Source organism: Candidatus Enterococcus ikei, from assembly GCF_017316105.1.
In the GTDB taxonomy this organism is placed as follows: Bacteria; Bacillota; Bacilli; order Lactobacillales; family Enterococcaceae; genus Enterococcus_L; species Enterococcus_L ikei.
The window spans coordinates 1-57,671 of the sequence record NZ_JAFLWD010000019.1 but is presented as its reverse complement, the minus strand read 5'-3'; the positions used below and the strand labels follow the sequence as shown (position 1 = coordinate 57,671).

The 57,671-nt window shown below is 35.3% G+C and carries 56 protein-coding genes (1 of these 56 running past the window's edge); 17 read left to right on the top strand and 39 right to left on the bottom strand.

Annotated features, from left to right (window positions below; all coding sequences use genetic code 11):
• On the bottom strand, nucleotides 1-822 hold the 5' end (the start) of the coding sequence (gene recD2, locus JZO69_RS08810; RefSeq protein WP_207112515.1) for an SF1B family DNA helicase RecD2. It extends 1,761 nt beyond the left edge of the window; the window shows 822 of its 2,583 coding nt (coding positions 1-822); it begins with the start codon at nucleotides 820-822; its stop codon lies off the left edge, out of view.
• 32 nt (nucleotides 823-854) lie between these two features.
• Nucleotides 855-1,484, bottom strand: coding sequence for a histidine phosphatase family protein (locus JZO69_RS08805; protein WP_207112514.1), 630 nt, complete (start codon nucleotides 1,482-1,484; stop codon nucleotides 855-857).
• Between the two features lie 432 nt (nucleotides 1,485-1,916).
• On the opposite strand from JZO69_RS08805, the gene gloA2 reads away from it, so the two are divergent.
• On the top strand, nucleotides 1,917-2,297 hold the full coding sequence (gene gloA2 / locus JZO69_RS08800; RefSeq protein WP_207112513.1) for an SMU1112c/YaeR family gloxylase I-like metalloprotein: 381 nt from the start codon (nucleotides 1,917-1,919) through the stop codon (nucleotides 2,295-2,297).
• Nucleotides 2,298-2,377: 80 nt separating this feature from the next.
• Here gloA2 and trmL read toward each other — a convergent pair whose 3' ends face one another.
• Together trmL and JZO69_RS08790 are read right to left on the bottom strand one after the other, a co-directional pair.
• Nucleotides 2,378-2,884 (bottom strand): tRNA (uridine(34)/cytosine(34)/5-carboxymethylaminomethyluridine(34)-2'-O)-methyltransferase TrmL, encoded by a 507-nt coding sequence (trmL, locus tag JZO69_RS08795; RefSeq protein WP_207112512.1) that lies wholly within the window; start codon nucleotides 2,882-2,884, stop codon nucleotides 2,378-2,380.
• A 242-nt stretch (nucleotides 2,885-3,126) separates the two neighbouring features.
• Nucleotides 3,127-3,972, bottom strand: coding sequence for a methyltransferase domain-containing protein (locus tag JZO69_RS08790; protein WP_207112511.1), 846 nt, complete (start codon nucleotides 3,970-3,972; stop codon nucleotides 3,127-3,129).
• A 137-nt stretch (nucleotides 3,973-4,109) separates the two neighbouring features.
• On the opposite strand from JZO69_RS08790, the gene JZO69_RS08785 reads away from it, so the two are divergent.
• Nucleotides 4,110-4,748 carry a copper homeostasis protein CutC gene (locus JZO69_RS08785; protein WP_207112510.1) on the top strand — a complete coding sequence of 213 codons (639 nt, stop codon included), beginning with the start codon at nucleotides 4,110-4,112 and terminating at the stop codon, nucleotides 4,746-4,748.
• Nucleotides 4,749-4,828: 80 nt separating this feature from the next.
• On the opposite strand, the gene JZO69_RS08780 is transcribed toward JZO69_RS08785, so the two are convergent.
• From JZO69_RS08780 to yjbM, 8 genes are all read right to left on the bottom strand, one after another.
• Nucleotides 4,829-5,077, bottom strand: coding sequence for a hypothetical protein (locus JZO69_RS08780; protein WP_207112509.1), 249 nt, complete (start codon nucleotides 5,075-5,077; stop codon nucleotides 4,829-4,831).
• Between the two features lie 35 nt (nucleotides 5,078-5,112).
• Nucleotides 5,113-5,820 (bottom strand): hypothetical protein, encoded by a 708-nt coding sequence (locus JZO69_RS08775; RefSeq protein WP_207112508.1) that lies wholly within the window; start codon nucleotides 5,818-5,820, stop codon nucleotides 5,113-5,115.
• Complete coding sequence (locus JZO69_RS16740) at nucleotides 5,817-5,942, bottom strand: hypothetical protein (protein ID WP_277989627.1); 126 nt, start codon at nucleotides 5,940-5,942, stop codon at nucleotides 5,817-5,819. Before JZO69_RS16740 ends, JZO69_RS08775 begins: the two co-directional genes overlap by 4 nt.
• A 108-nt stretch (nucleotides 5,943-6,050) precedes the next feature.
• Entirely contained in the window at nucleotides 6,051-6,689 is a 639-nt protein-coding gene (locus JZO69_RS08770; protein WP_207112507.1) for a TetR/AcrR family transcriptional regulator, read from the bottom strand.
• 157 nt (nucleotides 6,690-6,846) lie between these two features.
• On the bottom strand, nucleotides 6,847-8,208 hold the full coding sequence (mgtE, locus tag JZO69_RS08765; protein ID WP_207112506.1) for a magnesium transporter: 1,362 nt from the start codon (nucleotides 8,206-8,208) through the stop codon (nucleotides 6,847-6,849).
• A gap of 20 nt (nucleotides 8,209-8,228) precedes the next feature.
• Nucleotides 8,229-9,122, bottom strand: a complete 894-nt coding sequence (locus JZO69_RS08760) for an RluA family pseudouridine synthase (RefSeq protein ID WP_207112505.1) — start codon at nucleotides 9,120-9,122, stop codon at nucleotides 8,229-8,231.
• Nucleotides 9,123-9,129: 7 nt separating this feature from the next.
• Nucleotides 9,130-9,927: an NAD kinase gene (locus JZO69_RS08755; protein ID WP_207112504.1), complete on the bottom strand. Its 798-nt coding sequence runs from the start codon at nucleotides 9,925-9,927 to the stop codon at nucleotides 9,130-9,132.
• Between the two features lie 10 nt (nucleotides 9,928-9,937).
• Complete coding sequence (gene yjbM, locus JZO69_RS08750; protein WP_207112503.1) at nucleotides 9,938-10,618, bottom strand: GTP diphosphokinase; 681 nt, start codon at nucleotides 10,616-10,618, stop codon at nucleotides 9,938-9,940.
• 195 nt (nucleotides 10,619-10,813) lie between these two features.
• Between yjbM and JZO69_RS08745 the strand changes: the two genes are divergently transcribed.
• Nucleotides 10,814-11,398, top strand: coding sequence for a CYTH domain-containing protein (locus JZO69_RS08745; RefSeq protein ID WP_207112502.1), 585 nt, complete (start codon nucleotides 10,814-10,816; stop codon nucleotides 11,396-11,398).
• Between the two features lie 116 nt (nucleotides 11,399-11,514).
• Entirely contained in the window at nucleotides 11,515-12,165 is a 651-nt protein-coding gene (locus JZO69_RS08740) for a ClpXP adapter SpxH family protein (protein ID WP_207112501.1), read from the top strand.
• A 53-nt stretch (nucleotides 12,166-12,218) separates the two neighbouring features.
• Here the strand turns inward: JZO69_RS08740 and pepF are convergent, their stop codons facing one another.
• From pepF to spxA, 4 genes are all read right to left on the bottom strand, one after another.
• Nucleotides 12,219-14,036: an oligoendopeptidase F gene (pepF, locus tag JZO69_RS08735; protein ID WP_207112500.1), complete on the bottom strand. Its 1,818-nt coding sequence runs from the start codon at nucleotides 14,034-14,036 to the stop codon at nucleotides 12,219-12,221.
• Nucleotides 14,037-14,073: 37 nt separating this feature from the next.
• Nucleotides 14,074-15,264, bottom strand: a complete 1,191-nt coding sequence (locus JZO69_RS08730) for a competence protein CoiA (RefSeq protein WP_207112499.1) — start codon at nucleotides 15,262-15,264, stop codon at nucleotides 14,074-14,076.
• A 97-nt stretch (nucleotides 15,265-15,361) separates the two neighbouring features.
• Complete coding sequence (locus tag JZO69_RS08725; protein ID WP_207112498.1) at nucleotides 15,362-16,012, bottom strand: adaptor protein MecA; 651 nt, start codon at nucleotides 16,010-16,012, stop codon at nucleotides 15,362-15,364.
• A gap of 237 nt (nucleotides 16,013-16,249) precedes the next feature.
• Entirely contained in the window at nucleotides 16,250-16,648 is a 399-nt protein-coding gene (gene spxA, locus JZO69_RS08720) for a transcriptional regulator SpxA (protein WP_010760718.1), read from the bottom strand.
• Between the two features lie 363 nt (nucleotides 16,649-17,011).
• On the opposite strand from spxA, the gene trpS reads away from it, so the two are divergent.
• Complete coding sequence (trpS, locus tag JZO69_RS08715) at nucleotides 17,012-18,028, top strand: tryptophan--tRNA ligase (protein ID WP_207112497.1); 1,017 nt, start codon at nucleotides 17,012-17,014, stop codon at nucleotides 18,026-18,028.
• Between the two features lie 46 nt (nucleotides 18,029-18,074).
• On the opposite strand, the gene JZO69_RS08710 is transcribed toward trpS, so the two are convergent.
• A complete protein-coding gene (locus tag JZO69_RS08710; RefSeq protein WP_207112496.1) occupies nucleotides 18,075-19,790 on the bottom strand; it encodes an ABC transporter ATP-binding protein in 1,716 nt (571 codons plus the stop codon).
• Between the two features lie 587 nt (nucleotides 19,791-20,377).
• Here JZO69_RS08710 and JZO69_RS08705 point away from each other — a divergent pair.
• Nucleotides 20,378-21,088 carry an HAD family hydrolase gene (locus JZO69_RS08705; RefSeq protein ID WP_207112495.1) on the top strand — a complete coding sequence of 237 codons (711 nt, stop codon included), beginning with the start codon at nucleotides 20,378-20,380 and terminating at the stop codon, nucleotides 21,086-21,088.
• A 53-nt stretch (nucleotides 21,089-21,141) separates the two neighbouring features.
• Here the strand turns inward: JZO69_RS08705 and JZO69_RS08700 are convergent, their stop codons facing one another.
• From JZO69_RS08700 to JZO69_RS08685, 4 genes are all read right to left on the bottom strand, one after another.
• Nucleotides 21,142-24,345, bottom strand: a complete 3,204-nt coding sequence (locus tag JZO69_RS08700) for a DEAD/DEAH box helicase (protein ID WP_207112494.1) — start codon at nucleotides 24,343-24,345, stop codon at nucleotides 21,142-21,144.
• Between the two features lie 17 nt (nucleotides 24,346-24,362).
• Nucleotides 24,363-27,506, bottom strand: coding sequence for an AAA family ATPase (locus JZO69_RS08695; protein WP_207112493.1), 3,144 nt, complete (start codon nucleotides 27,504-27,506; stop codon nucleotides 24,363-24,365).
• Nucleotide 27,507: 1 nt separating this feature from the next.
• Entirely contained in the window at nucleotides 27,508-28,647 is a 1,140-nt protein-coding gene (locus JZO69_RS08690; RefSeq protein ID WP_207112492.1) for an exonuclease SbcCD subunit D, read from the bottom strand.
• Nucleotides 28,648-28,793: 146 nt separating this feature from the next.
• The gene (locus JZO69_RS08685; RefSeq protein WP_207112491.1) at nucleotides 28,794-29,414 is read right to left on the bottom strand and encodes a lysophospholipid acyltransferase family protein; all 621 of its coding nucleotides are present in this window, start codon (nucleotides 29,412-29,414) and stop codon (nucleotides 28,794-28,796) included.
• 302 nt (nucleotides 29,415-29,716) lie between these two features.
• Between JZO69_RS08685 and JZO69_RS08680 the strand changes: the two genes are divergently transcribed.
• Genes JZO69_RS08680 through JZO69_RS08670 form a run of 3 tightly spaced genes read left to right on the top strand, consistent with a single transcriptional unit; the run spans nucleotide 29,717 to nucleotide 31,180 of the window.
• On the top strand, nucleotides 29,717-30,451 hold the full coding sequence (locus JZO69_RS08680; RefSeq protein ID WP_207112490.1) for a tRNA1(Val) (adenine(37)-N6)-methyltransferase: 735 nt from the start codon (nucleotides 29,717-29,719) through the stop codon (nucleotides 30,449-30,451).
• Entirely contained in the window at nucleotides 30,441-30,716 is a 276-nt protein-coding gene (locus tag JZO69_RS08675; RefSeq protein WP_207112489.1) for a GIY-YIG nuclease family protein, read from the top strand. The genes JZO69_RS08680 and JZO69_RS08675 overlap by 11 nt, the downstream gene beginning before the upstream one ends.
• Nucleotides 30,707-31,180, top strand: coding sequence for a GNAT family N-acetyltransferase (locus JZO69_RS08670; RefSeq protein WP_207112488.1), 474 nt, complete (start codon nucleotides 30,707-30,709; stop codon nucleotides 31,178-31,180). The genes JZO69_RS08675 and JZO69_RS08670 overlap by 10 nt, the downstream gene beginning before the upstream one ends.
• 41 nt (nucleotides 31,181-31,221) lie before the next feature.
• Here the strand turns inward: JZO69_RS08670 and JZO69_RS08665 are convergent, their stop codons facing one another.
• From JZO69_RS08665 to JZO69_RS08640, 6 genes are all read right to left on the bottom strand, one after another.
• The gene (locus JZO69_RS08665) at nucleotides 31,222-32,322 is read right to left on the bottom strand and encodes a low temperature requirement protein A (RefSeq protein ID WP_207112487.1); all 1,101 of its coding nucleotides are present in this window, start codon (nucleotides 32,320-32,322) and stop codon (nucleotides 31,222-31,224) included.
• Between the two features lie 209 nt (nucleotides 32,323-32,531).
• On the bottom strand, nucleotides 32,532-33,080 hold the full coding sequence (locus tag JZO69_RS08660) for a cysteine hydrolase family protein (protein ID WP_207112486.1): 549 nt from the start codon (nucleotides 33,078-33,080) through the stop codon (nucleotides 32,532-32,534).
• Nucleotides 33,081-33,110: 30 nt separating this feature from the next.
• On the bottom strand, nucleotides 33,111-33,803 hold the full coding sequence (locus tag JZO69_RS08655) for a 5'-methylthioadenosine/adenosylhomocysteine nucleosidase (protein ID WP_207112485.1): 693 nt from the start codon (nucleotides 33,801-33,803) through the stop codon (nucleotides 33,111-33,113).
• 16 nt (nucleotides 33,804-33,819) lie between these two features.
• Complete coding sequence (macP, locus tag JZO69_RS08650; protein WP_207112484.1) at nucleotides 33,820-34,116, bottom strand: cell wall synthase accessory phosphoprotein MacP; 297 nt, start codon at nucleotides 34,114-34,116, stop codon at nucleotides 33,820-33,822.
• The gene (locus tag JZO69_RS08645) at nucleotides 34,113-34,697 is read right to left on the bottom strand and encodes an NUDIX domain-containing protein (RefSeq protein ID WP_207112483.1); all 585 of its coding nucleotides are present in this window, start codon (nucleotides 34,695-34,697) and stop codon (nucleotides 34,113-34,115) included. Before JZO69_RS08645 ends, macP begins: the two co-directional genes overlap by 4 nt.
• A gap of 300 nt (nucleotides 34,698-34,997) precedes the next feature.
• Complete coding sequence (locus JZO69_RS08640) at nucleotides 34,998-35,687, bottom strand: hypothetical protein (RefSeq protein ID WP_207112482.1); 690 nt, start codon at nucleotides 35,685-35,687, stop codon at nucleotides 34,998-35,000.
• Nucleotides 35,688-35,962: 275 nt separating this feature from the next.
• Between JZO69_RS08640 and JZO69_RS08635 the strand changes: the two genes are divergently transcribed.
• Nucleotides 35,963-36,631: a 5-bromo-4-chloroindolyl phosphate hydrolysis family protein gene (locus JZO69_RS08635; RefSeq protein ID WP_207112481.1), complete on the top strand. Its 669-nt coding sequence runs from the start codon at nucleotides 35,963-35,965 to the stop codon at nucleotides 36,629-36,631.
• A 54-nt stretch (nucleotides 36,632-36,685) separates the two neighbouring features.
• Entirely contained in the window at nucleotides 36,686-37,873 is a 1,188-nt protein-coding gene (locus JZO69_RS08630; protein ID WP_207112480.1) for a toxic anion resistance protein, read from the top strand.
• 128 nt (nucleotides 37,874-38,001) lie between these two features.
• On the opposite strand, the gene JZO69_RS08625 is transcribed toward JZO69_RS08630, so the two are convergent.
• Nucleotides 38,002-38,322 (bottom strand): CHY zinc finger protein, encoded by a 321-nt coding sequence (locus JZO69_RS08625; RefSeq protein ID WP_207112479.1) that lies wholly within the window; start codon nucleotides 38,320-38,322, stop codon nucleotides 38,002-38,004.
• Complete coding sequence (locus JZO69_RS08620) at nucleotides 38,323-38,868, bottom strand: biotin transporter BioY (RefSeq protein WP_207112478.1); 546 nt, start codon at nucleotides 38,866-38,868, stop codon at nucleotides 38,323-38,325. It lies immediately after the preceding gene.
• A gap of 239 nt (nucleotides 38,869-39,107) precedes the next feature.
• Here JZO69_RS08620 and JZO69_RS08615 point away from each other — a divergent pair, with 239 nt between their 5' ends.
• Nucleotides 39,108-39,935 carry an NUDIX domain-containing protein gene (locus JZO69_RS08615; protein WP_207112477.1) on the top strand — a complete coding sequence of 276 codons (828 nt, stop codon included), beginning with the start codon at nucleotides 39,108-39,110 and terminating at the stop codon, nucleotides 39,933-39,935.
• A gap of 31 nt (nucleotides 39,936-39,966) precedes the next feature.
• A complete protein-coding gene (locus JZO69_RS08610) occupies nucleotides 39,967-40,488 on the top strand; it encodes a GNAT family N-acetyltransferase (protein ID WP_207112476.1) in 522 nt (173 codons plus the stop codon).
• 83 nt (nucleotides 40,489-40,571) lie between these two features.
• On the opposite strand, the gene JZO69_RS08605 is transcribed toward JZO69_RS08610, so the two are convergent.
• The 7 genes from JZO69_RS08605 to JZO69_RS08575 all read right to left on the bottom strand — a co-directional run bounded on the left by JZO69_RS08605 (nucleotide 40,572) and on the right by JZO69_RS08575 (nucleotide 50,444).
• Nucleotides 40,572-42,440, bottom strand: coding sequence for an acyltransferase family protein (locus JZO69_RS08605; RefSeq protein WP_207112475.1), 1,869 nt, complete (start codon nucleotides 42,438-42,440; stop codon nucleotides 40,572-40,574).
• Between the two features lie 695 nt (nucleotides 42,441-43,135).
• On the bottom strand, nucleotides 43,136-44,392 hold the full coding sequence (gene ilvA, locus JZO69_RS08600) for a threonine ammonia-lyase IlvA (RefSeq protein ID WP_242586663.1): 1,257 nt from the start codon (nucleotides 44,390-44,392) through the stop codon (nucleotides 43,136-43,138).
• 67 nt (nucleotides 44,393-44,459) lie between these two features.
• The gene (gene ilvC, locus JZO69_RS08595; protein ID WP_207112473.1) at nucleotides 44,460-45,455 is read right to left on the bottom strand and encodes a ketol-acid reductoisomerase; all 996 of its coding nucleotides are present in this window, start codon (nucleotides 45,453-45,455) and stop codon (nucleotides 44,460-44,462) included.
• Nucleotides 45,456-45,508: 53 nt separating this feature from the next.
• On the bottom strand, nucleotides 45,509-45,991 hold the full coding sequence (gene ilvN / locus JZO69_RS08590; RefSeq protein WP_086312185.1) for an acetolactate synthase small subunit: 483 nt from the start codon (nucleotides 45,989-45,991) through the stop codon (nucleotides 45,509-45,511).
• 1 nt (nucleotide 45,992) lies between these two features.
• Nucleotides 45,993-47,687: a biosynthetic-type acetolactate synthase large subunit gene (gene ilvB, locus JZO69_RS08585; protein ID WP_207112472.1), complete on the bottom strand. Its 1,695-nt coding sequence runs from the start codon at nucleotides 47,685-47,687 to the stop codon at nucleotides 45,993-45,995.
• A 17-nt stretch (nucleotides 47,688-47,704) separates the two neighbouring features.
• Nucleotides 47,705-49,396 (bottom strand): dihydroxy-acid dehydratase, encoded by a 1,692-nt coding sequence (gene ilvD / locus JZO69_RS08580; protein WP_207112471.1) that lies wholly within the window; start codon nucleotides 49,394-49,396, stop codon nucleotides 47,705-47,707.
• 532 nt (nucleotides 49,397-49,928) lie between these two features.
• A complete protein-coding gene (locus JZO69_RS08575) occupies nucleotides 49,929-50,444 on the bottom strand; it encodes a hypothetical protein (protein WP_207112470.1) in 516 nt (171 codons plus the stop codon).
• Nucleotides 50,445-50,666: 222 nt separating this feature from the next.
• Here JZO69_RS08575 and JZO69_RS08570 point away from each other — a divergent pair, with 222 nt between their 5' ends.
• The 4 genes from JZO69_RS08570 (at nucleotide 50,667) to JZO69_RS08555 (ending at nucleotide 54,408) form a co-directional block, all read left to right on the top strand.
• Entirely contained in the window at nucleotides 50,667-51,134 is a 468-nt protein-coding gene (locus tag JZO69_RS08570; protein WP_207112469.1) for a TM2 domain-containing protein, read from the top strand.
• Between the two features lie 268 nt (nucleotides 51,135-51,402).
• Nucleotides 51,403-51,999, top strand: coding sequence for an ATP-dependent Clp endopeptidase proteolytic subunit ClpP (gene clpP / locus JZO69_RS08565; protein ID WP_010760682.1), 597 nt, complete (start codon nucleotides 51,403-51,405; stop codon nucleotides 51,997-51,999).
• Nucleotides 52,000-52,107: 108 nt separating this feature from the next.
• Complete coding sequence (locus JZO69_RS08560) at nucleotides 52,108-52,629, top strand: thioredoxin domain-containing protein (protein ID WP_207112468.1); 522 nt, start codon at nucleotides 52,108-52,110, stop codon at nucleotides 52,627-52,629.
• Between the two features lie 300 nt (nucleotides 52,630-52,929).
• A complete protein-coding gene (locus JZO69_RS08555; RefSeq protein ID WP_207112467.1) occupies nucleotides 52,930-54,408 on the top strand; it encodes a glucosyltransferase domain-containing protein in 1,479 nt (492 codons plus the stop codon).
• A gap of 107 nt (nucleotides 54,409-54,515) precedes the next feature.
• On the opposite strand, the gene whiA is transcribed toward JZO69_RS08555, so the two are convergent.
• From whiA to rapZ, 3 genes are read right to left on the bottom strand one after another with little or no spacing between them, the layout of a single operon-like run.
• Complete coding sequence (whiA, locus tag JZO69_RS08550) at nucleotides 54,516-55,451, bottom strand: DNA-binding protein WhiA (protein ID WP_207112466.1); 936 nt, start codon at nucleotides 55,449-55,451, stop codon at nucleotides 54,516-54,518.
• Nucleotides 55,452-55,480: 29 nt separating this feature from the next.
• Nucleotides 55,481-56,479, bottom strand: coding sequence for a gluconeogenesis factor YvcK family protein (locus tag JZO69_RS08545; RefSeq protein WP_207112465.1), 999 nt, complete (start codon nucleotides 56,477-56,479; stop codon nucleotides 55,481-55,483).
• Nucleotides 56,476-57,360, bottom strand: coding sequence for an RNase adapter RapZ (gene rapZ / locus JZO69_RS08540; RefSeq protein WP_207112464.1), 885 nt, complete (start codon nucleotides 57,358-57,360; stop codon nucleotides 56,476-56,478). Before rapZ ends, JZO69_RS08545 begins: the two co-directional genes overlap by 4 nt.
• Between the last annotated feature and the right edge of the window lie 311 nt (nucleotides 57,361-57,671).

Here is a 57,671-nt window from a genome sequence, read left to right as displayed (position 1 = left end):
TTCTGCCACTTGGTCCAGAGAAATTTCAACAGGTCGGCTGGCTTCAAGCGTATTGATTGTTTCTCTAAGTAGTATCTCCGCTTCTACATAGGTGTTCCCTGAACGAACAGAGTGTTGAAAGATTTCATGAGTGATTGCAGCCCGTACACGTTTATCCGAATCTGCTCCAATTCCCAGCTGTTCCGCAATATTATCTGCTCGCTTAAAACCGATTCCTTCAATGTCTTCAACCAATTGATAAGGATTTTCATGAATGACATCCAACGTTTCTTCTTTATAAGTTTGATAGATAGCAAACGAAAGCTGACTACCGAACCCGTAACGGTTTAGCCCAACAATCACTTGCTCCATCCCATGATTTAAGCGGATCGTTTCAATAATTGTTTGGCGTTTTTTTTCATTTAATTGAGGAACTTCCTCTAAGACATCCGGAGCAGCAATAATCCTGTCGATTGCATCCTCACCTAAAATCTCTACGATTTTTTCAGCCGTTCGTTTTCCAATGCCTGGAAACTTTTCACTAGAAAGATAATTCACAACACCACTGGCAGATGTTGGCCGTTCTTGCTGGTAACTATCAACTTGAAATTGTTTACCATAACGAGGATGATCCACAAAATGTCCAAAAAAGCGATAAATTTCTTCCTCTTGAATTTGGCCAAAACTTCCTGTCGTCACGATTTCTTTTTCTAGGTAATCTGTATTCGTATCCGTAATTTTCACTAATAAAACTTTATAAAAATTGCTGGGGTTTTGAAAAAAGATTGCCTGAACTTGTCCGACTACGTATTCTTTTTCCGTTTCTCCAAACAGTGTTTCCATCGACTTCACCCCGATTCTATCCTAAAATGCTTCTACAATAAAAATGAATCATCATTCCATAACTTTAATGTATACGATTCATCTTGATCGTCTTCTGTCTTCTCTAAAATGGACAAACTATTATTTTTAAGCCCACCCATACTTCGCAATTCTGATAAATCTTTTCCAGAAAGTGCCTGAATCGCCGCTGTTAATGATGCGCCATGTCCAACAAAAAGGTAAGGGCCCTCCCCTGCATCTACTGCCTTTTCTACAACTGAAGAAATACGGGAAATTGCTTGTTCTATCGGCTCTCCTTGAAAAATTTCAGGATTGTATCGGTCTAATTGATACCGCATATGATCTAATTCTTTGCTGTACATTTTTCTCATTTCGGCGATAGATTGACCTTCTAATTTCCCCAAACCTAGCTCTTTTAATTGATCTGTATAAACGATTTCTACAGGCTGTTCTAGTTCTTGGTTGATCCCTTCCGCTGTTTTTTTGGCACGCGGTGAAGTACTTGAAAAGATTTTTTCAAAAGGAACATCTTTGATTGTTTGTCCTAGTAATTTTATTTCTTCATAACTTGTTGGAAGCAATGGTGAGTCGCCGCTCATTCCTTGAAAACGCAGTTCCTGATTCCATTCAGTTTTTCCATGGCGAGTAAAATATAATTTCATGTTTTTGCTCCCTTGATTCGTATTTATTGTTTTGGTGCTTATTCTTTGTTGTTTATCTTAACCAGTGTATCATTTTCACTACGAAAATTCCATTCAACTATCAGAGGAAAAAAGAAACCCAACCTGTCTGATTGCCTAAAAAAAAAGAAGTAGGTTATAATAACGAAGGCTGAATATTCTGCTCAGTAAGCTAACTCTTCGGATAAAAGATTAACACTGGCTGTGACAAAGAACGTCACAATCATCGTTTTCTATTTTTCCATCAGAGTTGAGCGAGCCTATTACGCTTTTATTTTATCTAGCTACATAGGCTAGCTCTTCGGATAAAAGATAAACGCTGCCTGTGACAAAGAACGTCACAATCATCGTTTTCTATTTTTCCGTCAGAGTTGAGCGAGCCTATTGCGCTTTTATTTTAAGGAGGAACCGATTTTGTTTTTTAACCATATTCATCATGTTGCTATCAATTGCTCTGATTATCAAAAAACTAAAGAGTTTTATGTCGAGAAGCTTGGTTTTGAAATTATCAGAGAAAATCAACGAGACGATAAAAATGATATCAAATTAGACTTACGATTAGGTGTCCATGAATTGGAGATTTTTATTTCTCCAAATCTCCCCAAACGTCCTTCATATCCCGAAGCATTAGGTCTAAGACATTTAGCTTTTAAAGTTGAAAATATCAATGAAGTGATCGATTTTTTAGGTTCTAATGGAATAGAGTGTGAACCTGTAAGGACAGATACGTTTACTGGTGAAAAAATGACCTTTTTCTTTGATCCTGATGGTTTACCACTGGAATTGCATGAGTAACTTTATCCTATTCAGATTCACTATTGATAAACAAAAAGCTGTCACTTCTAAAAATGAAGGAACAGCTTTTTTTATTCATCTTAGTCTAGCTTATCATTTTCATAATGATGCTTTAATTCTAGCGCTGGAAAATCTTGTTGTCTCAAGGCTTCATAAACAACCAAGGCTACTGTATTTGATAAATTCAATGAACGAACGTGTTCATCATTCATTGGGATACGTAGACATTTTTCTTCATTTTCACGCATAAATTCTTCTGGTAAACCGGTTGTTTCCTTGCCGAACATAAAATAATGATCTTGATTATCTGTATAATCTACTTCGCTATACGTTTGATTAGCAAACTTAGTAATCAAATGCAAGGGTTGGTTTCCTACATAGTCTAAAAACGCTGCTAGATTTTTGTGATAAGTAATATTCACATCATTCCAATAATCCAAACCAGCTCGTTTCAAGTGCTTGTCATCTGTAGAAAAACCTAACGGCTCGATGAGATGTAAGGGTGAGTTTGTAGCAGCACATGTTCGAGCAATATTACCCGTATTTGCTGGAATTTGAGGTTCAAATAATACGATATGATTTGTCATGAGTACAAGTTTCCTTTCAATTGAATAGCACAATATTTATTTTTTTCACTAAAATTAACATAAAAAAAAACGTATCGCCTCGGTGTCAATCACTGCGAGTCGCTACGTTAGTGAAGCTCTTTTCACTAACTTTTATCAGAACAGGAACCTGATAAAAACCAACGAAAAAACAACTTGTATGTAATATAACACCATTATCAGAGCTTTGCAATACCTTTTCACGAATTAACTAAATGTAAGCGCTATCTAACCTTTCCTTTTAACACGCGAACGTCAATTGTGATTTCCGATAATGGATTTCTTTTCAGTTCTTCTTTGACGTGTTCAGCCACGCCCCATTCCAACGGAGACATTTCTAATAAATCCAAACGATTCTCTTTAGGAATAGCAAACGTAAATGTCACCCGTTCATTAGCTAAGACATCCATTTCTTTAGAAAATTTGGCTAAAACTTTCTCATTAGAATACGTCTGTTTGATTTCATCTTCTGGATAAAAAGCGGCTCTTAATTCTTTCAAGTAATTTGTTTCAGGAATCACTTTGATCACTGTTCCATCTTTTTTCAAGACACGCTGAAATTCTTGATAATGAGAAGGTGAAAAAATATTCAAAACAGTATCCATCGATTGATCCGCAAAGGGCAAATTCGTCAAATCAGCTACACACCAAAAAGCGTCGATTGGTTGATTACTAGCCAAATAAATGCCATCTTTTGAAATATCAAAACCAAATTTAGAACCTGCCAACCCCATACTAGAAAGTGCTGATAAAAAACTGCCTTCACCACAACCTACATCTAGCGTGTCTCCAGTTAGATTCATTAAATCAATGATCTTTTCTAATAAAGGCAGATACATACCACTTTGGATCATCTTACTTCGGTGAACCAACATTTTTTTATTATACTCGGTCTGAATACTATGGGATAAAAAATAAATCGTTCCTTTTTTCGATAAATCAAATTGATGATTCTCTGCACAAATCAAACTATAGTTTTTCAGCTGAAATGCCTGTTTACACACTGGACAAAGAAATTGTTCTTGATGTGTTTCTAAAAAATTACGAGCTAAATCAATTTTTTTCAACATAACGTTACTTCCTATTCACTAAAATTCTAAAGCCAGCTACTAAACTGTCGCTATTTATCTTACAACGACAAGAAGACTTTGGCAACCGCCAGAATTATGGTACAATGCCTGTGAAGAAAAAACAAGGAGTGGAAAGAATGATCAAAGAATTTTGTGCCGAAAATTTTACGAATATCCCGGCTGCCATACGAAATGGTGCTGGTCGTATCGAGTTATGTGACAACCTATCTGTGGGCGGTACAACGCCTAGCACAGGTGTTATCGAAGAAGTTGTTTCATATGCTGGAGAAAAATCGATTCCTGTCATGACAATCATCAGACCTAGAGGCGGCGATTTTGTCTATAATGATATTGAGCTTAAAATCATGCATACAGATCTAATTGAAGCAAAAAAAATAGGAACTGACGGCGTTGTATTAGGCTGTTTGACAAAAGACGGCTGGCTAGATGAAGAAGCATTGGAACTTTTGATTGAAACGGCTGAAGGCTTGCAAATTACTTTCCACATGGCTTTTGATGTTTTAAGTAAAGAAAATCAATTTAAGGCGATCGATTGGTTAGCAGAACATGATGTTCATCGTATTTTGACACATGGAGGCTCTGCTGGAACGCCTATTGAAGATAATTTTGGTCACTTAAAAGAACTGATCGACTATGCCAACGAACGAATCATTATATTACCTGGTGGCGGTATTTCTGGAAAAAACCTTGAAATGGTTATAAATGCATTGCACGTTAACGAAGTGCATGGAACAAAAATTGTAGATTCATATTAATAATAAGTGAGTGGGACATAACTCTTCGAGTCATATCCCACCCACATGTAATCTAGATAAACGGTGGGAGCAGAAGACTTCTACTTTGCTTTATTTTCTATTTTTTTTGCTTCTATACTCAATACTAAACTTCCCAAAAGCCCTAAGCTGCCTAACAAAAATAACTCCTTCCTTTCAAAAAATACCCCTGTACTGACTAGTCCACCACCGATAATCAAATTAATAACAGCGCTTTGATTCATTCGACGGCTGCTAAGCTCCGGTAATTGAACCTTTACTCCTACTTTCTTATTAAGTTTATTAATTTTTTGATTTACTTCATTGATCATTTATTTTCCCTCCTAGTATTTTTTTTGATACTGATTTAGCTCACTTCCATTTTTTTTGCTTTATTTGCAACGGAAACAACTGCTCCAACAGAAACAGCTAATAAGATTCCGTAGAAACCGTAAATCAAAGAACTGTTTTCTATTTGCATGATATTACTTAATATTGAACAAAGAATCAATGCAGTTATGATTGCTGATATAATCGATTTATTTCTAAAACCAACAGCTAGTGAGATAATTCCTATCATCAATGCTACTAAACTGGAATTTACGGCTCCTTTAAGAATAATCGGCCAACTCAACAATAGATCCGCTCCATTTAATAGCGGAATATATGCTGAACTAACTGCTAACGCCCCTAAACAAATGATCATTGTAAAAAAAGTTGCAGCTACTGTCCAAAAACTGACAAACATCATTTTATTCCAAAAAATTCTGCTACGACTGATTGGATAAGAAGATGATAAAACAACCTGACGTTCTCGGTAATCTTCTATAACAAACTTAGAAAACAACACGGCTGAAAAAATAGCGAAACAAGATTGAATAAGAACTTGGCTAAAAAGAATAAATAATTTTTTATCCCTAAAAACAACTAAGTAACTTGGTACAACAGGGGTTAGTGTTGCACCAACCAGAGCCATTGCAAATACCATAACCATGATAAATAATAAAAGACCAAACATACTGTAAAGATAAGGCTTTAAATTATTTTTTTGATCGTCTAATTTAATATAATTCATTCAACTATACCCCCGATTTTCTCAAATCCCCCATAAATTTCTACTTGATAAACTTCCAGACTACAATCAGCTAAAACATTCTTATTCTCATACGATTGATATATACTTTTGATTTTGATCATTCAACACACTCCTTTTACATACTAACGGTATGTATAGATTTAAAAAAATTTACTCTTACATACTTTCGGTATGTATTATACAAAAATAAAAACGCAATTAACGCATTTTTATTTTTGTATCGCTCTAAACATAGTCATGGCATCCTTGATATACTCCTCATCAATTAAAGGAAAGTTTACACCTTCATATAACATTTTAAAAAAATGAAGTTTGTTTAAAAGATCATTTTCATTCATTTCATAAAGTGAAGGAGCTAACCAGATATTAGTCGAAAGTACGATCAATTCAGCAATTTCTTGAGGGTAATCTGTTTTGATCGATCCATCTTCGATCCCTTCTTCTACTAAAGTTTTGATATAAGGAATAATGTTCGTAAAAGCTTCTGCATATAATTCCCCAATAATTCTAGGATTAGTAATGAGTGATTTTGCAGAAAAGGCTATTTTTTGATGTTCTAACGCCTGCAAACTCATCGAATTGATTTTCCTGATTTTTTCAAAGCCACTTATACCTTTCATAGACTCAATTTGGCTCGTTACACCTATCGCATATCTTTTCTCTAAAATAGTATTAAAGATTTCTTCTTTCGATTTAAAATGATGGTAAATAACCCCTTTGGTCAATCCACCTAAATTATCTACAATATCCTGAATCGTTGTATGATCATAGCCTTTTTCTAAAAAAAGTTGCTCTGATACATTCAATATCTTCTTCACTGTTTCCTCTGGATACTTATTTCGCGCCATAAGTCCCCCTCCATACATACCGTTAGTATGTATAATATCTGAAAGAATCACTTATGTCAAATTTTTTTAGTTTTACATGAAAAAAGTGAGTGCAACAAAACCTTGTAACGTTTTGTTGCACTCACTTAATATTCAACATTTTAGCTTCGCTTTTTTATTATACGAAATACTGCATAAAAAGGCTGGCGATATTAAAATAGATCAGTACACTAGTCAAATCACTCAGCGTAGTAATAAACGGACCACTAGCGACTGCCGGATCAAAACCTAGTTTATCCATCAGCATAGGAATCAAGCTTCCGGCCAAATTAGCTACCGTAATAGCACAAAGCATAGCCATTCCAATTACAAATCCTAACGGGAAATTATGCTGCCAAATTCCGACAACGATAAAAATCGCTACTCCTGTCACCGCGCCTGTCACTAAACCTGTTAATACTTCACTCATGATCAAACGACCAAAGTTATTATCTTTTTCGTCTGATACAGCTAGTCTCCTAACTGCCACGGCTAATGATTGTGTCCCAGCATTTCCTGCCGTTCCTGTGATCAATGAAATAAATACAGCTAAAATACTTGCTTCACTAACTAATTCTTCATAATGGCTAATCAAAGTAGCTGTAGACATTCCTAAAAATAATAATGTTATTAGCCAAGGCAGACGTTTTGAAGCAGCTTTAATAGGATTTTCACTGACCTCTTCCACGTTAACCCCAGCTAAACCAGAATAATCACTAGCAGCTTCATCATCAATAACATCAATGATATCATCAACTGTTACGATCCCTAAAAGGTGATCGTCATAATCTGTAACTGGTAAAGCTAAGAAATCATAATCCCGAATCGTTTGCGCAACGTCCTCTTGATCATCCCCTACATGAACCGAAATAACCCGCTCACTCAATACATCAGCAATCATTGTATCGTCATCATTTACGATCAAATCACGTAAAGAAATAACCCCGACTAAATGATTTTCCTGATCTACTACATAAACGTAATAAATCGTTTCCGCCACATCAGCCTGGTTTTTCAATACATACATGGCAGAACGAACAGTTTGATTCGCAACAATAGAAACGAATTCTGTTGTCATGATCGATCCTGCTGTATCATCTTCATAATGCAGCAATTCTTTGATCTCACCAGCATCTTCTGTACTCATCAAACTTAGATATTTCGCTTTTTGCCCTTTATCAAGCATATTCAGTAAATCAACTGCGTTATCGGTGTACATCTCTGATAGCATCTCAGCGGCATAACTTGGACGCATTTCAGCAATGTAATCTTTCATGTTTTCATTATCTTCTTCGATAACATCGAACATATCTGCTAATTCTTTAGGAGATAAGTAACTGTAAATTTGCTTTCTATCAGCTTCATCAATTGATTGGTAGAATTGTCCCTGCTCATAAATATGGAGTGCTAAAAACAGCTCTCGAAATTCAGCCATTTGTTGTTTTTTTAGCTTTTCTAACAACAAAGAGAAATGCTCTTCCATTTCTTGCCCTTCATTCACACATACCTCTCCTTTCTATACTATAATCGATCAACAATTTTTTTCATATCCTCTGCTAAAGGAGAAGTCAACTCTAAACGCTGTTTTGTAAACGGATGAATAAAACTCAACTGACAGCAATGTAACGCCTGACGATCAATCCCACTATCCATTTTACCACCATACATGTCATCACCCAACAAAGGACAACCAATCGCTTCAAAATGCACTCTGATCTGATGTGTTCTTCCAGTATGAAGTTGAATATTTACTAGCGCTTCATCATTTTTGCGTTTCATTAACCAATATTCTGTTTCTGCCTGTTGTCCAGTTTCGACTATTGTTCGCTTTAATATAGAAGATAAATCGCGACCAATCGGAAGTTTTATAGTTGTATGGTCTTTTAAGTCAGATACATCGCCACCAACCAACGCTTGATAAATTTTGATCACTTCTTTTTTTCGCAATTCCTGATCCAACATGGCATGTGCAAAACCGTGCTTGGCAAACAACATCAAGCCAGTAGTATCTCTATCTAATCGAGTCACCACATGTATGACTTGATCTTTGTATCCTTGCGCTTTGTAATAGGCTTTTACACGATTAGCCATCGTTCCATTAGGATGATATTGAGCGGGTATAGACGCCACACCTGCTGGCTTATTGACCACTAAATAATGATCATCTTCAAAAACAATATCGATTGGCACATCATCAACAAGTAAGGTCTCGTGTTCCTTTTCATCAGGAATCGTGATTTTTACTTGATCGCCATAGGACAATTTGAACAGTGCATTTTCCACAGACTGATTGACCTCTATTTTGCCTCCTTGAAACTTTACCTTTGCTAAAAGTCCCTTAGAGACACCTTGTTCTTTTAAAAAATATTTTACTTGTTGAGGTTCTTTTTTTTCTACGATCCAATTAAATTCCATTAATCTATTAATCCTCACTAATAAAGGCGTCTTTTACTCGATGCCAAAAATGCATATGTCGGTATGAGGCAAAATGAATGCGCTCATCCGCAATTCGATAATAAATCGACTTGATATCATCTTGATAAATATCCAATTGATCTACAGTAATTAAATAATCATTACTTTCCTGAAGTTTGATTTCCACCCATTCAGTATGAGCAATCACGATCGGTGAACCTAATGTTCTAAAAACTCGATTATTCAACGAAGCTATTTCAGCAAGTTGAAAAGCATTGATACTCGGATGCAACACTGCTCCGCCGATACTTTTGTTATAAGCGGTAGATCCTGTTGGTGTAGATACAGATAATCCGTCGCCACGAAATCGCTCAAAAAGTTCATCTTTGATAAACACATCTGCAACCATTGTACGATTCGCACGTTTGATCGTGGATTCATTCAATGCAAGAAAATGTTTATCTGGTTTATTACCATGAAAGCTGATTTTCACATCTAACAAAGGGTAACTAGTACTTTTTTCTTGGTGAACCAAAAGACTTTGCACTAGTTCTTCTAATTCATAATCACGCCAATCTGTATAAAAACCTAAGTGTCCAGTATGAACACCTAAAAAACTTACTTTATCCAATCGATGACTAAAACGATGAAACGCTGATAATAATGTACCATCGCCACCAATTGAAATAACAAGATCTGGCTGATGATCATCGATCTCGATTTTATTCTTTTTCAAAAGCAGGAGCAAATGCCTGGTAACTTCATTAGATTTCTGTTCATGATTATGAACGATTGCTACTTTCATTTCACTCCTCCTATTCTTTGTCTGACTCTTCTTTATTGTCCGTTAATCGTTGATAGTAATTATCTTTTGACTTGCCTCGTCCATGTGAGAAAAGATGTTGGGCTTCCTGAATTTCTTCACGAATCGTTGACATTTCCTCATCTAATTGATAAGCAGCTTCGGCAGCACGCTGTAGCCGCTCTTTCATTTCTTCCGGAAAAGCACCTTGATATTTATAATTTAACGAGTGTTCGATCGTCGCCCAAAAATTCATCGCCAATGTCCGAATTTGAATCTCAGCTAAAATCATTTTTTCCCCTGTAATCAACTGGACAGGATACTCGATCACTAAATGATAAGAACGATAACCACTCTCTTTTTTATTCGTGATATAATCTCGCTCTTGAATGATCTTCAAGTCTTTTCTATTACGAATAATATCTACTACTTGACGAATGTCTTCAACAAACTGACACATGATTCTAAGTCCTGCGATATCCTGCATTTCATCTTCTAAACGATCAACTGGAATATTTCGTAACGCAGCCTTTGTTAAAATACTATCTACTGGTTTTACACGACCAGTTACAAACTCAATAGGTGTATGTTTATTTTGCTCTCGAAACTGCTTGCGGATACCGCGCAGCTTGACTTTCATTTCTCCAACAGCCTGTTCATACGGTGCCAGAAAAAGCTCCCACTCTTTCTCCATCCTAATCCCTCTATTTCCTTGAATTTGATTCACAGCTTATTTTACCATAGAGCTGAGAAAAATAGGGTGATTTGAGAAATTGTATAAATTTTTTCGACAATAACGAATTTTTTAACTTCTAGTTCACTTTTCTTGACGTATAGGGGTAAAGTATGCAAAAATTGAATTAAAATTAAGAAAGTAGGGCAAAGATCAGTGAGTGAAAATTTAGAAATAGAATTTAAAACGTTATTATCTATTGAGGAGTTTTCGCATACGATTGACTATTTTCAATTAAAAGAAGATGATTTTTTTACACAAATCAATTATTATTTCGATTCAGCTGATTTTGAATTAAAAAAAAGACATAGCGGTCTAAGAGTTCGTATATTACCAAATAATGCAGAAATCACTTTAAAAATTCCTCAAGAAGTTGGTTTATTGGAAATCAACGATACACTGTCTATTGAAGAGGCACAACATATCGTTGACTCGGCTACTCTTCCAGATTCTGGGAATGTTTTCAATAAGTTAACAACTTTAGGAATCAAGAAAAATGATTTGCGTTTAATTGGTAGCTTAACAACTAAACGAGCAGAAAAAAAACTTCCCCAAGGTTTACTCGCGCTAGATGAAAGTTGGTATAACGAGCAGCATGATTTTGAATTGGAATTAGAAGTTAGAGATGTGTCAAACGGCAAGAAAAATTTTCTTTCTTTATTGGATACTTTGAAAATCAAAGAATCCCCATCGCCAAACAAAATCCAACGCATGATGTTAAGCTCAAAAAAGAAATATTAAGAAGTTATTACAATAAAAACATATCATTTCATTTTCCCGGATTTTCTGATAAATTAGGGACACTTAGTTGAGAAATGATGTCTAGTTGTAAAAGAGTCAAATTGGAGGAAGTATGAATGATTGAAATCTATCTGTTCGTTAATCCTTTGGGGGGCATTTGTCTCAACGTAGAAAAGGATATTTTGAAATTGGTTGAAACTGAAAATAAAAAAATCCAGTTTCGCTTCATTCCGTTAGTGAATATGCGAACCATCAACCATCTTATAAAGTTGTTTGAGATTCCAACACATGATATTGAACAACGCAATCAATTGTTTGAAGATATTTATTCAGCTGCATTAGATTATAAAGCAGCACAATTACAAGGAAAGAAAAAAGGACGTCATTTACTTCTTGGCCTACAACAGGCTGTGGCAGTAGAAGGCATCCCCTATTCTTTGGAATTAGCTGAAAAATTAGTAATAGAAGCTGGTGGCGATTTAGATATGTTTAAGGCAGATCGACAATCGGACTTTGTAAAAGAATCTTTTCAAACAGATCAACAAATTGCTCGTGAAATGGGTATTGCAAAACACCCATCTGCCGTAGTTTACAATTATACATGTGATCGTGATTTCGGTGTACTAGTAGAAGACTGTGAATCAATGGATGAGATCAAAAAACTTTGTGAAACATCTGAAGATAATTTACAGTATTTTCATGAGAAATTCGAATTAAACCATTATAATGAGCCGCGCGTTCCACACGGACATTTACATTTACTTTAATTTTAAAGAACCAAATAAACAGCCCTCTGGATTAAACTAGAGGGCTGTTTATTTTATTGTTCTAAGGTCTCTACTAGTTGTTCTAATTCATTCAATCTCGTTTCAAAAACAACCATAGCATCTTCAATATATTGCGGTTTGGTCATATCTACTCCCGCTTTTTTCATGACTTCTATTGGATAATCGCTACTACCAGATTTTAAATAAGTCAAATAATTTTCTAAAGCATCCAGCTCATGCTCCAAGATTTTATTTGCTAAAGCTGATGCAGCTGAAAAACCAGTCGCATACTGATACACATAATAGTTGTAATAAAAATGAGGAATACGGGACCATTCTAACGCAATTTCTGGATCTTTCATTACTTCTGGACCGTAGTATTTTTCATTTAAATTCCCATAATATTCACTTAGATATTCGCTAGTTAAAGGGATTCCCTTAGCATCTTCAGTATGAATAAAATGCTCAAACTCTGCAAATTGTGTTTGACGGAAAATCGTTCCTTTGAAACCATCCAAATAATGATTCAATACATAGGCACGTATACGAGGATCTGTTTCTGTTTCCAAAAGATATTCTGTCAAAAGATTTTCATTCGTTGTTGATGCAATTTCAGCTAAGAAAATTGAGTAATCGCCATAAACGTACGGTTGATTACTGCGAGTAAAATAACTATGAACGCTGTGTCCCATTTCATGAACCAACGTATACAGTTGATCTAAACTATCATGCCAATTCATTAAAATATACGGTGCTGTATCATAAGCACCCGATGAATAGGCTCCGCTACGCTTTCCTTGATTTTCGATAACATCGATCCAACGATCCTTGAACGCTGTTTTAACTACGTTTAGGTATTCTTCTCCTAATGGATTCAACGCTGTAACTGCTTTTTCCCGTGCATCTTCATAGCTATATTTAATGGATGCTTCCCCTAAAACAGGTGTATACATATCATACATATGAAGTTCATCCAAATTCAATAATCGCTTACGTAGTGATACATAACGATGCAGTAACGGTAACTTTTGATTCACGACATCTATCAGTGTATCGTAGACACTTTCTGGAATATGATTGCCACTTAACGCAGCTTCTCTTGCAGAAGAATAGTTACGAACTTTTGCTTTATAATTATGAGCTTTAACATGAGAACTTAATGTTTGAGCAAATGTGTTTTTGAATTGTTCATAAACAGTATACAATCCTTTGAATGCTTTTTCTCGCACATCTCTATGTGTATTTTCCATTAACTGCCCATATACACCATGAGTTAATTGTATTTTTTCACCATTTTCATTTTCAATGACTGGAAATTTCAAATCAGCATTGTTTAAGATAGAAAAAGTGTTACTAGACGCTTCAAAAATCTCACCTGCACCAGCCAATAGCGCTTCTTGATCAGCAGATAAAATATGTGGGCGTTCACTCAAGATATTCTCAATAAAATGACGGTAGGTTTCCAACTCAGTATTCTCGGCAAAATACCCCCAAACTTTCTCGTCATTTAAAGACAAGACTTCTGGTTCAAACCAAGCGACTGCTTCACTAGCCTGAGCTAATAAAGAACTGGCTCTGGCATATAACGCTTGATAAGTTGTATTAGCAGTATCTTGATCATTTTTTAAATGAGCATAAACATAAATCACTTCTATTTTACGATAAACTCTTAATAGCATTTCAATACTCTTTAAAAATGCAGTACTGCCATTTCCTAGTGTTCCTTTAAACTGTTCAACTTCTTTTAATTCATCTGACAGCGCTTGGAATGCTTCATCAAAAGCTTGATCATCTTTAAAAATTTTCGTCAAGTCCCACGTTTTCTCTATTGGTAAACTTGAACGTTCTGGTAATTGTTTAGCGTCAGTCATACTATTTGCCCCTTTACAAAATTATTTTTACATAGATTTATCTTATCACATTTTTATAAGGAGTAGCACTGATTAAACACTTATTTTCAATTCTTTTCAGCCACTGACTCACATCCGATATACGTTTATCAACATCTCCTACTTCAACTTTCCAACCACTTTGAATTTTAACTAAATGTTTGCATGCAACTAGATAAGTTATCAGCTGATTCAAGCAATACATCTGAATAGCTGAAAAAGGGATATTTGGAAACTCGTAAAATAATTCAGAGGCATATCTTATTTCTTTTTTTAAAACCTTAACTAACTCCACATGCGTAATAACATTCTGATCAAAAAACTGTACCAATTTCCAAATTCGTACTTTCAATACCATATCTGATCCTCTACAGCAAAAAATATGTAGCCCAGGATAATAAAACCAAAAAGGCAGATAAAGGACATGAAAACGGTTGTTATATAATATAGATTGAAGTCCTCGCACCTGTTCATCTCTTGTAAATAATTTCCTGTTCAAGTCATAATGATACTCCTGTATCAATGCGCAAATTTTAAACTTTCTTTTAATATAAATTTGGTCTTTATTTGGAAAATTTAAAATATCCAATAAAAAATTAGCATAAAAAGACCATGATTTTTTTGAAACATAGAGACGTTTCTTCCAATCCTCTTCCATATGAAAACACAGGGTCAGTTCTTCTGTTTCCCAATCTGCTGCCCATAAATAAAAGCCTAAAGTATCAGAATAGCAACATAAATTCTTAGCCAATTCACCTAAACTCTGCTGATTTGAAAATACTTTTTTACCGCAAATCCAAATAGGAAGATATCCGTGTTTTTGATAATTCTGAGTACGTTCAGTCAAGCGTTGGATGCTCAATGGACTACATTGGATTTCTACTGCAATATTACCTATTAATAAATCCGGCCGCTGATTTAAAGTTGGAAGATATTTTTCCAACTCATAGTCAATACATTCTTGTTCACACCATTTGGCAAATACCTCTTTCAAAGTCAAGTGTTCTAGCGTCTCTCCTTCTGAAAAAAGGCTACAACAACTATGACTATAATGAGAAAAATGCGGTATTTTAACTTTGCCATTCTTGATTCGAACTGGCTGATTACACGCTGGACAGAAATGTTTTTTTTCTTTCAGCTGTTCGATTACTTCTCTAGATTTATTCCGCAATGTTATGATTTCTTTTTCCTCTGTGTAAGCATTAAACATATCATTCACCTCTAATTAAAGTACGCAATAAACTAGATGATCAACGAAAAAAAACTGACCCAAAGCAATCATCGCTTTGGATCAGTTTTTGAGACATTTATTCAAAGTAATATCTTGTTAATTCTAACGCATTACGCTCCATAACACATGTACCATATTCATTGAGTGTCTCTGATGTCACTGTAGTTAGATTAGCAAATTCCAATAACTGAGCTAATTCATTTTCTACATCATTTTTCCCAAGCTCATCCAATAAGAAAATAACTTGAAGATAATAGGTTCCCTTAAATGTATATAAATTCGTCATTACAGATTGCAAGTTTACTTCATTTGCTAACTGTACCATTGTATCAAAATCATTAAGCTCAAACACTAAATTTTTAACTGTATTATCAGAAAATTCCTGTGCTTCATCAGCAAAATCTTCTTCGATTTGTTTACGAATTATATTACTAACTTCTTCTGAATTTAAATCGCTAAAGCCTTCAAAATTAGATACTTCATCGATCGATGCGTTCTTACTAATAAAGAGTTCCAACCCATCACTTTTTGGTAAAACTTGAAAGGTAACAGCTTCACTACCTTGAAATTCGTCTTCCACATCAACTTCTTCTAAAATACTGTAGAAAAAATTTTCTACCTCTTTGTGGTTGCCAAGTAAATCTAAAAAAGTAATCCCTCTGTCAGCCAGATCTTCATTACCAATCAACACACGTATGGTATTTTCATTGATATGTTCCATTTCCATGTCGCTACACCTCACTTTTGCTAATCAGGAAACTTATTCTTACGTACATTGTAGCGGAATCACGCCAAATGTAAAGGGAAAAGTAACAATATTCGCAAATAAACTGCCGTCTTAGTATTTTCCTTAACTCTTATTATGTAGTATTTTACAATCCTCTATCATAAAACGCTTAACTATGTAAAACCTAATGTAAAAAGAAAACCTTTGTCACTCGGACAAAGGTTCTCCTTTTACATTTTATAAACCTGCCATCAATTGCGCTTGACGTAATTCCAACTGCCTAACTCCTCTTGGCAAGAAACGTCGAATTTCATCTTCATTAAAACCAACCTGTAATCTTTTTTCATCAATCATTATTGGTCGACGCAACAATCCAGGATTCTCTTTTACTAACTCTAACAAGTCCTGCAACGGAAGTTCATCCAAATCCATATTTAGTTTTTGGAAAACCTTAGAACGAGTAGAAATGATCTCCTCAGTTCCATCTTCTGTCATTCGCAAAATAGCCTTCAGTTCAGAAATATTCAATGGTTCTGAGAAGATATTTCTTTCCTTGAATGGAATTTCGTGTTCTTGCAACCACGCACGAGCCTTACGGCAAGACGTACAACTTGGGGAAGTATAAAGTGTCAACATGTGCATCACTCCTTTTCGTGATTCTCATCACTTTTTTAAAACAGGAAATCTAACTGTTTTCCCATTTAATGTAAGTATACCCAACTTCAAGTAAAAATACTAGCCATTTTTCCAAAAAAAAACATAATTTTGCGTTATTTTACGTGTTTTTTTTAAATATTTAAATAAAATCCGGTTTTTTTCAACATAAAATTATAACGTTTTCAAAAACTAAAATACTAATACAGGTTTTAAATGTTGTATCAACTGTAATAGTCTAAAAAATCTGACATTTTAGTTTTTTTCACTTAGTCCTGTTTTTTTTTATTTTTAGCTGTATAATAATATCAATGACTTTTATTAATCAATTAAGGTAGGTACATCATGGAAACTATTTTTTCTGGCATTCAGCCAAGCGGAATACCAACTATTGGGAATTATATTGGTGCAATGAAACAATTTATTGAATTACAAAATCACTATGACTGTTATTTTTGTATTGTTGATGAACATGCAATAACAGTTCCTCAAGATCCGTTGAAACTACGTCAACAGACGCGTAGTTTAGCAGCTCTATATCTAGCAGTAGGTCTTGATCCTGAAAAAGCGACGATCTTCATTCAATCTGAAGTTTCGGCTCACGCTGAAGCGGCTTGGATCATTCAATGCAATACAACGATCGGTGAATTAGAGCGTATGACTCAATTTAAAGATAAATCACAAAAAAATGGACGTACAGGCGTTAGCGCTGGTCTTTTGACTTATCCACCTTTAATGGTAGGAGATATTGTTTTGTATAATGCAAACTTAGTCCCAGTTGGCGATGACCAAAAACAACATTTAGAATTAACAAGAGATTTTGTAGAACGTTTCAACAAACGTTACGGGCAAGCAAATCAAGAAATTCTAGTCCTCCCAGAAGTGAAAATCGCAGAACAAGGCGGACGCGTAATGAGTTTACAAAACCCAACAAGTAAGATGAGTAAATCAGATTCAAATGCCAAAGGTTTTATCTCAATGTTGGATGAACCGAGTGTTATCCGTAAAAAAATCAAATCAGCAGTAACTGATTCAACTGGTATCATTGAATATGATCCAGAAAATAAACCAGGTATCTCAAATTTACTAAGTATTTTCTCTGCTGCAACTGGTCGACCTGTTGACGAAATAGCTGCAGCTTACGAAGGAAAAGGCTATGGCGAATTTAAAACAGATTTAGGTGAAGCAGTCGTGGACTTACTTGCTCCAATACAAGAACGTTATCACACATTACTCGCTTCTGACGAATTAGACGATATCCTTGATAAAGGTGCCGAACAAGCTCGTCTGGTCGCTAATAAAACCTTACAACGAATGAAAAATGCTATTGGTTTAGGAAGAAAACCTCGCAAAAAAAATTAGCAAAAAAAGAGCCCAAAACTGATTTTTAGTTTTGGGCTCTTTTTTATTAGTCTCTAAATTGTGCATCATGCAAGCGGCGATAATGTCCGCCCTTTTCAAGCAACTCTTCGTGTGTTCCTTCTTCTAAAATCCCTTTATCACTGACAACAATGATCCGTGTCGCATGTTTGATCGTAGCCAAACGATGAGCGATGATCAACGTTGTTCTTCCTTCTGCCAAAGAGTTTAAAGATTCTTGAATTACTTGTTCTGTCTCTGTATCCAATGCAGAGGTTGCTTCATCTAAAATTAAAATCGGTGGATTTTTTAAGAACATCCGAGCAATTGCTACTCGTTGCTTTTGTCCTCCAGAAAGTTTGACTCCACGCTCACCGATCATTGTATCTAGACCCTCTGACATTTGATCAACGACTTTTTCTAAATGAGCTAATTGAACAGCTTTTTGAATCTCTGCTTCTGTTGCATCTAATTTTCCGTATGCGATATTTTCACGAATCGTTCCTGGGAATAAGAAAACATCTTGTTGGACGATACCAATTTGACTTCTTAATGAAGTAAGTGTCATTTCTTGAACATTGATACCATCGATCGTAATTCTACCACCCGTCACTTCATAAAACCTAGGCAGTAAATTACACAATGTTGTTTTACCTGATCCACTTTGACCGACAAAGGCTACCGTCTCACCAGGCACGATATGCAAATCAATATGATTCAACACCTTTGTAGAATCTGCATAAGAAAATGAAACATCATCATAAATAATGTCACCATGCAAATGATCCACTGATACCGCATTAGGCTTATCTTGGATTGCAGGTGTTTTGTCAATTTCTTCAGTGAAACGTCTAAATCCAGCAATTCCTTTCGGATAACTTTCAATCATATTATTGACTTTTTCAATTGGACGCACAAAAACATTGGATAATAAAATAAACCCGACGAATTGCCCATCTGTAATCTCGCCTTTGATCGTATAATATGCACCAAAAATCAGTGTAAATAAATTGATTAAACGAATCAAAAAGTAATTATATGCCGAACTAATCCCCATCACTTTATAAAACGTGATTTTCGATTGACGATACGCTTGATTCAATCCTTCAAAACGCTGACGCTCAAATGGTTCGTTAGCAAAAGATTGTGTCACACGAATCCCACTAACAGACGCTTCAACTCCAGCATTGAAATCGCCAAGATTATCATAAATTTTGGTATTAACTTTCGTCATCTTTTTATTGAAGAAAACCAATGCAATCGTAATAAACGGCAATACAATAAACGTTGCTAAAGCTAGTTGCACATGAATTCTGAGCATCAAATAAAACGCCCCTACTAAAGTCATAACCGTAATAAACACATCTTCCGGTCCATGGTGTGCAACTTCTGAAATTTCAAATAAATCTGTCGTCAAACGACTCATCAACTTCCCAGTCTTTTGATTGTCATAATATTCAAATGGCTGCGTCTGCAAGTGTCCATATAGTTCACGACGCATGTCTGTTTCAATATTGACGCCTAATTTGTGACCAAAAAATACCACGACATACTGTAAAAATGTATTTAGTATATAAAATAAAAGCAGACCGGCACAGGCTAAAGCAATCAAACGAAAGTTTCCTTTAGGCATGATTTTATCAATGACTTGATTAACTACAACTGGAAATGATAGTTCTAATAAACCAGCTAGAACTGCACATCCAAAATCTAAAATAAATAAGTGCTTATATGGTCGATAATAGCTAAAAAATCGTTTTAACATAAACTCCCTCTTTCTTTTTGACACTAATACCATTATACGCAAAGAAGGTATAGGATGCAAAGTTTGAAAGTATCAAAAAAGAAAAATAGTGCTTATCAATTTAGTTATATTTAACTAAATTCCAAACAAAAAAAGACATTCGTTTTAGTTTTTTAGACATTTTGAACGCTCTAGATCTTGATATATCAATAACTTGAAAAGCTTTAAGCAATTTGTTAAATTATACATATACATGTACATCATAAAAAAAACACCGATGAGTCGCTTATGTCTTGGGGAAGATAGGCCTGATCGGTGTTTCTATTTTTATTATACTAAATGTAGGATTTTTTTCTACTTCAAAAATTTACTATCGATACTACTTTTTTGAAGTCTTTTGTCTATTAATTTTAAGTCAATAGTTTCTTTCTATAATGTATATCATCAAAACATGAAGAAAGTCGTTCACCAGGTAGCTAAACTAATTCTTGCCACCATTCTAATCTAAATTAAAATTTTCTTTCTGTTCTTTTGTGAAAAAGTTCGCTACAATGGAAAAGGATTTTGAAAATTTTTCTGAAAATTATTAAGGGGTGCAATTTGTTAAAATGAAAACCATTGTTTTTGATGTTGATGACACGATTTATGACCAGCAACAACCTTTTAGAAACGCAATTAAATCAGTATTTCCTTGTGTGAAATCTGAAGATATGCATGCATTATATATTCGCTTTCGTTTTCATAGTGATGAAACCTTTCCTAAGGTCATGGCTAATGAGTGGACACTGGAATATATGCGCTTTTTCCGAATCAATGAATCGTTAAAAGATCTAAATTATCCAATAGTTTCACAAGAAGATGGGTTAACTTTCCAAAAAACGTACGAAGATGAGCTCGATAATATCGTGATGCATCCAGAAGTCAAAAAAGTATTTGATTTCTTAAAAGAAAAAAACATTCCTATGGGAATCATTACAAACGGTCCTACAGATCATCAATTCAAAAAAGTAAAACAACTTCAATTGGAAAATTGGGTTCCTACTAACAACATTATTATTTCTCAAAGTACTGGATTCCAAAAACCAGAAAAAGAAATCTTTGATCTGGCTGCAAAAGAATTCGGTATGGATTGTGAACGTACATTATATGTCGGAGATAGTTTTGAAAATGATATTGCTGGTGCTAAAAATGGTGGCTGGAAATCGCTATGGTTCAACCACCGTTTACGCGAAATGCCTGCTGACGAAGAAGCTTATCACATTAAAGAAGTCACTTCATTCGATGATTTATTCCCTACGATTCAATCATTATTTTCATAAAAAAATGCAGTGTAGACTTAGATTTTTCTCTAAGTCTACACCGCATTTTTCTTTTATTCACCAATACTCAAGATCATTCGAATATCATCTTCAGTCATTTTCGCTAGTTGTTCTTCATTTCCTTGAATCACTTTTTGGAATAGCTCACGTTTTTCTTGCTGTAAGGAGTCCATTTTTTCTTCCACGGTTCCTTCAGCAATCATCCGCCACACTTCTACAACATTCTTTTGACCGATTCGATGTGCCCGACCAGCGGCTTGTTCTTCCACTGCTGGATTCCACCATAAATCATAAAGTATCACAGTATCCGCACCTGTTAGGTTTAAACCTGTTCCCCCAGCTTTCAGCGAGATCAAGAAAACATCTTTTTCGCCAGCATTGAAAGCATCAGCCATTTCCATCCGTTCCTTCGGCTTAGTACTTCCTCTTAAATAGAAGGTGGACAAACCTAGCTCGTGCAATTCTTTTTCAATGATCGTCAACATACTTGTGAACTGAGAGAATAACAACACACGTCGATTGTTTTCTTTAGCAGCTGCCAACAGATCTTTGACCTGCTCTAACTTCCCAGAACCTCCAGTATAATCATCAATAAACAGACTTGGGTCGCAACAAATTTGGCGTAAACGAGTCAAACCAGCCAGAATGCTTAAGCGATTCTTTTTAAAAGCGTCTTGATCCATTTGACTGACGTCTTCTTGCATCTGCTTGAGATACGCTAAGTAGACTGTTTTTTGCTCTTCTGTAAGAACACTATATAAATTACTTTCAATCTTATCGGGAAGGTCTGCCAATACCGTCTTTTTATCTCGTCTTAAAATAAACGGTTGGATCATTTTAGCGATTTCCTCTGGTTTCATTGATCTGAAAAGCGTTCTCGTTGGGAATAATCCTGGCAAAATCATTTGGAAAATCGACCATAATTCATCTAAATTATTTTCGATGGGCGTTCCGCTTAACGCAAATCGTTGCGGGATCGTCAAGCTTTTTAAGGCTTGTGCCGTTTTTGTTCCACTATTTTTAACCATCTGAGCTTCATCCAAAATCAAGTAGCCTAAATTCAGCGCTTGATACATATCGATATCTTGTCTCAAACTGGCATAAGAAGTAATCAACACATCTAAACCAGCTTGATTTGCCAATTTTTCACGTTCTGCTTTGTTTCCAGCAACGACTTCTGCCTGTAAATCTGGCGCAAATTTTTTGATCTCAGCTGCCCAGTTATAAATCAAACTAGCAGGTGCTACAATCAATGCTGCTCCTTTGCCACTTTGTTCTTCTTTTTCAGACAATAAATAAGTGATCGTTTGTAAGGTTTTACCTAAACCCATTTCATCCGCTAAAATACCGCCAAACTGATAATAACCAAGCATTTTTAACCACTTAAATCCATCGATTTGATACGATCTAAGCGTTGCTTGGATGTTTTTAGGCAGCACAGCTTCAAAGTTTTCTGGATGGGTCAAATTCGATACCATCTCTTTAAAAGAATTTGAAAAATGTGCTCGGGAATTGTTTTCAAGCATATTCTCGATCATCAAGCCTTGATTTCTTGGCACTTGAATCGTTCCTTGAACGTTTTTCATATTCTTTCTTAACATTGTCAAAACTTCACTTGTTTGCTGAAACTCCTCTGAATCCAAGGATAGAACCTCACCCGTTTCCAAGGTATAAAAACGGTCATTTCGAAGTAAACTTGCCAAGACAGCATCAATTTCCTGCTCGGCGATTCCTGTGATATCAAAACGGACATCCAGCCAAGAATCTGAATCAGAAACTTCGATGATTGGCTGGTGGTGAGCTGCATCTAAATATAATTCTCTCAGCTTTTTCCCCATACGAACCTCACCTAAACGACGAAACGTTGGAACTTCTGCTTTGAAAAAGTAATACAATCGTTCCCCTGCCGGTAAGTTTTTTTCATATCCTGCTGTGACCTTTTGATAGCCAAATGACGCTAATTTTTCTAGAATTTCTTGTTCTTTTTTACTGTCACGTACAACTTCTTGATTCGCTTTAGAAGCAACTGAATGCTCATCATCTGTTGAGAAAACAACTTCTCCATAAGTGAAATCCACACGAACTTTGATCATTCCTTTGATTTTCCGAAAGATAAAGATCGTTTCTAAAGGATGGTAGACAACTTCTTGGGAAACTTCTTCACTGACTGTTACCGTACCTATTTTTTTCAATAAAGGAATGACAGAGCCAAATAAATCAGACAGCTCTTGTTTTTCATATATGATCTCAGGTTTTTCAACACGTTTCAATAATTGTAACAATGTTGTATAAACAGCTTCTTGTTCTTGGGTAAAAATAAATACCTGATCTTGACTAAAGCCCCACTGATAATGGGATAAAAACGTTGTTATCTGGTCATCGATCAACAGTTTATACGTATTGTCTACTTGTTTATTTATCATAAAAAAGATGGGTAACGACCCTTTTAAAAACGATAGATGACGGTATTTTTTTCCTTCATCATTCAATTGAAAATGAGGAATCTTACTCATTTTCTCCAGCAATTGTTGCCCTTGATCGATCGGTAAAACAAGATACCGTTTATCGATTTTCCCTTTGACCTGCACACCATTTGCTCCAAGTAATTGACTTGTTTGATAAATTGCAGCTAATTGTTCTAGTAATTCTTGTGTTTCAATCGGAAAGGCCTCTTTTATTAAATCAAAATGATGCTGCTTATTGATCAAAAATGTGCCTTGTTTTTGAAACGTTTGGAAGAACTCGCCAATATTTTTTATAATATATGTTTTAGGTTTGATTCCTCGATAGCCTAAGCGTAAAGAAACTCCTAAAACAGCTAATTCTGGGTAATAGCTATTGGTCTCGATCACATCTACAATATACTCTACAACGAGTGGCGTAATCTTATTCTTTTCTTCTATCTGATTCAACTTGGCAAATCCTTTAGTAAACATCTCAGAAACAGATAAAGAACGCTTTTCAAAGCTGACTGGTTGATCCTCTTTTATGATCCGTGAGGTACCTTTTTGTCGTAAAGATAATTCTACAGCAACCGTGTGCTTACAATAGTTGCGGTTTTGATCCATCCAATAAGGACATTCACAAATATCATTTTCTTTGGCTGTTCCATCTAGCTGAACACGATAAAGTTCCTTACCCAGAACTTCTGCATGCCAAACTTTATTTTCTGTATCTTGAACGATTGATAAGACTCTGCCTTCTTTCATATATTCTCGGCCTCGTTCAACAATTTTCTCTGGAATACTCCATTTCATTTTCTCACCTCCTAGGTTTAAGCTGTTTGATAGGTCACTTGACTTTGACCATTTCCATTTGTTTGGATTTGTAATTGTTGCGGAATTCTTGCTTTTAATTCACTTACATGGCTGATAATACCGATCATTCTTCCTTCGTTTTCGATTGTCTCTAATGCCTCCATAGCCATTTCCAAGGCCTCTTCATCTAATGAACCAAATCCTTCATCAATAAACAATGCTTCAATCAACACACCGCCAGCCTGTTCCTGAATCACTTCAGCAAGTGATAGGGCTAAAGCTAAAGCGGCAATAAAACTTTCTCCGCCTGATAACGTATGTGCGCTACGGCTACTTCCTGCATTATCATCATAGACATTGATTTCAAGACCCGTTTGATTCTTATAGCTGCCGGAATCTTGGTTTAGTTCAAATTGATAGCGATTATTGGTCAATAAACCTAGTCGTTGATTGGCAACTTTCAGCACTTCTTCTAGATAAGTTTGCAGGACATATCTTTCCAAGCTAGTTTTTCTTGGATTATCACCATTCACTGTAGCTGTCAATTGATGCAACGCAGTAACTTTTTCCCACTGCTTTTCGATGGAAGCAATCAGGTCTTTGACTTGTTTTTGGATTTTTTCGTTGGCTTGGATCTTTTCTTGTTGTTGATAATAGGTTGCTTCTTTTGCTTGAATCAAAGCCGTTAGCTCAGCTAGCTCGTCAATGATAGGTGTGATCTCCGGCTGTTCTTTGCTCGCTAATTTTTGCTCAAGTTCCATTAATTGAAACATTAGTTGATCCTTTTTCTTATCAAATGCTGTCAATTCTTCCTTGATTTCATCTAATCTAGGGACTTCTCTTAGTAAAACACGTACTATTTTTTCGTCTAGATCAACTGTTGAATTTTTTAGAATATCAGTAAATTGTTGTTCTAAGGCAAGTTGTTCTTTTAGGTTTGTTGCTTTTTCTTTTAATAAATGTTCTTCGCTATTTTTTAGTAGTAAGCGGCGCTCTTTTAATTTTGCTACTTGCTCTTCAATTTCTTGTTTTCGCGTTTCCCATTGTGCAATTTGCTGCTCAAGTTGCTGTTTGTTTGTTTTTATTTCATTGGATGAGCATTTATCATCTGTCAATTGTTCTGAAATAGTCTTGATTTTAGTTTGGTTGGCGGATTGTTCTTGTCGTTTTTCACTAACGATTTTTTCTTGTTCAAGTAAATTTGTTTGCTGCTCTTTAACCGTTTTTTCTAGTTCGATTATTTTATGTTTTGCTGACTCGATTTGTTTAAATTCACGTTCAAGTTTAGTCGCTGCTAATTCAAAGCTTTCTGTTGCTTGCTTGATTCCTTCTGAAGTAAAAGGCTCGTTTAAAGTGACGATTTTTTTTTCTTGTAATTGCTTAAATAAAACATTAACTTTTTCACGTTGACGTTCTAATGCTGCTTGTTGTTCTTTTTCTGTCACTTTCGCCTGGGCTACGTGAGCTTGAATTTTGGCAACTGTTGCTTCTTGTTTTTTTGCAGTTTGTTCACTTTCATCTAGTTGTTTTTCAATCAATTGAATTTCTTCTAAAGAAAATTCTTGATGCTCCTTTTGATTGGGATGTTCTAAGGAACCACAAACAGGACATGCTTCACCCTCGACTAAGAATAAACTCAAACGGCTGATCTGCATTTTTGCCCATTGGCTTTTTTGTATTTCTAGTTGTTTATAAATGAGTATTTTTTCAGCTTCTGCCTGTTTTAATTCAATTTCATTATTCGTCAATTGTTGTTTGTTTTCAGCTATTTTTTCTTCAAGCTGTTGTTGTTGTTCCCAACTATCTATAAAAGTCAGCCATTGTTCTTGATGACGTTCTAAGGCTAATTGCTCTTTTTCCAGCTCTGATTGTCTTTCGATAATAACTCGTTCATTTTGATAGGCTTGTTCTGCTTGCTCTTGTGCTGCTTTGATTTCTACAAGCTGGGTCGTTAAGGCATCAATATGTGCTTGGTTATTTTCGATTGTCTTTTCTAGCTTCTCTTTTTCTTCGTATAAGGGAAGTTGAAATTGTAATTGTGTTACTTTTTCTTTGATGGTGTTTATTTCTGTCGCCTGCTGGCTATGTTCTTGTTGTTCTTGCGCCCATTGCTGATTTAATTGTTGCAGCGTCAGTTGTTCAGATTGATTGGTTTGTAATTCTTGCTCATACGTAGCAACCAATTTTGTTTTTTCATCTATTTTTTCAATTAAGCCTTGATGATTTTTGACCCATTGAAGTTGTTGTTCTTCCGCTCGCAGTTTCTCGATCATTTCAGTTGCTTGATCTAGTTCTTCTTTTTGCTTTTTGAGCTGAGCTTGCTTTCCAAAATCGTTTATTAGTTCTTCTAGCGCAAATTTTTCTTGTTCCTTATGGTGTTTTTTTTCTTGCATTGCAGAAAGTGTCCTTTTTTCTGCTGTTTGTTGTTCGATCATGATTTCCTGTTGTTGTTCCAGTAAAGTCAGTTGCTGTTCCACAGATAACTCTTCTATAAGCTCTTCTTGCCAATAAAGTTGATCTAATTTTGCCTTGATCGTTTGCTGTGTTGCTTCAATGTCTTTATTGACCGCCTTTAATTGCAGTTTTAATTGCTCATTTAGTGTTTGATATAATTGTGTGCCAAACAAGTTACGTAATACCTTCTCTTTATCATTACTATTTGCAATCAAAAAGGTTCGAAACTCACCTTGAGGCAACAGAACGATTTGAGCAAATTGCGTTGCATCTAAATGCAGTAACTCTTGAATAAAACCATCGACTTCACGACGTTTTGTGTACTCTCTCAATTCTTTTCCACTATGGTCTTTAACGATCAATGAAATCTTAGCGCTTTGCGTCCGAGTCCCATCACCACGTTTTTTATACAGTTCTTGTTCTGGTTTTCTGGTAATATCGTAAAAATAGTCTCCGTGAGAAAAAGCCAAATGCACTTCTGTCGGTTCTGAAGGATCAGCAAATGTAGAACGCATTTCCTTACCTTGACGTAATTTTCCTGAGCTTTCGCCAAATAAAGCATAGCTCATCCCATCAAAAATCGTTGTTTTCCCTGAACCAGTTTTTCCGCTGATCAAGAATAATGATGAGTCTTCAAATTTACTAAAATCAATCGTTTCATCAATGTAAGGTCCAAAGTTTTTTAATGTTAATGTTAATGGTTTCAACTTATTGCCCTCTTTCTGCTTGATGAATTTCTGCTAAATTCTCTTTGATCCAATCTTCTTGCTGCTTAGTCAATCTTTCTCCTGTAACTTCTGAGAAGAATTGATCAACTAATTCAGTTGGTGCCAACGCTTTGATTTCTTTTTTATTCTCTGTCTTTTTTTGTTGTTCTTCTCTGCCATATAAGCGCTCAACACCGATTACTCTTGGATAAATTTGTCTCAGTTGATTCATCATATTAGGAATCACCGCTCGATCAGTCAATTGGATATGTAAATAATCTTCACGATTGATTGCTTCATAATAGTCTGGTGCAATCAGTTGCTTAAAACTGCCTTCAATTTGGGTAACATCTCTTAGTGGCTTGATTTCTTTAAACTCAAATGTCGTATCGGATACTTGCGTGTCCACAATCCAAACACCTTTTTTCTGATTCATTTCTGACAAAGAAAATTTTAATGGTGAACCGCTGTAACGTGCATTTTCAGCCTGTAAGGCATTCTTTCCATGCAAATGTCCTAAAGCCACATAATCAAACGATTCTAGCAATGATAACGGTACGGTGTCCAAGCCACCCACCATTAATTTTGTTTCCGAATCAGATTTTTCACTACCAGCTACAAAAAAATGACTGACTAAAACATGCGCCATATTTGGTTTGAACTGTTGTTTCATCTCTATGATTACTTCTTTCATCGCTTGTTCGATCGTGCGAATGTCTTCATTATCAAAATATATTCGTGCTGAAATGGGTTCAAAATAAGGCAATAGAAAAAATTGTGTATTTTGCATCTCCACTGGCTGAAAAGCCTGATCCAATCGTGTATTCAAATAAAAATCCGACTGAATAAACCATGGACCTCCCGTCTCTAAACGGGTACTGCTATCATGATTTCCAGAAATTGCTAATACTGGAAATTTTTCTTGTAAATTCATTTCTATGATCATTCGATTGAATACTTCAATTGCTTCAACAGAAGGAACTGAACGGTCATATAGATCACCTGCTACGACTATAGCATCTACCTTCTCATCTTTAGCAATTGTTAGTATCTGCCCAAATGCATCTACCTGTTCTTCCAATAAATCATAGCCATGTAATTTCTTTCCAATATGCCAATCTGCTGTATGTAAAAAACGCATTTTTCCACCACCTAAAAAAGTCCTTCTTACTATTATACCAAATTTACAGAGAAATATATGGTTCAAACGTATAGAAATTATCCAAAACCAAAAAAAGCTTGAAATCTGACTCTTCAAGTCACACTCAAGCTTTAGAAAAAAATCTATTATTCCTTCACTTCATACTTAAAATTAGGATCGATTTCTTGATCCAAACTGTCAAAAGTCGCTTGCATTCTGCGTTCAACTTCTGCAATACCTTCTTTATCCATCTTAGCAATGTCACTAACATCAATTGGTTCACCAAAGCGGACAGTCACTCGACGGCGCTTAAATAAATCTTTCAGCGTTAATGGGCCTTGGTAAACGGCTGGGACGATTTTAACTTTCGCCATTTTTGCGATCAAGGCTACGCCGCCTTTCAATTCAGAAGAATGACGAGTACCGCTGGGAAACATCACTAAGCTTAAATCAGTATTTTTTAGTGTTTTAACAGGTGTCTTGATGGCACTAGGTCCTGGTTTTTCCCGATCAACAGGAAAGGCATTTGCATGCTTTAAAATAAAACTTAAAAATGGATTTTTAAATAATTCTTTTTTCGCCATAAAACTAAACTTTTTCGGTGATCCACCAACTGCTAAATATAGTGGCTCCCACCAAGTTCTATGAGGTGCAACTAAAATATAATTTTCATTTTGAGGAATACGGTCTTTCTTTTCATAGTGAGCATTGCCGTTGATAAGAAATAAAACAACACGAACAACACCACGCATAAATGTAAAAAACATGTTTTTCTTCCTTTCTTTTCACTAGCTATAAGTATGCCGAAAACTGACGCTTTTGACAAGTCTTTTTCACAGGTTTCTTCTAATCTTAATTGTAGTATAATATAAGGATATCATCTGTTCCACCAAAGAGCTTTACGATATAATTTAAGAAAACTGGCGATTTTGCTGAAGATCTAAGATAAATCATCGAGCCTATTGCCTCAAGTTTTTCGAAAAAATAGAAGCTACACCTTCTATCAGCATCACAAACTTATTAACTTAAACGAATTTAAACTGAAAAAAATCAAAGGACTGAGTTGAACATGTTATTACCAGGCGAACGAATCGATCAATTATTCGCAGATGATATCCAAATCATTCAAAGTAAAGATGTATTTTCTTTTTCAATAGATGCTGTCTTACTAGCCAATTTCCCTGCATTTCCTAAAAACGGCACGATCGTTGATCTTTGTGCTGGAAACGGAGCGGTGGGCCTATTTGCTAGTCGTAAAACAAAAGCCAAGATCACACAAATCGAACTACAAGAACGTTTAGCTGATATGGGAAAAAGAAGTATTCAGTTGAACCAGCTAGAAGAACAAATGACGATGATTGAATTGGATCTAAAGCAGGCAACGACGGTTGTAAAACCAGATTCTGTAGATTTAGTTTTATGTAATCCGCCCTATTTCAAAGAACTACCAACAAGTCAAAAAAATCCAAATCCCCACTTAGCGATCGCCCGTCACGAGATCCACACGACTCTTACCGAAGTGATCGAGGTCTCAGCAAAACTTTTAAAAACAAATGGGCGTCTAGCAATGGTTCATCGGCCTGATCGCTTTTTAGATATTTTACACGCCATGGAGTCCGCTAATATTGCACCAAAACGAGTTCGCTTTGTTTATCCTAAAGTTGGAAAAGAAGCCAATACCTTATTGATCGAAGGAATCAAACAAGGAAAAAAAGATGGTTTTCGCGTTTTACCACCATTATTCACATATGACGAACAAAACAACTACTTACCAGAAATGAAGGCGATGTTGTATGGAAACTAATCATTATTTTTATGTACTTTATTGTAAAGATGATACATTTTACGGAGGCTATACAACAGATCCTGAGCGCCGTTTAAAAGAGCATAACAGCGGTACTGGGGCAAAATATACACGGTTGCCCTCACGACTACCAGCTAAAATGATCCATGTTGAAAAATTCAGCAGTCGCAGTGAAGCGACCAAAGCAGAATATGCGTTTAAAAAATTAACAAGAAAACACAAAATTGCTTATTTAAAGGAGAAAGGAGCAACTGAATGGACCTAAAGATTCGATCATTTCACATTACTGATGCCCAACAAATCGCCCTACTTCTAAAAAGAAATTTTTTAGAAAAAAACAGCAAAGATTATCCAATCGAACAAATGGAAAAGTTGGCTGCAGAATACACTCCTGAAAAAATTATTGAACAAGCAGCATACGCTCACACCTATGTAGCGGAATCAGCTGGTAAGGTAATTGGTACAGGTACCATTTGCCCATTTTGGGACAGCCAAACTGAGAGCATCATTTTGAGTTTATTTGTGCAACCAGAATTTCATGGACAAGGAATTGGTTCAGCTATCATGAAACACATTGAACGTGATGCGTTTTATCTCCGAGCAAATCGAATCGAGATTCCTGCTTCTAAAACAGCTGAAAAATTTTATTTACGTCTAGGTTATCAAGTAAAGAATAATGAGAGGACAGAAGATGAAAATGGTTATTTACGTATGGAGAAAAGAGTATAAAAAATCCTCAGTCATTATTTCAACTGAGGATTATATATTCCTTATTTAAGTTCCTGTTTGACCTTATACAGTAAAAATAACAAAAATACAATATTAACAAATAAAAATGGTACCATAAAGTCTTGTAACAATAAACTTACCACGATCCATGCTGCAAAATAAATCACAGTTTTACTAATAAAAGGAAGATAATTGTGTTCTTTTTTTGTATAAATGATCATATTAGCAATAGTTCCACCTAAGAAACAAATTAAACTGACCGCTAAACATAAAATGAAGAACAATGGCTTTATATCAGCATCTACATAATTTTCATACAGCACAAGCGACAATCCTAATCCCACAAAGATAAAATAATGAGAATGAATCAAAACCAAACCTGCTGTTTCCATTTGCCGATCGATCCCTGATTTGTATACCGCATTGTAAAATAAAAACATCACGACAACTAATAGAAAAAATAAAACACTGCCAATACTTATTTCATTAAAAATAATCGTATTCGCAACTGCAATCACTGCTTCACCAAATAATAATAGCGTAAACAAACTGTATCGTTCCGTTAAATGCCCAAAATTTGTAGGAAAATCTTCCAAAGATTTTTTCATGACAATCGGGAAAAATGCTGTAATAAAAATAGAAACCGCATACACCCCGAAGCGAACAGAATAGGCTCCCCATGGTAAAATCGTAATAAAACCAATCACCCCGCTTGCACATAAAACGATTGTTAATTGATAACATAACTTTTTAACAACAGAATCCTCCGTGCTCCTCATCTTCAAGTAATACTGAATCGCAATACTGAAAAACAAAATAGAGGTTGCTCCTGCAAAAGTAAAATGAGTCTTCTCAAAATCAACGTTGATTGCTTGAGCCAAAACAATCACCCAAAACATATCAAAAAATAAAAATAACGCACTTGTCTTATTTTTAATAGAAAAGCGATTTGCAAAAACGGTTTGATACGTCCAAATCGTCCAAAAAACTAACGTCAACATCAAAAATTCGCCAAGGCTTTTAAAAGATAACATTTGATCTGCACCAACAAACAAGATTGATGCAATACGGCTAATCGCATAAGCAAAAATCAAATCATAAAACAGTTCGAACTCGGAAACCTCTTTTTTTAGTACCTGCATTCGATCACTTCCATTCTGATTAATCGTTAGTATGGTTCTTTTTTATTATAATCTTGATCCTCTATTTAATACAAAAATAGTGACTTGTTTGACATTTTTTATCAAAAAAAGTGTGTGAAACAAAAAATAAAAAGCACTTTTGTTTCACACACTAACTACGAATAAACGATAGGAACAGAAGTAACCTCTTCTGTCTCATCCTCTCTCAATCATTCAATTATCTCGGCCCCTAAGGTTTGCTTGAAATGATTCAAAGCCCATTCATGTCCAACTGGGTCAAAGCTTGCGACCGCATTTTTATGAATGACGATTTTATAACCTAAATTATACGCATCTACTGCTGTATGCAACACGCAAATATCCGTACAAACACCTACTAAATGGATTTCTGTGATTCCTCTCTCTCGAAGACGAATATCTAAATCCGTCCCACTAAAAGCGGAATAATGACGCTTATCGATCCAATACACAGTGGCTTGCTCACGACTTTCTTCATAAACCTCTGTAAGTTCCCCGTAGAGATTTCGTCCAGTCGTACCGGCAATATTATGTGGTGGAAACAAGCTATTCTCCGGATGATAAGGGTCATTTTGATCATGGCGGTCAATGGCATAAACCACAAAATCTTGATTTTCAGTGAACAATTTAGTTAGCTCAACCAAAGATTTCTCAATCGCCTGCCCAGCATCACCTGTAGTTAAAGCACCATCTGTTGCAACAAAATCATTTGTGTAATCGATTGAAATCAACGCTTTCATTCTAAGACCTCCATTTAAAAATGCGATAGCTTAAACTAAATGCTCTACAAAATGAATCACCATTTGCGCAGATTTTTCTCCTGCTTCTTCAATAAATTCATCAAATGTTTGAGAGGCTTCATGATCTGCAGTATCGCTAATTGCTCTAACTACTAAAAATGGAATATTAAATTGTGCCGCAGCTTGAGCGATTGCTGCACCTTCCATTTCACAAGCCAATGCTTCTGGAAATTCAGTGACGATTTCTTTGACTTTTGCTTGATCGTTGACGAAAGAATCTCCTGTTACAATCAACCCATGATGGATCGACATACCAGTTTGTTCTGCGGCTTTTTTCATTTCAAGTTTTAAATAGTCACTCGTTTCATAATACAAAGGCATTCCTGGTAATTGTCCTGGTTGGTAACCAAATCCAGTAACATCTACATCAAAATATGCTAATTTGTCCGCAATCACTAAATCACCCACAGCTAACCCTTTGCCGATACCGCCAGCTGATCCTGTATTGATTACCATGTTAACCCCATATTGATGAATCAATAATGTTGTTGTAACTGCCGATAAAACCTTACCGATCCCTGAACGAACAACGATGACTTCATGACGACCTAAAGAACCTGAAACAAATAAAGCTCCAGCTCTTTCCCACGACCGAGCATCCGTTAATCTTTCTTTTAAAATTTTTACTTCTTGATCCATTGCTCCGATAATTCCAATTTTCATCGTGATTTCCTCTTCTCTATAAATTCAATACTATAAATATAACAATAGCCAACAAAATTGCCACAACAATAATCGCTTTCGTTAGCGTATTGCTGCGTTCACGAATTTTTGTTTGCTCATTTGAACGTGATTTAGTAATTTCTTTTTGCTTTTTATGTTCTTTTCGATAAAAATTAGCTATTTCTTTTTCTTTTTTACGGTACTCTTTGTCAGCTTCTTTTTGTTCTTGCTCAAATAATTTTTGTGCTTCCTTGTCAGCTTCTTCTTTTCGTCTCCGTAATTCTGTCCGAGTGACCAGCGGACCTTTACTCATCGTTTATCCTCCTTCAGCAGCTTTTTTAGTTGCTGCAGTTCCCAGTATTGCACGGCAAAGATCGTTTTTGCATCACCAATCAGTCCACTGGCAATTTCTGCTTTTGCTTCGTCTAATGTTAATGTATATAATTCTAAAACTTCGTCATCATCTTGCGGACGGGGATTAGGAACTTTTTCTAAATCTTCAGCATAATAAATATGAAGGAGTTCGTCAGCAAAACCAGGAGAAACATACATAGAAGTCACAAAGGTCAATTGATTGGCCCTGTAGCCCGTTTCTTCTTCTAATTCTCTTTCTGCTGTTTCTTTTGGATGATCATGCTCGCCAGGATCGATTTTTCCAGCAGGGATTTCTAAAAGAACTTTTTCCATTGGTTTTCTAAATTGTTTGACCATGATCATTTTATTATCAGCTGTAATCGGGATCACCGCAACTGCTCCTGGATGGAACACTAATTCACGTGTACCTGTCTCGCCGTTTGGCAGGCGTACTTCATCTACGACAACGTCAATGATCTGTCCTTTAAATATCTCTTTTCTGGAAATCGTCTTTTCCTCAAACTCTTCAAAGTTCATCATGCAGTTCACCAATCTTTCTATGGATATAATACCTTAGTTTTGAAATTTTATCACTTATCGTTCTTTTTGTGAATCCTTTGTTTACTTTAAATAGAGATTTTTAAGGTTAGTACTTTTATTTACCATTCATTAAATAATTAAATAAAAACGTCCATATCTCTATCTAATTATACCAGTAAATAAAAATTGGCATAGTCTCCATTTAAAAAATAGAAAAAGAGAGGAGCCGAACTAGATAACTAGTCCCACTTCTCTCTATACTGAAACAAATTTACCTTGATCTTTTGTTGCTGATTATTCTTACAGTTCAGCCAGAGAGTTCATAATTTTGATCAAATCAGCTTCATTACTGTCTTTTTTGCTATTTAATGTCCAGCTGATGCATTGTAAATAATGATCTTTGCTTTCCACTAAATCATAGATATAGTAAACTTCCACACCATCTTTACTTGCTGTAAATGTACGACGTTCACCACTTAGTTCATTGTATTTGATTGTTTCTTTCTTTTCATTCGTTTTATCACCTAAATCAGATAAATCAACAGAACTCTTAAATGCAGCGAAACTTTCAAAATCTTTTTTTGCTTCGCTTAAAACTATGTAGTATTCTTCTTTTGTCTCATTTTTCAAGCTAACATCCGCATTGTCACTTAATTCTTTAGTTTCGATTGATTGCCAACCATCTGTTAATTCTAATTTAAAATTACCGTTTTTAGTTTTGATTACTTCTATCTTGCCTTTTGAATCATTGGTTGACTCTTTGGTTTCTTCAGTGGCAGCTTTGTTTTCATCCATGGTATCACTTGTTGCAAACTTATCTCTTGGTTCATAAAACACTTCATCGTCACCATAAGAACTTGATTCTTCCACACTAGAACTAGTTTCTTCTATATAAACGTCATCGTCATCTTCTTCCACAACTTTACGTCCAGAACAGCCTGTGATTACTAACCCTACTAATAATATAGCAATGATTTTAAATTTTTTCACAATGTTTCTCCTTTTATCCTGATCATTATCTTCCATTATACCTTAGGTTTCTATATTTTTCTCATATTTATTTTTGACTTTTTTATGAACAATTTCGTTCAGTCTACATCTAAAGTAGTAAAAATCGCCATTTTCTCTTGCCATTTCTTACATTTTCTCTAAATATTAAAATCAACCTTTGGACTGATATTATTTATAGACTAGAATGTGCTAAAATAGCTTATGTAGCGGAGGATAATAACTTTCGAGGGAATAAATGATTGGAGGGAATTAAAATGAGAAAAGGAAAACTTATCCAAATAATTGCTTATTTATTTTTAGCTGGTTTCGTTCTACGTTTTATTACTGGTGTACATTTACCAGCGATTGTCGTGGTTCTTTTGATTCTTATGGTACTGCTTTTTACTGGATCAAAGAAAAAATCTGGAAAAAAAGAGGATCAATTGCCTAATCTAACAAAGAATAAAGAAGAACATTATGCAAAACTTGGTATGACAGATCAGGAAATCGACTTTTTCCGTGATACGATGAATACTACTAAAAAACAAATTGTTCAGTTACAAGAAAATATGAATGCTTCTACTAAGTTGCGGGCCATTGATTTGCGTAATGATACATTGCGAGTATCAAAAGCACTCTTTAAAGAACTGGTCAAAGAACCTAAAAAGTTACACTTAGCCAGTCATTTTCTTTATACGCACTTGCCTAATTTAGTTGACTTAACGACTAAATACTTAGAAATCGATGACCATGAAATCAAAAACAAGCAGACTTATGAAAAATTAGAGGAAAGTTCTCAAATCATCGATCAAGTCTCTAAATTGATCAAAAAAGATTATGAACAATTTGTCTCTGACGATTTAGAAGACCTAGATATTGAGATTTCTGTTGCTAAAAATAGCTTAAAAAGAGATAATGAAAACAAAGATAATTTTAATAATTAGTTAACTTTACAAGCTGAATGAGCTCATTCAGCTTTTGAATTAGGAGGAAATATAATGGAAGATAAACCAAAAGATGTGACACCTGTCAGCGATACTTTAGATGATTTGCTGAACAATCCATTTTCAACACCAGTTGATTCACTGACTGCTACCCAACAAAGTGAAATTTCTGCTTTGCAGGATCAACAAGTTGCGACTAGATTAGTTGATAAATTACCAGAAGAACGTCAAGCTCAAGCAAGAGAATTAGCTTCTAAAATAGATGCACAAGATTCCCAAGCTGTGATTACTTATGGTTCTGCTGCTCAAACTAAATTAGGTGAATTTTCACAGTCTATGTTAAACCATGTGCAGTCTCAAGACATTGGACCTGTAGGTGATTCACTAACAGATCTGATGTATCGACTAAGCGAAGCCAATCCAGATGAATTACGTGCAGGCGAAGGAAATATTTTTCAAAAAATGTTTGGAAAAGTCAAACAGTCAATTTTTGAAATCACTGCCAAATATCAAAAAATCGGCGCCCAGATCGATAAGATTGCTGTAAAATTAGACAAAGAAAAAAATGGTCTTTTAAAAGATAATTTAATGCTGGAACAGCTTTATAATAAGAACAAAGACTATTTTGATGCCCTGAATATCTATATTGCCGCAGGTGAATTAAAAATAGAAGAAATGCAAACGATAACCATTCCCGAAGCAATGAAAAAAGCGGAAGAGTCTGGCGACCAAATGGATGTCCAAATCGCTAATGATTATACACAGTTTTTAGATCGTTTGGATAAACGTACCCACGATTTGCGTCTAGCTAGACAAATCACTATTCAGCAAGCACCACAAATTCGTTTGATTCAAAATACAAACCAAGCCTTAGCTGAAAAAATCCAAGCATCAATCAACACTGCCATCCCACTTTGGAAAAACCAAGTTGTGATTGCATTAACACTCTTACGTCAAAAAGATGCGGTAACAGCACAACGTCAAGTATCAGAGACAACAAATGATTTACTGAAGAAAAACTCTGAAATGCTTAAAATCTCTGCAATTGAAACCGCAAAAGAAAATGAACGCGGAATTGTTGATATTGAGACATTACAAAAAACACAAAATGATTTAGTCGAGACTATCCAAGAAACCTTACGTATCCAGCAAGAAGGTAAAGAAAAACGCCGTGCTGCTGAAATTGAGTTAGGTCATATGGAAGAAGATTTGAAGACCAAATTATTGGAATTAACTCAATAAAATCTACAACATAAAAACACTTAATTAAGCAGATACTGCTCGATTAAGTGTTTTTTATTAAACAAATTTATAGTTAGAAAGTCTAATTTCACAAAGCCAAACAATTATATCAATAAAAACAGCGATTCTTAAATAGAACGAAAATAAATCTGACTATGCCTAGAACAATTTGGGTTGAACAAGTGTCCGCAATTCGAACATTGATTACTTTTTTTATATTCATCATGATTCATTTCATGATGACATTTCCCACAAAGAACAATTTTAGCCAAAGGCTCTTCAACGATCGGCCAAGGAAGAAAAAAATGATCTTCTTGTTCATTATGACACTGGTAGCACGCATAAAATTTTTTACAACAGTAGCATTTGTTGGCAACAACATCCACCGCTGAATCGTAGTGTACACATCTGCCCGCTTTATCAATGATTGATCCATGTATTGTATTCACCTATGCTCTCCTTTGAACTAAAGAGTTTGAAATTCTTTTTGCGATGATAGCCGCAAAGAACGCTTTGATCGTATCACCAGGAATAAAGGCTATACTTGCTATCAAGCTTTTTGAAAGTGATACATCAGAAAGCAGACTCACTCCAACAGCTCCACAAAAATCAATAAACAACGCACCAAAAAGAAAAGTAATAACAAATCCATAACTAAGATTTTGATTATTTGGATTAAGTTTCTCACTCACCCAACCAATTAAAAAAGTTGCAAAAGGATAAGCAAAAAGATAGCCTGCACTGATACCAAAAAAGACAGACATCCCTCCTCTACCACCAGCGAGTAATGGAAATCCAATAGCTACCAAACATAAAAACAGCAATGTTGCTATCGTTCCATTCTTTTTCCCTAACAGTAAACCGCTTAGCATAAAGCCAGCATTTTGAATCACAATCGGAACGGGTAAAAGACTAATTGGAATCGGTGGAAAAAAACCTAAAACAATAATAATGCTGATCATAAGAGCAATTTTAGTGATATCTTTTGTTTTCATCTGTTCCCTCCAAAATATAAGCAAAATTTATATATTTAAAATACTATTTCCACTCCCTTTTGTCAACCTTTTAAAAATAAAGGTTAACCATAATTTGTGAATGGCCAATAGAGATGAACTCTATTTACGATAAAGATTGATTTTACTCTAAGAAACATAAGTCTTTAGTTGTTTTTCTTGATGATAATGATACAATAAAGTAAAAAGTACTTTTATCTAATTTAGAGAGGATGAGCAACTTGACACACTTTAGTTCAAAGGAAGAAGAAAAGCACTATTACGAACAACAAGCTGATGAAACTGAGTTTTTGAAATGGTACCATCAACAAGAACTTCCTGAATATGAAAAACCTTCTCTGACTGTAGATATTGTTTTGATGTGTTATAACAAAGAAGAAGATCAATTAAAAATATTACTGATCAAAAGAAAAGGTCATCCTTACAGAAATTCTTGGGCTTTGCCTGGCGGTTTCGTTAATAGAAATGAATCTACAGGTGAAAGTGTTTTAAGAGAGACGCAGGAAGAAACTGGTGTAATTATCTCTAAAGATAATATTGAACAACTTCATAGCTTTAGTAGGCCCGATCGTGATCCTCGAGGCTGGGTGGTCACGGTTAGTTATTTAGCATTTATCGGTGAAGAACCTTTGATTGCCGGAGATGACGCAAAAGAAGTTCGTTGGTTTACAATGGAACGTAAGGAAAATATTCTTTCTCTTACAAATGGCGATGTAGAAATTATTCTAGATTTGAAAACAGGTGAGTCTACTGGAAAAGACACTTTGGCTTTTGACCATAGTGAAATCATTTTAAAAGCCTTCAATCGCGTAGCTAACAAAATGGAGCATGACCCACAAGTTCTCCAAGTGCTGGGAAAAGATTTTACAATTACAGAAGCTCGCAAAGTTTTCGCTAAATTTTCCGGTATTGATTACAAAACAATTGATCACTCCAACTTTAAAAAAGCGATGCTTCATCATTTTGAAGAAATCGGTGAACGCCCAGTAGGAATCGGACGTCCTTCAAAAATTTACCAGTTAAAACCTGAAAATTCGTATAAAAATTAAGCGCTGATTTGAACAAAGAAAGGCTGATATTATGGTTATCTATTTAAGAAAAGCACTCTCTAATGATTTGCCCAAAATCATGGAAATCATTCTGTCTGCTCGTCAGTTACTTCATGATCATAATATTCCTCAATGGCAAAATGGTGATGGACCTACTGAACAGCAATTAAAACAAGATATTATCCTCCAACGATGTTATGTATTGATTGTGGATCAAGATATTGCTGGTTTAGGTATCCTTTCAACAGACAAAGAAGCACCATATGAACAAATAATAAATGGTCATTGGCAGAAGGGTTCTGGAGATTATGCGACAATTCACCGAGTTGCTCTTGATTCTATTTTTCAAGGCAAAGGATTGGCCTTGCTTTTAATGAACTTTTTAATTACTACTGCTAGGTTGGACAATCATCTAGATATCCGAATTGATACACATCCTGAAAATATGGCAATGCAACGATTAATAAAAAAAGCTGGCTTCAGCTATCAAGGTGAGGTTTTACTCCCTGTAGCAAACGGTGAACGCTTGGCTTATCAATTAATTCTGTCATAAACATTTTAATACACAAAAAAGCACCCCCTTCGGATCTATCTAATCCCAAAGTGAGTGCTTTTTTCATATCACGTATATTTTCATCATTTTACAATTTGCTTAGCTATAAAGCTTGAGTATTTCACTTGTCCTTCCACATTTGGATGAACTCGATCATCGTAAAACCATTCGTCGTGCTCATTACTATAACCATACCAATCAATGATGACAAGATTTTTATATTTCTTTTTCATCGTTTCTAACATTGCATTAACTTCATTTTGCCATCTACGTGTAGGAACGCGGACATTGATCCAAAAGACTTTGCGTTTAGGACCGATTGCCGTCATAAATTCATCAAATTGAGCTTCAGTAAACGAACCATTCGTTCCAAGTCCAACTAAAACATTATCTTTCAGCAATTTTTCTTTATCCAGTTTTTCAATGATTGGTGTACTAGTATAGAGCTGTCTGCCCACCTCACCATCGACGATCATCTTAGGGAAAATTTCTTGTAGCCCCGCTGCCGCATCCAAAATAACTGAATCACCGAAAGCTGTAATTTCCATCCCTTGTGCTTTCTTAACTTCTTCTGCAGTTAAATCAAAGTTAGCTTCAGGTTCTTTGATTGATTGTATTGTTGATTCTGTAGTCTTCCCTTCGTTTTTAGCCTTTTCTTCAGCTTTTCTCTGTTCTGCTTTCTTTTTGTTTGCCTCAATATTTTTTTGCAACTGCTGTTGGTCAGCAGTCACTTCATTTGAAGGTGCAATAGCAAAAGCAAAAAGAGCAAAACACGATAAAACAACACTGATCAAAGCAGTCACTTTAGGAATTGTAACCCATGGTTTCTGGAAAAAATCTTTGATCGCAAACCAAGTGTATTTATAATAAAATTTACCTAAAGGCTTTTCAATAAATCGGTAAGAAAGTTCACTGACTCCTAAAATCAGAGCAATCTCAATCAACGAATGTAGGAAAACATGATCGCTTAGATTTTTAATTTTCGCTTCATAAAAAATCATAATTGGGAATTGATACAAATAAATACCATAACTTCTTCTACCAAACCATGTAAATACCGGATTCGTCAGCCAACGGTTTAGATCAGCACCTGGATGCGCAGTAACTGCAACTAGCATCGTTGCAAAGATACTGACAATAAACATCCCTCCGTAATAAACAAAAGCAAAATGATCTGCTAGGAATAAGAAAGAGAGCAATAAAACTGCTAAAGAAGCAATTCCTACACCATTCAATAAACTTTTAGCTTTTATCGGGATTTCTTCTTTTAATCGGTAACTTGGCCAAACAAAAGCCAAACCACTTCCCATCAAAATAGAAAATAGTCGCGTGTCTGTTCCATAATAGACTCTCGTTGGATCTGCCCCTGGTGTATATAGAACAGCCATCAAAATTCCTGAGCCAACAGCGGCCGCCATGATCAAACCAAAAATCTTGCCACTATGTTTAATGTACTTTTTAAGAACAATAAATAACAACGGCCAAATCAAATAATTCTGTGCTTCAACAGCTAATGACCAAATATGAGTAAACGGTGACTGTGTGGTAAAACGATCAAAATAAGAAAATCCTTTAAAGATCTGCCACCAGTTATTATAGTAGAGTACGCTGCTGGCGACAACACTGCGTAAGTTATTCAACAGGTCTTTTTGAAAAAAAACTATATATGCTGACGAGGCAACTAGCATGGCGATCAAGGCAGGATAGAGCCTTTTCATACGACGAATATAAAATCCTTTAACATCAATTGTTTCGGTCTGAAGCCATTCTTGCCTCAATAAATCAGTAATCAAGTATCCGGAGACTGCAAAAAAAATAGGGACGCCTAAATAGCCCCCACGCATTATATTAGGGAACAAATGATAAAGAATCACACCGACGACCGCAATGGTTCGGATCCCATCGAACCCGGTAATATAACGGCGATTTTCTAATCTTTTTTTATTATTCATTTATATTTTCCAACTTTACTAGTATTCTTTTTTATATTTCGAGTAATTTTTAACAAAGGAAACATGATTTTAAATGTGACGAATGATAGAAAAAAATAAGTCGTACTTGACCAAAAAAGGGTGGTCGATTGAAGTGTTAAAAAAATTTCTATCTGGCTCATGTTCTTTGACAGTCGTTGTTTTTTGACTGATTTAATGTAGTAAGTTAAATATACGTTCTTTCTTAACAAATGGCAAGAACTCTTACTCTATTTTTCATTATTTTAAGTAAATTTTAGATAATTCTCTTCAAAAAAAGATTGAACAATATGATAGAATTAACTTCTACACATTATTCAATCTTATGATAGTAACTTAACATAGTTAAGTTACTGATATTAATACCCCCATCGGTCATACTCGAACGTTGAGAATAACTAGCACGTCACTTAGAGGCAGACAGTAGATTCTGTTTTTCAGCTGTTTTGGTTGTTACGTCTCTGATTTAATCGAATAATCGCTATTATTCTGAACTAACGGATGATACCAAAAATATACCATCACCAAAAATAAATTTAATAAAAAAAGCAATAATGAACGTTTTTCATTCAGTTTCACGTAATCATTTATTAATAAAATAAACTAAATAGGTCGCTTAAAAAAAGTATTTACAACTTTCTTTAAGCGATCTATTTAATATTTTTTTCATTTAATTGTTAAACAAGTAATGCATACAACGACGGGTTATTACTTAAATCAATATAATTAGGGTCAAACTCAGCCATTTTCACCAATAGATTGGGTAATTCCTCTTTCTCGTTAAGTAAAATCCCCAATACAACTGGTCCTGTTCCACGATTAACCTTTTTTGTATATTCAAAACGTGTGATATCATCGTTTGGCCCTAAAATATCAGTCACAAATTCTCTTAATGCACCAGGACGTTGAGGGAAATTAATTACAAAATAATGCTTCAATCCTTCAAAAATTAGAGAACGCTCCTCGATTTCTTCCATCCGGTTTATATCATTATTTCCACCGCTGATAATGCAAACAACATTTTTACCTTTAATATCCTCTTTAACTAACTCTAAAGCTGAAACACTTAATGCTCCTGCTGGTTCTACAACAATTGCTTGTTTTGTATATAAATCTAAAATAGTTGAACAAACTTGTCCTTCATCGACAGCTAAAAGCTCATCCACATATTCTAACGCATGTTCATAAGTTAAATGACCGACTTGCTTGACTGCAGCACCGTCAACAAATTTTTCAACGCTATCCAGCATAACTGGTTTTCCTTCATCAAAAGCCGCCCGCATTGATTGAGCACCTAACGGCTCAACACCAATTACCGCAGTAGTTGGGCTGACACTTTTTGTGTAAGTTGAAACTCCGCTGACTAAACCACCTCCACCAATTGCTGCTAATAAATAGTCTACTTGAAATTCAGACTCTTTCGCCTCTTGAAATACTTCAACAGCCACCGTTCCTTGTCCTGCCATAATATTTAAATCATTAAAAGGATCAATAAAAGCTTGATTATTGGCTTTAGCATATTCTTTAGCCGCTTTGGCAGAAGCATCAAAGGTATCTCCAATCAATTGAACGGTCACTTCATCGCCACCAAAAAATTTTACTTGAGAAATTTTTTGCTGAGGTGTGGTGGTCGGCATAAAAATCGTAGCTGCCACGTGCATTTCATGACAGGTATACGCTACACCTTGGGCGTGGTTTCCAGCACTAGCACAAACTACTCCGTTTTTAAGCATGTCATTCGGGGTTTGCTTAATTGCATAGTACGCACCTCTTAATTTGAATGAACGAACTTTTTGTAGATCTTCTCTTTTTAAATACACGTTACATTGATACTTTTGTGATAGATACATATCGTACTGCAATGGTGTTTTCGTTACGACATCTTTCAGTATAGTATATGCTTCTTCGATATTTTCTTTTGTTAATTTCACCAAATTTTCCTCACCTCTTACTATGTAAAAGGTTGAGAAAAATCTATTTTCTCAACCTTTATTTACTAGTTTAGTCTTCTCTTGATACGAAAGGCATCATTTTACGTAGCTCTGCTCCAACTTTTTCAATTGGATGTCCAGCGTTATCTTTACGCATTTGTTTGAATTCTTTGAAGCCATTTTTGTTGTCATCAATGAATCCTTTAGCAAATTTGCCATTTTGAATATCTGTAAGAACCTCTTTCATGTTAGCTTTTGCTTCAGCAGTTACAACACGAGGTCCTGAAACGTAGTCTCCATACTCAGCAGTATTTGAGATTGAGTTACGCATTTTCTCAAATCCTCCCTCATAAATAAGGTCAACGATCAATTTCAATTCATGACATACTTCAAAGTACGCTAATTCTGGTTGGTAGCCAGCTTCTGTCAATGTTTCAAAGCCAGCTTCGATCAAGCTTGTTAACCCACCACATAATACTGCTTGCTCACCGAATAGATCTGTTTCCGTTTCTTCTTTAAAAGTTGTTTCCAATACACCAACGCGAGTGGCACCGATTCCTTTTGCATAAGATAATGCAACATCACTTGCTTTGCCTGTTGCATCTTGGTATACCGCAAATAATGCTGGTACCGCAAAGCCTTCTGTAAAGGTACGACGTACAAGGTGTCCTGGACCTTTCGGAGCAACTAAGAAAACATCCACATCTTTTGGTGGCGCAATTACATCAAAATGAATATTGAAGCCATGACCAAAGGCTAAGGCATTGCCTGCTTCTAAGTTTGGTGCAATTTCATTGTCGTAAAGATCTCCTTGAATTTCATCTGGAGCCAAAATCATAACAATATCTGCTTTTTTAGATGCTTCTGATACAGTTAGAACGTCAAAACCGTCGTTTCTAGCCGCTTCTGCTGATTTTCCTTCACGAATCCCGATAATCACTTGATTACCATTGTCTCTTAGGTTTTGCGCATGAGCATGTCCTTGTGAACCGTAACCGATAATTGCGATTGTTTTTCCTTCTAATTGATTGTTTTCTACTGAGCTATCATAATATACTTTTGCCATGTTGAACCCTCCAAATTTTTTATGCTTATAAGCGTATGCTTTAAGACCTATTTTTAGTTGTTGCCTCTGGTAAATCCTGTGACGCCTGTTCGTGCTAATTGTTTAATGCCATATGGTGCAACGACATCCACGAAAGCGCTGATTTTTTCGCTAGTTCCTGTGACTTGAATCACGACAGAACGTGTACCAACATCAATAACATTGGCTCTAAACGGATCAATCACTGAGAATAATTCAGCTCGAACAGCAGCTGGTGCATTGACTTTTACTAATGCTAATTCTCTTTCCAAATGTGGTTCATCTGTGATATCAGAAACTTTGATCACATCGATTTGTTTATTTAATTGTTTGGTCACCTGTTCACTTTCATTTAAATCAGCGACTTGAACGACAATTGTGATCCGTGAAACATTGTCTAACTCAGTTGGTCCAACAGAAATGCTATCGATATTAACTTGTCTACGTGTCAAAACACCACTAAAGCGATTTAAGACCCCAGAATTATTATTGACTGTTGCTGTAATAATGCGTCTCATGTTAGTCCACCCCCAGCATCTGATAGTTTGCTTTGCCCGCTGGAACCATTGGTAATACATGTTCCGTTGGTGACACCATAACTTCTATCAACAAAGGTCCTGTCTCTTTGAACGCTTCTGTTAATTCTGCTTCTATAGTTTCTGGATTTTCTATCCTAACGCCTTTGATATGATACGCTTCTGCCATCTTCACAAAATCAGGTTGACTAGCAAAAACTGATTCTGAGCGCCGACTGTTAAAGAAACTTTCTTGCCATTGACGCACCATCCCCAATGATTGATTGTTTAAAATCACGATTTTGATTGGAATATTGTATTCATTTAAAATTGCTAATTCTTGATTAGTCATTTGGAATCCGCCATCGCCTACAAACAGCACAACTTCTTTATCTGGACAGCCTAACTTTGCGCCAATTGCTGCTGGAACTCCGTAACCCATCGTTCCAAGACCTCCGCTTGTCACCAGCTGTTTCTCATTTTTAAATGGATAAAATTGAGCAGCCCACATTTGATGTTGTCCTACATCCGTTGCAACGATTGCTTCGCCATTTGTAAGTTCACCAATAAATTCAATTACCTTTTGAGGTTTGATTTCAGCTTTTTGATCTTTATCATATTTAAATGGATGTCGTTTTTTCCTAGAAAAATTTAATTTTTTCCAGTCTGTACAATCTTCAACATCAACATCGATTTTTAACATTTCTTTTAAAGTTTCTTTTGCATCTGCCACTATTGGAATTTGGGTCTCGATCGTTTTACCAATTTCAGCTGGATCGATATCTACATGAGCAATAATTGCATTAGGTGCAAATTCTTTTGGCGCACTCGCTAAACGATCATCAAAACGAGATCCTATATTGATCAGAAAATCGCAATCCGTCAACGCCATATTTGCCGCAAACGAACCATGCATACCGCCCATCCCAAGAAATAGTTCATTATCTGTCGGGACAGCTCCCAGTCCTAATAATGAGCTTAAAGCTGGTACTTGATGTTTGTTGATGAATTCTACTATTTCTTTTCCTGCATCGGCATGTAAAACACCTGCTCCAACTAACACTAATGGTTTTTTTGCTTTGGACAAGGCTTCCATCAACTTTTTCACTTGTAATTTATTTGGTTTTACGGTGGGCTGATAGCTTGGTAAATTTAATTTCACTTCTATATCGGCAGCAGCTTCCATTATGGTAATATCTTTCGGTAGATCGATAACCACTGGACCTTTTCTGCCAGTTGTTGCAATATGAAACGCTTCTTCAATGATCCTCGGTAATTCTTTCGTTTCTCTCACTTGATAATTGTTTTTGGTTATCGGCATTGTAAGTCCGATAACATCTGCTTCTTGAAAAGCATCTTTTCCAATACCATCTGTCAAAACTTGCCCCGTGAAAACAACCAACGGAATTGAATCACTCATCGCATCAGCAATACCGGTGATTGCATTGGTCGCTCCTGGTCCGCTAGTCACAATTACTACCCCGGGTTTTCCTGTTGCTTTAGCATATCCTTCAGCCGCATGAACTGCACCTTGTTCATGTCTAGTCAAAATATGGGGTATATCTCCATCATATAATGCATCATACAAAGGAAGGACCGCTCCGCCTGGATAACCAAAAATCATTTCTACCTTTTGTTTTAACAACGCATCAATCAAAATTCTTGAGCCATTTTTCATTTTTTTCTGTTGTTCTGCCATGAGCTTCCCTCCTCTTTCTAGTCTAGTAAGTCATCTGGAATCTGCATGATTCCTCCTGTGTGTGCTGATGTCACCAACGCCGTGTATCGAGCCAAGTATCCTGTTTTTACTTTCGCCTTGAATTTTGGCAGTTGATCATTTCGTTTCGCCAGCTCTTCATCTGAAACATGTAATTCTAGTGTCCGATTTATTAAGTCGATTTCAATCTCATCACCATCTCTGACTAAAGCGATTGGACCGCCAGCTGCAGCTTCTGGAGAAATATGTCCTACAGCAATTCCTCGAGTTGCTCCTGAAAAACGTCCATCTGTAATCAAAGCTACATCTTTACCTAAACCACGTCCAACGATACTAGACGTTGGTGCTAACATTTCCGGCATACCAGGACCGCCTTTTGGTCCTTCATAACGAATAACGACAACGTGTCCTTTGGTCACTGTATGATCATCAATGGCTGCAACAGCTTCATCATGAGAACTGAAACAAATCGCTTTACCTACAAATTTTTTGATTGATGGATCAACACCACCTACTTTGATTACACTACCTTTTGGTGCAATATTTCCATACAAAATCGATAAACCACCTACTGGACTATACGGATTTTCTTTTGGATGGATAACTTCTTCATTTTTGATTACCGCGTCTTGCACATTTTCACGAATCGTTTTTCCCGTTACTGTGATACGGTCTGGATGAATCGCGTTGCCTAAATCCACCAACTCTTTCATGATTGCAGGAACACCGCCAGCTTCATGAACATCATGCATAGAATAAGCTGACGATGGAGCAATTTTAGATAGATAGGGCACTCGCTCAGCAATAGCATTCACTTCTTCCAAGTTGTAATCAATCTCTGCTTCATTTGCGATTGCTAAGGTATGCAAAACTGTATTAGTAGAGCCCCCCATCGCCATGTCTAATGCAAATGCATCATCGATTGCTTCTTTTGTAATGATATCTCTCGGCTTGATTTGTTTTTTGACTAGATCCATTAGATGGAAGGCTGATTGTCTAACGAGTTCTCTGCGCTCATCTGATACCGCTAAAATCGTTCCATTTCCAGGTAAAGCCATTCCTAATACTTCCATCAAACAGTTCATAGAGTTTGCTGTAAACATCCCAGCACATGATCCACACGTTGGACAGGCATTTTGTTCCATAAAGTTAAATTCTTCTTCAGTCATTTTGCCTTCTTTAAAGGTACCAACTGCTTCAAACATATTCGAAAGTGTCAACGTATGTCCTGTTGGATCAATGCCAGCCTTCATTGGACCACCTGAACAGAAAATTGCGGGTACATTCGTTCGAACACTTGCCATCAGCATTCCAGGAGTAATTTTGTCACAGTTAGGAATATAGAAAACACCATCAAACCAGTGAGCATTAATCACAGTTTCTGCCGCATCTGCAATGATTTCTCTACTAGGTAATGAATAACGCATACCAATATGCCCCATTGCAATCCCGTCGTCCACGCCGATCGTATTAAATTCAAAAGGAATGCCTCCAGCTTCGCGAATCGCTTCTTTAGCAACATCCGCCAATTCTCTTAAATGCACATGCCCTGGAACAATATCAATGTACGAATTACAGATTGCTATAAATGGCTTGTTCATATCTTTGGCATTTTTTACCTGTCCTGTCGCATAAAGCAAGCTCCTAGCAGGTGCCGCTTCGATTCCTTTTTTTATTTTATCACTACGCATTTTCATCCACTCCAATTCAGTTGTTTACAGAAGAGCTCTTTGGGATTCTTCTGATTCATTTTCTTATTTACTTCATCTGCTTCTTTATAAAACTTTCTACAAAAAAAGCACCCCATCGATTGAATGGGATGCTTTAGTAAGACCCCCATTTACCAAAGACAAACAGGACTCTAACAGCTGCGAAATTTCTCAGTGTTCTAAGTCCTACACGATAAAATAATGACTAATACGTGATTGTTGTTTGTCTTTTGCATGGCAATGGTCTCCTCTTTTAAAAAATCTATAAAGATTAAAATAGCATGTGATAAATAAAAGCTTTTGTTAACTATAAACCTAATAAATGAGAATGTCAATAAAATTTGATAAAAAGATTCAGAAAATTCTAAAAACATTAGTCTTTCGTTTCTTACTTATTGTTTTTTATCTAGTGATAATAGACATCTGGTAAATTCAAGCTACTATTTTTTCTCATTTTAAAAATCAAAAAAAAATAGCTATTACTCATAATTCTTGAGTAATAGCTATTTTCAATTTAACCTTTTTGGAAGTAATAGAGAGGTTTATGTGTTAAGCGTTTCATTTGTCTTTTTTTATCTTCAATAATGGAAAGTAACTCTTCAGAAAAACTTTCTAAGATAATTCGTCCGCCTTTATACGTACTTCCTCCCATAGAAATCACTTCATCAGGGGTTAAAATCACTTTTCTATGAGCGATTTTTTTGAAAAATTCTTCAATCAAATACGTAGGTAAATAGAAATTATTTTGCGCTGAAAATGATTCTAAATAAATAAAATCGTCAATACTGATGTAACAGTCATCCATTGATATAAAATTCACGGATCTATCCACATAGATATCTCTTTTTTGCAGAATCTCATTGATTTTTTTGTTTAAAAGATTTAGTGTCTCAATTTCTTTGACAAAATTTTCTAATTCACGATAACGTACTGCCTTGCGCTCTTCATAGGTCACACGTAAAGCCACGCCAATCGATGCAATAACTGCACCAAGCAAGACCCCAGTCATACCTGCAATAAAAACAACCATTCAGCTTCCCTCACTCTTTCGTTCTTGTTTTTTTAGTATAACATACTCTTTCACAAGCGTAAAAAAATAAGATAAAAAAAATAGCCCAGTTATTTTCCAAAAAAATTATTATCTTTACTAATTTTAAATCCTACATTATGTTTAAAAGCTATAGATTACTGTTAAATTTGATGATATAATACAATTTCAATAATATTATAGAGAAAAAGTGAGGAACTTAGGATGGGGAAAAAAGTTATTAAGTTGGATTTTGAAGATGTTGTTATTGCCAATGAAGATGGAAGTACGACCAGAGCACTATATGAATGGTTTAACTTCAAGCCAGAAATCGGAGATCTTGTAGATGTATTTCCAGATGGAGATGAATTGATCATTCACAAAGCAACAACTATAGCTGAAAATATACAAGATAAAATCAATATCAACATCGTCAACGAAAATAACAATACACAAACTGTTGGTGGTTATGTACAGCACGGTAGAGTCGTTAACAAATGGATTTATTTTATATTAGCATTTTTCTTAGGTTGGTTTGGTGTTCATAAATTCTACTCTGGTTTTACTGGAAAAGGTATTATGTATCTAGTGTTCTCATGGACAGGTATTCCTGCAATTATTGCATTTTTCACAGCAATCGCTACTTTACTTAAACCTGCAGATCAAAATGGAAATATTGTAGTAACTTCATAATAGTAATGAATAGACAAGTTAGAACAGAAAGCGTATTTCCAATGGAGTCACTTCTGATCTTACTGTTTATCCAGATTCCATACGACTGGGATGTAACTCATAGAGTTATGTCCCAGTTTTTTTATCCAAAATACATGTTCTTTTTCCTACAGAATATAGTGCTTTAAAGTTGACCTTTATTGACCAATAAAGTATACTTTTTTTAAGCATTAAGGTATGCTTTGTGATAAAATGATTTGAAGAGCTTTTTATATAGGAGGAATATACTATGAATTTAATACCAACAGTCATTGAACAATCATCTCGTGGAGAAAGAGCGTATGATATTTATTCACGATTATTAAAAGATAGAATCATCATGTTAAGTGGTCCAATCGACGACAATGTAGCGAACTCTGTTATCGCTCAATTACTATTTTTGGATGCCCAAGACTCTGAGAAAGATATCTATATTTATATCAACTCACCTGGCGGAAGTGTTTCTGCTGGATTAGCGATTTTCGACACGATGAATTTTGTTAAAGCTGATGTACAAACAATTGTTTTAGGTATGGCAGCTTCTATGGGAAGTTTCCTATTAACTGCTGGTACAAAAGGCAAACGTTTTGCTTTACCTAATGCTGAAATCATGATCCATCAACCACTAGGCGGCGCACAAGGTCAAGCAACTGAGATCGAGATTGCAGCTAAACACATTCTTGACACACGTGATCGCTTAAATAAAATCTTGGCAGAACGTACGGGGCAACCGCTTGAAGTTATCGAACGTGATACAGATCGTGATAACTTTATGACTGCCCAACAAGCAAAAGAATATGGTTTGATCGATGAAGTTATGGAAAACAGCAGCTCATTAAGCAAATAATAAAATAAATGCCTAAAATTTCCTTTGAAAATTTTAGGCATTTTTATTTAAAGTAAAGAGAAAAAACGCTACACTTAGATTAGTAGAAATGAAAGGATGTTATTAATAATGGATATTTCAGTTATCGATGCAACAAAAGTTACAACAAGCAATGGTTTGGCTGTTGGAAAAGATTCTGCTCCAATAAAAATGGTAGAATTTATGAATGTTCGCTGCCCCTATTGTAAAAAATGGTTCGAGGAATCTTTTGACTTATTAAATGACTATGTCAAAGAAGGCAAAGTTCAGCGAATCATCAAACTTTTTGATAAAGAAAAAGAAAGTTTACAGCGCGGAAATGTCATGCATCATCATATTAACTATGAACTACCAGAAAAAGCATTAACTGATTTAAAACAAATGTATGATACCCAAGATCAATGGGGCAATCTTTCGTTAGAAGAGGTAGCCGTCTTTGCTGAAACTAATTTACACTTATCTAAAAACGAAAACCCAACAATTATTCAATCTGTCATCGCAGAAGCGGAACTTGCAAACATCAAATTTGTACCAACTATCGTGATTGGGGAACATATCTTTGATGAATCAATTACTAAAGAAGAATTGATTGATTATTTAGAAGGAAAATAGTAACGTGTGATTAAAAAATCTTCTATTTCCAAAACCTTCTGTTATAGATCTTCAGTTTTTGGAAATTAATGTAGTAACTTCCAAGAGATTTGGGTATGACTCATATCATAGAGTTATACTTAAATTTCTTGTTTTTTTATTGGCTGAATAGTTTTTTTAGAGTTCGTAAATGTTATTTTCTGCCTAAGGGTTTAATCTTTTCTAAAGTAAACCATCACAAAATAAAATCTCTATTTAAAATCTGACTTGATTCAGTTATACTTATCATAAATTATACTAACAAAGAAAGTGGATAAAAATATGCTGACAAAAAAAATACCCTTAATAAAAGATTGGGCAAAAGAAAACAAATCCTTATTGATCACAACAGTTCTTATCTATCAAGTTGCCATTTTGGCAATTGGCCTCGTGGCTTTCCCTTATATTGATGATACAGCTAGACAATTGACTGGTGCAACTGATTTTGCACGAAGTTATTCACGTTGGGGAAGCGAAATTGCTTCTTGGCTAGTTCAAGGAAGCAGACATTTAACCGATATGGGCTTAACTACTCATATTCTCACAGGTCTTATCTTAGCCTTATCGAGTGTCATTGTCGTCTATTGTCTCAACAACAAAAAGTTAGAGCTATTACCTCTTATCGTATCAACAATTATTGGTTTGAATCCTTGGTTTTTACAAAGTGTCAGTTTCAGATTTGATAGTCCTTATATGGCCTTAAGTATTTTATTTTCTATTATTCCATTTTTATGGTGGGAAAAAAAATCAAGTACTTTCTTTATTGTCTCAGTGATAAGTATTTTCTTAATGTGTAACACTTATCAATCCTCTTCTGGCATTTATATCATTATGGTCTTGGCTCTCTCTTTAAAAGAACTATTGTCGAATAAAGATCCTATGAGCACGTTTAAAAAAATAGCATTCTCAGCACTTGCTTACATTAGCGCCATGTTGATTTATGTTTTAGAAACGAAGTTTAATCCCGAATTAGCTGATCGAGGTGGCCATGTTGTCATTGCTAGTATAAAAGATATCCCTCAAACCTTTTTAACAAATAGTAAAATGTATTTGCACAGAATACTAGAACAAAGTACAAAAGTTTGGTTAGCCCTTTTTATAATTTTAATCCTATTGTTTATTACAACTAGCATACTAAATTCAAAACTAAATAAAGTTAAAAGTATTGTCTTTATATTATTATATTTAATTTTAGGAGCCGTACTAAGTTACGGGGTGTTTTTGATTTTTCCCGAAAAGCTAGCCTTAGTTGCTCCAAGATATGCATATGGATTTGGTGTATTTACATCAATAACCTTTATTTTACTTCTAAATAAATTACCAGCAAATTTCATAAATATAACGACTAAAGTATTCGTTTGTTTGTTTTGCTACTACATTCTTTCGTTTCCATTTGTTTATGCTTCTACGCTTCAATACCAAAAAGAAGCATTTGAAAAACAAAGCTTAATTCTAGCCGATGATTTAAAAGATTTAATAAAACCAAACATAAAAGCTGTTTATGCTAATACGCTTTTCAAAGATTCACCTATCTTGATTAATTCAGTAAGAAATTATTCTATTCTAAAAGATTTAGTGCCAACAAACTCAGAAATTTATTGGCCTAATCAACTATTGTTTAAGACTTATACGGGAATGAAAATAAACATTAATCAATTCAAACCTAAAACTTTTCAAAAGAATCCTAGTGAGTTAAAGTTATCTAATTATTATTATGATATCTACGAAAAAAACGATGATCTCTATATTATTGTAAAATAAAAAAATTATGGCAAATTAAGTGAAAAGAACTTAATCTGCCATAATTTTTTTCATTCAACCTTCAGTCAATCGCTTAGCACTAGTCAAACAAAGTATTTGATCATCTATCATACACCATTATCCCTCAATTTATCAGCAAATTCATTAATTTTACGAATCCGATGATTGATGCCTGATTTTGAAATGGCGCCTGAGGGAATCATCTCGCCTAATTCCTTTAAACTAACCTCTGGGTACTCTAAACGTAATTCAGCAATTTCTTGCAATTTCTCTGGCAATGCGCTTAAGCCAACGACACTTTCGATATATTGAATGTTTTCAATTTGTTTGGATGCAGCATCGATCGTCTTATTAAGATTTGCCGTTTCACAGTTAACTAAACGATTCACTGAATTGCGCATATCGCGAACAATTCGGACATCTTCAAATTTCAGCATTGAATTAGTTGCACCGATCAGCGTCAGAAAATCTGCGATTCGCTCTGCTCCTTTTAAATAGGAAATATACCCATTTCTTCGTTCTAATGTTCGTGCATTCAAATCATAATAATTCAGCATCTGACAAATATCATCGTTATGTTCTTCATATATCGAAAAAATTTCCAAATGATATCGGCTGGTTTCTGGATTATTGACAGATCCTGAAGCCATGAAAGCTCCTCTTAGGTAAGACTTCATTTTTTGAGCATTTCCCATAATTTCATCTGATACATGCGTATTGAACATCATTCCATCTAAAATATCTAAATCGGCAAGTACACTTTTCGTATCTTGCTTTAAACGTACAATATATACGTTATTCTTCTTTAGTTTCATTTTTTTTCGAACTAATAATTCTGAACGAACATCGTAATGATCTTTCAAAAGAGAATAGATTCGTCTAGCAATCGCTGCATTCTCTGTTTGGACATTCAATACAAACTGTTGATTCACTATACTTAACGACCCATTCATTCGAATCAAAGCAGCCAATTCCGCTCTAGCATGTTCTCGATGAACTTCTAAAGTCGTCAGCTCTTTTTTCACATCCGCTGCAAAAGACAATTCTAGTCCTCCTCTCTTATTTTTTACTATTAATATCTTGCGCCAAATACAATGCGGAATAATTCATCTACAACTTTATCGCCATCGTGGAAAACACCGCCATCACGTAATTTTAAAAAGTCCGTAGAAATCACACGACACCCTTCATCTCGTAACGTTTTAAAATCATGCTCTACTTGGACCAAATACTCATCATAGATTTCTGGGTCCATATAGCCATCTGGAACTTTTTCCGTATTCACTAAAACAGTATCCACAAACTTACTTTGCAAATGCTCATGCAGTACACACACATGATCTGCATCTGTAAAATGTTCTGTTTCACCTTTTTGCGTCATGATATTACAGATATAAACAACTTCACCTTCAGCATTAATGATTGCCTCCCCAATTTCACTAATGACTAAGTTAGGTAAAATACTGGTAAACATACTACCTGGTCCTAAAACAATCATATCAGCTTCTTCAATTGCTTTGACTACTTTTCTCGCAGCTTTAGGCTGTTCATCGTCATTTGTGTTCGTCACAAACACATGGTCGATCGTTTTTCGGTCAACAGCGATACTAGATTCACCAACTGCAATAGTGCCGTCTTTGAATACAGCATGAAGTGTTAATGGTCGTTCAGATGAAGGATATATATGTCCATCCACATGCATCATTTTTGAGAGCAGCTGAATAGCTTCGTAAGTACTACCACGCATTTCTGATACCGCTGCTATAATCAAATTACCAATCGCATGATTAGCAAAATACTTGTCCGATTTATCAAAACGGTATTGAAAAATATCTTCATACAACTGAGGCATATCTGATAGTGCAACCAATACATTTCGTAAATCACCTGGTGGAGTCATATTCATTGACTCTCGGATTTCACCGCTACTTCCTCCATCATCCGCAACAGTCACAACTGCAGTGATATCAGCACTTTGGTTACGCAAACTATTCAAGATGACTGGTAAACCAGTACCTCCACCAACTACAACGATTTTAGGTTTTCTAATGCGGTATGTTTTCATTTTCATGAACGGTTCACCGTCTCTTTACGTTTGCCTTTATCGCGGTGGGTAATATTGACATGGTAGTCTTTCCCTAGCTCTTCACCTAGTCGTTCTGTCAACGCAACTGATCGATGTTGTCCTCCAGTACAGCCAATTGCAATCGTAACGCTTGATTTTCCTTCTTTTTCATAACCAGGCAATACATTTTTCAGCAAATCACTAAAACGAGTATAGAAACTTTCTGTTTCTGGGAAACTCATTACATAATCGTACACTGAAGAATCCTGTCCAGTCAGAGGCCGTAGCTCTGGAATATAGTGTGGATTTGGTAAGAAGCGAACATCCATAACAATATCTGCATCAATCGGCAAGCCGTATTTAAATCCAAAAGAAATCAATTCAACACGAAATTCATGGGTATCTCTGGATTTAAATTCTCCATTGATTCTTTCTCTTAATTGTCTAGGTGATAAATTTGTTGTATCTATAACTACTTGTGCATCTCCTCTGATTTCTTCAAGGATTGCTCGCTCTTTTCTGATTCCTTCTGTAATTAAACCGTCCATTGCTAATGGATGGGCACGTCGCGTTTCTTTATAACGTGAAACCAATTCTTCATCTGTTGCATCTAAAAACATGATCGTTGTATCGATTAAATTGGTATTTTCAAGTTCAACCAACATATCCTGAATTTCCCTAAAGAAATTTCGTGAACGTAAATCAATAACCAACGCAATTTTTGTTACTTTTCCTGATTCTTTAATCAATTCCCAAAACTTAGGAATCAAACTTGGAGGCATATTATCAATACAAAAATACCCCATATCTTCAAAACTTTGGATCGCTACAGTTTTTCCTGCTCCGCTCATTCCAGTAATTATCACTAATTGTAAATTGTCAGCCATATTTTTGACGCTCCTTTGGAAACATTTTATTAATTATAACATCCCGGGTGTATCAAAGAAAGCTTTTCGAGTAATTCTACTGTTCAATTCAAACTTTCTTAGAGATTGAAGAATTTGATGATATCCCTAAAATTGACTACTCTACCCATTTCTGATGCTCTAACAAAAAAAGAATCTTTATTCATTCAAGTATTAAAAATGTTTAATAAAAAAAAGAACAAGAACAAAACTTTTATTGTTTTGTTCTTGTTCTTTTATGCGATAAAAACAAAGAATCTCACTTTAATTCTTTTATCATACTGTATATATAT

What these genes read in the sequence shown, in the direction of transcription:
- spxA (WP_010760718.1), bottom strand. Translation starts at nt 16,648, where the DNA reads ATGTTGACACTTTATACTTCCCCAAGTTGTACGTCTTGCCGTAAGGCT.
- ilvC (WP_207112473.1), bottom strand. Translation starts at nt 45,455, where the DNA reads ATGGCAAAAGTATATTATGATAGCTCAGTAGAAAACAATCAATTAGAA.
- JZO69_RS08740 (WP_207112501.1), top strand. Translation starts at nt 11,515, where the DNA reads ATGATTGAAATCTATCTGTTCGTTAATCCTTTGGGGGGCATTTGTCTC.
- JZO69_RS08560 (WP_207112468.1), top strand. Translation starts at nt 52,108, where the DNA reads ATGGATATTTCAGTTATCGATGCAACAAAAGTTACAACAAGCAATGGT.
- JZO69_RS08730 (WP_207112499.1), bottom strand. Translation starts at nt 15,264, where the DNA reads ATGTTTAATGCTTACACAGAGGAAAAAGAAATCATAACATTGCGGAAT.
- ilvB (WP_207112472.1), bottom strand. Translation starts at nt 47,687, where the DNA reads ATGGCAGAACAACAGAAAAAAATGAAAAATGGCTCAAGAATTTTGATT.
- pepF (WP_207112500.1), bottom strand. Translation starts at nt 14,036, where the DNA reads ATGACTGACGCTAAACAATTACCAGAACGTTCAAGTTTACCAATAGAG.
- JZO69_RS08575 (WP_207112470.1), bottom strand. Translation starts at nt 50,444, where the DNA reads ATGGTTGTTTTTATTGCAGGTATGACTGGGGTCTTGCTTGGTGCAGTT.
- JZO69_RS08780 (WP_207112509.1), bottom strand. Translation starts at nt 5,077, where the DNA reads ATGATCAATGAAGTAAATCAAAAAATTAATAAACTTAATAAGAAAGTA.
- JZO69_RS08630 (WP_207112480.1), top strand. Translation starts at nt 36,686, where the DNA reads ATGGAAGATAAACCAAAAGATGTGACACCTGTCAGCGATACTTTAGAT.
- JZO69_RS08790 (WP_207112511.1), bottom strand. Translation starts at nt 3,972, where the DNA reads ATGTTGAAAAAAATTGATTTAGCTCGTAATTTTTTAGAAACACATCAA.
- JZO69_RS16740 (WP_277989627.1), bottom strand. Translation starts at nt 5,942, where the DNA reads ATGATCAAAATCAAAAGTATATATCAATCGTATGAGAATAAGAATGTT.
- JZO69_RS08705 (WP_207112495.1), top strand. Translation starts at nt 20,378, where the DNA reads ATGAAAACCATTGTTTTTGATGTTGATGACACGATTTATGACCAGCAA.
- rapZ (WP_207112464.1), bottom strand. Translation starts at nt 57,360, where the DNA reads ATGGCTGACAATTTACAATTAGTGATAATTACTGGAATGAGCGGAGCA.
- JZO69_RS08690 (WP_207112492.1), bottom strand. Translation starts at nt 28,647, where the DNA reads ATGCGTTTTTTACATACAGCAGATTGGCATATTGGAAAGAAATTACAT.
- JZO69_RS08775 (WP_207112508.1), bottom strand. Translation starts at nt 5,820, where the DNA reads ATGAATTATATTAAATTAGACGATCAAAAAAATAATTTAAAGCCTTAT.
- JZO69_RS08620 (WP_207112478.1), bottom strand. Translation starts at nt 38,868, where the DNA reads ATGAAAACAAAAGATATCACTAAAATTGCTCTTATGATCAGCATTATT.
- JZO69_RS08680 (WP_207112490.1), top strand. Translation starts at nt 29,717, where the DNA reads ATGTTATTACCAGGCGAACGAATCGATCAATTATTCGCAGATGATATC.
- trpS (WP_207112497.1), top strand. Translation starts at nt 17,012, where the DNA reads ATGGAAACTATTTTTTCTGGCATTCAGCCAAGCGGAATACCAACTATT.
- JZO69_RS08770 (WP_207112507.1), bottom strand. Translation starts at nt 6,689, where the DNA reads ATGGCGCGAAATAAGTATCCAGAGGAAACAGTGAAGAAGATATTGAAT.
- trmL (WP_207112512.1), bottom strand. Translation starts at nt 2,884, where the DNA reads ATGACAAATCATATCGTATTATTTGAACCTCAAATTCCAGCAAATACG.
- JZO69_RS08655 (WP_207112485.1), bottom strand. Translation starts at nt 33,803, where the DNA reads ATGAAAATTGGAATTATCGGAGCAATGGATCAAGAAGTAAAAATTTTA.
- clpP (WP_010760682.1), top strand. Translation starts at nt 51,403, where the DNA reads ATGAATTTAATACCAACAGTCATTGAACAATCATCTCGTGGAGAAAGA.
- JZO69_RS08645 (WP_207112483.1), bottom strand. Translation starts at nt 34,697, where the DNA reads ATGATGAACTTTGAAGAGTTTGAGGAAAAGACGATTTCCAGAAAAGAG.
- JZO69_RS08605 (WP_207112475.1), bottom strand. Translation starts at nt 42,440, where the DNA reads ATGAATAATAAAAAAAGATTAGAAAATCGCCGTTATATTACCGGGTTC.
- yjbM (WP_207112503.1), bottom strand. Translation starts at nt 10,618, where the DNA reads ATGGAGAAAGAGTGGGAGCTTTTTCTGGCACCGTATGAACAGGCTGTT.
- macP (WP_207112484.1), bottom strand. Translation starts at nt 34,116, where the DNA reads ATGAGTAAAGGTCCGCTGGTCACTCGGACAGAATTACGGAGACGAAAA.
- JZO69_RS08785 (WP_207112510.1), top strand. Translation starts at nt 4,110, where the DNA reads ATGATCAAAGAATTTTGTGCCGAAAATTTTACGAATATCCCGGCTGCC.
- JZO69_RS08545 (WP_207112465.1), bottom strand. Translation starts at nt 56,479, where the DNA reads ATGAAAATGAAAACATACCGCATTAGAAAACCTAAAATCGTTGTAGTT.
- JZO69_RS08805 (WP_207112514.1), bottom strand. Translation starts at nt 1,484, where the DNA reads ATGAAATTATATTTTACTCGCCATGGAAAAACTGAATGGAATCAGGAA.
- ilvD (WP_207112471.1), bottom strand. Translation starts at nt 49,396, where the DNA reads ATGCGTAGTGATAAAATAAAAAAAGGAATCGAAGCGGCACCTGCTAGG.
- JZO69_RS08675 (WP_207112489.1), top strand. Translation starts at nt 30,441, where the DNA reads ATGGAAACTAATCATTATTTTTATGTACTTTATTGTAAAGATGATACA.
- JZO69_RS08760 (WP_207112505.1), bottom strand. Translation starts at nt 9,122, where the DNA reads ATGGAATTTAATTGGATCGTAGAAAAAAAAGAACCTCAACAAGTAAAA.
- JZO69_RS08685 (WP_207112491.1), bottom strand. Translation starts at nt 29,414, where the DNA reads ATGTTTTTTACATTTATGCGTGGTGTTGTTCGTGTTGTTTTATTTCTT.
- JZO69_RS08710 (WP_207112496.1), bottom strand. Translation starts at nt 19,790, where the DNA reads ATGTTAAAACGATTTTTTAGCTATTATCGACCATATAAGCACTTATTT.
- JZO69_RS08725 (WP_207112498.1), bottom strand. Translation starts at nt 16,012, where the DNA reads ATGGAAATGGAACATATCAATGAAAATACCATACGTGTGTTGATTGGT.
- JZO69_RS08670 (WP_207112488.1), top strand. Translation starts at nt 30,707, where the DNA reads ATGGACCTAAAGATTCGATCATTTCACATTACTGATGCCCAACAAATC.
- JZO69_RS08700 (WP_207112494.1), bottom strand. Translation starts at nt 24,345, where the DNA reads ATGAAATGGAGTATTCCAGAGAAAATTGTTGAACGAGGCCGAGAATAT.
- ilvN (WP_086312185.1), bottom strand. Translation starts at nt 45,991, where the DNA reads ATGAGACGCATTATTACAGCAACAGTCAATAATAATTCTGGGGTCTTA.
- JZO69_RS08665 (WP_207112487.1), bottom strand. Translation starts at nt 32,322, where the DNA reads ATGCAGGTACTAAAAAAAGAGGTTTCCGAGTTCGAACTGTTTTATGAT.
- JZO69_RS08570 (WP_207112469.1), top strand. Translation starts at nt 50,667, where the DNA reads ATGGGGAAAAAAGTTATTAAGTTGGATTTTGAAGATGTTGTTATTGCC.
- JZO69_RS08755 (WP_207112504.1), bottom strand. Translation starts at nt 9,927, where the DNA reads ATGAAAGTAGCAATCGTTCATAATCATGAACAGAAATCTAATGAAGTT.
- JZO69_RS08660 (WP_207112486.1), bottom strand. Translation starts at nt 33,080, where the DNA reads ATGAAAGCGTTGATTTCAATCGATTACACAAATGATTTTGTTGCAACA.
- JZO69_RS08610 (WP_207112476.1), top strand. Translation starts at nt 39,967, where the DNA reads ATGGTTATCTATTTAAGAAAAGCACTCTCTAATGATTTGCCCAAAATC.
- JZO69_RS08635 (WP_207112481.1), top strand. Translation starts at nt 35,963, where the DNA reads ATGAGAAAAGGAAAACTTATCCAAATAATTGCTTATTTATTTTTAGCT.
- JZO69_RS08555 (WP_207112467.1), top strand. Translation starts at nt 52,930, where the DNA reads ATGCTGACAAAAAAAATACCCTTAATAAAAGATTGGGCAAAAGAAAAC.